We start from the raw sequence: 52,390 nt of genomic DNA on the forward strand, positions 1-52,390 counted from the left end.
ACGGTGATCTTCTTCGACAGGTCGCCGCCGGCGACCGCCGTCGTCACCTCCGCGATGTTGCGGACCTGCGCGGTCAGGTTCGAGGCCATCGAGTTGACGCTCTCGGTCAGGTCCTTCCAGGTGCCGGCAACGCCGAGCACGTTGGCCTGGCCGCCGAGCCGGCCCTCGGTACCGACCTCGCGGGCGACGCGCGTGACTTCGCCGGCGAAGGCGTTGAGCTGGTCGACCATGGTGTTGAGCGTCTCCTTCAGCTGAAGGATCTCGCCCGACACGTTCACCGTGATCTTCTTCGAGAGGTCGCCGCTTGCGATGGCGGTGGCGACGTCGGCGATGTTGCGGACCTGCGCGGTCAGGTTCGAGGCCATGAAATTGACGTTGTCGGTGAGGTCCTTCCAGGTGCCGGCGACGCCCGGCACCTGGGCCTGGCCGCCGAGCTTGCCTTCAGTGCCGACCTCGCGCGCCACGCGCGTCACTTCCGAGGCGAACGAGTTGAGCTGGTCCACCATCGTGTTGATGGTGTCCTTCAGCTCCAGGATCTCGCCGCGCACATCCACCGTGATCTTGCGTGACAGGTCGCCGCGCGCCACGGCGGTGGTGACGTTGGCGATGTTGCGCACCTGCGCGGTCAGATTGCCGCACATCGCGTTGACGGAGTCGGTGAGGTCCTTCCACGTGCCGGCGACGCCGGGCACGATCGCCTGGCCGCCGAGCTTGCCGTCGGTGCCGACCTCACGCGCCACGCGCGTCACTTCGGAGGCGAACGAGCGGAGCTGGTCCACCATCGTGTTGATGGCTTCCTTGAGCTGAAGGATCTCGCCGCGGACGTCGACCGTGATCTTCTTGGAAAGGTCGCCGTTCGCGACCGCAATCGTCACCTCGGCGATGTTGCGAACCTGGTTGGTCAGGTTGTTCGCCATCGAGTTGACGCTTTCGGTCAGGTCCTTCCAGACGCCGGTCACCTCGGGCACCTGGGCCTGACCGCCGAGCTTGCCCTCGGTGCCGACCTCGCGCGCGACGCGCGTCACCTCGGAGGTGAACACGCCGAGCTGCTTGATCATGGTGTTGACGATGGTCGCCGACTGCAAAAACTCGCCGCCGAGCGGACGGCCATCGACGTCGAGCTTGACGGTCTGGAGTAGGTCACCTTGTGCGACGGCGGCGACCGCGCGAGTCACCTCGCGCGTTGGCCACAAGAGGTCGTCGATCAGCGTGTTGACCGAACCTTCCATGTCGGCCCACGAGCCTGAGGCGAGGCCGAACTTCACGCGCTGGCGGGTCTTGCCTTCGCGCCCCACCACCTGGCCGACCAGCTCGAGCTGCTGCGCCATGCGCTGGTTGGCGGCGATGATTTCGTTGAGAGTGTCGGCAATCTTGCCGTCGATGCCGAGATAGTCGCCGCTCATCCGCACCGAAAAGTCACCGCTGCGCATCGCCTGCAAGGCGAGCAACAGCTCCGCCCGGGAATCCGGCTCCGACGTACCGTTGGTTCTTGGCTTTGGGACGCGACGACCGGAGCGTGATGCAGTTCCGGGATCGAGGTCGCTCATACTGATTCCCCCGCAGGCGTCGGCCGAATCCGCGGCAAGACGCGTTTGGTCGAAATGAAAATAGAGCGTCAGCCAAATTCGAAATCAAGCACCAAGGTGCGGCGCTAGGAAATGGAACCCGCTTTGCTCAGCCCGGCCGAGATAACGATGATCATCCGAATTGGTTCCACGCCACTTAGAAGGAAAATGCGTCGGGCGCCCGTCGCTCTGCTGGACCATTCGGCATTCCCTGTTCGGAACGGAGCGCCGCGCCCCACGGTTAGCTCACAACGACAGGGAGAACAGAAATGAAAGCAGGATTTGCCGCCATCGCTGTCATCGTGTTTGCCGCGGGATCGGCTTTGGCGCAGGGCGGTGCGCCCAGCGGGCGCGGCGCCGCGACCGGCGACCCCGCCGCAAGCTCCGCCAACCCGCGGGCGGAAACGCCAACCACCGGGACGGCCGGCCGGTCGAATCCGAGCGGCAGCGGCACGTCATCTTCGGGCGGCAAGGACGACAATGGCGATGCGGGTTTGGACAAGATGCCCGAGAGCGACCGCACCGTGCGACAGCAGAGCCAGCAACATCATCCGAACGACAAGTAGAGGCGGCTATTTGTCCGCCATGGTGCGCTCCGCGTCCCTGACCTGCGAACGCAGCATCGGGAGCTGTTCGCGCGCGAACGCTGCGAGCGCCGCATTGTCGGGCGCCTTCAGATAGCGTTCAAGCAGGCTGATGATCGATTCGTACTCGGGAATCTGCGCGGCATAGAAGCTTCTGACGTAGGTTGGACCATCCGACATTTCGGGCTCGACGAGGCTCGCGGTCGAGGATGTCGCCCTGCCGATGTGCAGCTCCGCGCCGATTGCCTCCTGGATCTCCTTCAGACTCTTGTCGCGCTTGGCCGCTTCCTCGGCGCGCAGGGCGGCGAGATTCTTGACCTCCGCATTGCCCTTGAGGTCGGTGTTCTCAAGCAGCCCCTGTTGAAATCGGCTGAAATTGTAGACGCCGCTGATAACCTCGACGGCGGTCGGCTGCCGTTCGCCAGGCTTTCGCTCGCCGGTACTGTCGCCAAGTGCCGCGGTGCTGATGAATGCAAGGATGATCGCGGTAACGACTCGCATCGATGTTAATGACGAGCGGCGCGCCGAGTTCCCTGAGTATTACGATCCGGTAACCGGGTTGCGATGCGAGAGTTCCGTCCCCACGTCGTTCACATGAAACAGTCTGACATCTTCAGGGATAACGCCGATAACTGTCTTCAGCTTGCCGAGCGAGCCGAGGGGAAGCCCGCCCATAAGCGCTATTCGCGCATGGCCGAGGCCTGGACGGCGCTCGCGAACGAGCAGGATTGGCTCGACGGCGAGATTCCGCCCCTTCCGCTCCACACTGCTGCTCCGAAGCAAGACGTGTGAAATCTGCATGTGAGATCGCTCACGGAAGGCAAGCAACTGATTTGGGATGATCCGGGAACTGTCGATCGCGTCGATTTCCAGTTTCAGAAGGAGGTTTTGACGATGGCTCCACGTCTGGCTCTTCTTTCCCTCATTCTCGCCTTTGGCGTCTCGGTCGCCTTCGCGACGGTGACGACGCTACGGCAGGTGCATCTCGAGAACGCATCCACTACCGTTCACGCGACGCGCAGCTAATTCTGTATCGGAACATTCGACGCCGCAGTGCGTAAGCGCTCTGAGACACCAGGAGAAGCGAGAGCCCATCATGGCCCATTCCGACCATGGCATCGTCAAGGACAAGCGTGCGGAGGAGCAGCCGCGTGACAAGCGGCGTGCACAGTCCGTGCACAAGACGGATCCGAAAGGTTCGCCCTCGCGTGAAGCGACGCGCGATCCCAAGCTGAGCGACGATAGCAAGACGCCAGGATCCGGCGTGATGCCGGACGGCTCCAGCGACGCGACAGGCTAGTTCCCACCGGAACGAATTCCCGCGGGAAGAGTCGACGGATTGCTTCCGGTTGTCATGCCCCCGGTGCGCCGGAAGCAATCTCCAAGGACGGTCCTGGCACTCCCGTGCCGGGGCCGTTTGCTTATGGACCGAATCAGCTGCCGCTCTCTGGATCCCCCTGAGTATGTCCGTCAGGCCCGCGGCCGAACACGCCGAAGCTGCTTGACTTCACACCGGCGGCGGCATCGACGCCCGCAGCGGCCAGTCCGAACTTGAGGAGTTCGCGGACCGCTGCCGCCCGCGTTGGCATGCGGTGTTTGAACCGGAAATCGTCGATGGCGGCCAACTCTTCCGGCGATAGCATGACCTGAAGGCGCTCGGCGCGAAGGTCGTTCATGGCGATCACGCAAATTGAGTAGGTTGAGTAGTTTACTCAACGAACCAACTTGGAGGGGGTTCCTCTAGAGCCAGAAATGTCTCCAACTGAGTATAAATGCGTTGCAAATCAATGAGTTGTGTTTGAAACCTATTTTGCCATACCGCATTCTTCCCAAAAGGGAGAGAGGCCATGACGGATGAAGTCAGGCTACCTCGCAAGCTTTCCGAAGAGCCCGAAGCATCCGAGCCGGTGCGGCCAAGCCATCAGAAGGTCATCGATCAGGTCGAGCGCTGGGCCAACAGCCCGGGGCTCCAGCCGCCGCAATCGCAGAGTTCGAAGGAGCCGAAAGCGAGCTAAGGCTTCACGAAGCGAGAGCGCTTTGCCGATGGTGAGCGGGCTGGTCGGTGCGACCTGCGCGTGACACGAAGCTTACGCCTGACCCACCAAGCCGACACGGAAACGCTTGCCCAAACCCCCAACGCCGCAATGAAAGCGAATGCGATGCTTGCGCCGACGGTGGCATGGAAGATGGCGGCGAACGCCGCGAGGCCGATGCTGCCGAGCGCCGCACCTGCGGCATCGAGCGCCGCGGCCTTCTGTCCGCGGCGCCGTCCGCTCAGGCCGGCCTTCTCCTTGGCGTGACGCTCGTGGCTTTCGATCAGCGTCGCGCTGGCACAGAAGATTGCCGGAAGTGCAAGAAAGAGCCCGCCGACAGAAACACCGAATTGCGAGCCGATGGCTCCGGCGAGCACCGTCGCGCAGCCGCCGAGCACGAAGCGAATGGCGTATTCGTACCATCGCGTCTCTTTCAGCGCCGATGACGACAGCTTAACCAGCATCAGGCGGCACCTCCCAAGCCGGCGAGCAGACCGAAGGCGACCACGAGCCATACGACGAAAGCGAGGATCGTGGCGGGGAGCGCGCCGAGACGGAACCTCATCAACAGGTGGCAGACCACGAGGCTGTAGCAGGCGAGCGCGATGGCGCCATAGATCATCGTCCAACTCTCGGCGGCGGCATATTGCTGGCCGTGCTGGACCACGGCGATGCCGAGGGTGGCCAGCGCGACCGAGGGCGCCGCGCCGAGCAGCCCGGCAAAGCTTTTTGGCCGCAGCATGTCACCGAAGATTGCGAAGACGGATACGATCAGACCGCCGGCAACGAAGCGCACGAGATATTCCGTCATGGCCGTCCCCGCGAGGCTTCGGACGGCTGCTGCCGTGACTTCGCCAGCGTGAACGGCCTGAACAGTCGCTCCACGACGATGCCGAGCGTGAATCCTGCCACCACGTCGCTGGTCCAGTGCGCGAGCAGCGCCACGCGTGTCAACGACAGCGCTACGGCCAGCGAACGTGCCAAGCGGCGGGAGGCCGGAGGCAACAGGCCGGCGGCTGAGGCAAGGGCACCCATATGCACAGCGTGACCTGAGGGAAATGCGTCGCGGGGACGCCCCGAATAAGGAACACCGCGCCAGTGGCCGCTCACCGTCAGCCGGTCCGGCCTCGTCTGGTCGAACAAGGTTTTCAAGACATGCGGTAATACGGCCGTCACCAGCGAAACCATCAGGACGTGATCGGCAATGGGACGCTGCTGCGGATGCCGGAGGCGGGTGTAGAGCCATCCCGCCGCAGCGAGCGCGACCAGCACGTGCTCGTCGGCGCCCCAGGTCATTGCTTGGGCGGCGTGCTCGAGGTCTGAATTGGTGTTCTGTGCGATCTCGTTCGCGACCGCCGTATCGATACGGGTGGGTTTGACTGTTACGAGCGCCATCGGTCCGCCGGCGAGATGTCCTCCATGACGATTTTGTAAAGCCCGTAGATAAAGAAGGTTCCTGAGTTCCGACCGCGGGCATCGGCACCACCGGTGCGTCCTGTCCTTCTGATCAACGCGATCACCTCCTGCGCATCCGGCCCTTCAGCCAGCAGATAGTTGATGCCGACATGGGCGCCTTCGCGCGCATAGGCGATCGCGGCGGCGCGGCCCATGCCCGAAATCCCCGCCGGTGATCAGCGCCTTGCGGCCGGCAGCTGGAGCCCTTGTAGCTGGTCTCGCACGACGCGAAGGACGCCGGCCAGGCCGGCGTCCTCGTTGGATAGCGACTGAGGACCCTATTTGGATTGACCGACGCTCGGCGCCTTGCCGAGCTCCTTGGCCATGTCGAGATGGTGCTTGAGTGCCGGCAGGGTCTTGCCGGCCCAATCCTTCAGCGCAGCATTGTCGCCGCCCTTGGCGTAGCGTTCGAACAGCGACACGGCGTCTTCATGGGCGCTGACCTGGTAGGAGTTGTAGTCCGAGCTGAAATCCTTGCCGGTCGCGCCTTTGAGCTTGTCGAGCTTGCTTTGGTGCGAGCTGTCGAGTGCCGTCGGCAGCGTCGCCTGGACCTTGCCGTTGCCGACCAGTCCCTTCAGCTCGCCGCTGGTCTTGGTGTGATCGGTCACCATCTGCTGCGCGAAGGATTTCTCCTGCGCATTACCCTTCTGCTCGGCGAGCTTGCTCGACTCGATCTCGAACATGTCGCTGATGGCGACCTCCTTGACGAAGTCGGTTGTGGTCGGCGCGACCCCGAGCGCCGAGTTGACGCCGGTCTTCTCGCCCAGCGATTGGGCCAATGCGGGGCCTGCCAGAAGCACGCAAGCAACGGCAACGGCGGTTCGTTTCATGATCCGATCCCTCCAATTGGTCGTGCGGCCACTTGCCGCGTCATGTTGCGCCGATCAACACGTCGCGAAGGCGGAGGTTCCTAACGGACTAGTCCGTGGGATTCCGGCCGGTCCGCGGATTGATGGGATCCGTCGGCTTGCGTCGAAGCCGCTCGGGCAGAAACGGCTCGGCCGGCGTGGCGGTTGCGTCGGCCCGTACGTCGGCATGACGCTGCGCCCGCTCATGCGGCGTCCGGTTGTCGTTGAAATGCCACTTCACGTCGACGCCGTCGACGGGGTCGTTGACGCCGTGCTGGATATCGCGGAAGTCACTCATGGTTCGCCTCATTGCTTTCCCGGCAGGATCGATTCGAGCACCTGCCGCGCTGCTCCCTTGATCATCCCGCTTTCGTTCGGATCGCCCTTCATCAGGGCGAGTGAAAAATTCCTTGCCTGCTGGAGCGTGATATGCGGCGGCAGCGGCGGCACCTCGGGATCGGTTTTCACTTCCAGCACGACGGGGATCTCGCTCGACAGCGCTTGCTCCCAGGCTGAGCCGAGCAGCTGTGGGCTATCGACGAAGATGCCGCGCAGGCCGATCAGATCGGCGAAGCGCGAATAGGAGACGTCAGGAATGCGCTGCGAAGCCTCGAACTTGGGATCACCGTTGATGATGCGCTGCTCCCAAGTGACCTGATTGAGATCCTCGTTGTTGAAGACGCAGACGATGAAGCGCGGGTCCTTCCAATCGCGCCAGTACTTCGCAGCGGTGATCAGCTCGGCCATGTTGTTCATCTGCATGGCGCCGTCGCCGACGAGTGCAATCACAGGACGATCCGGACGGGCGTATTTGGCCGCGAGCGCGTAAGGCACCGCAGCGCCCATCGAGGCGAGGCCGCCGGAGAGCGAGGCCGCCATGCCGCGCCGCATCTTGAGGTCCCGTGCGAACCAGTTGGCGCAGGAGCCGGAATCGCTGGTGATGATGGCGTGGTCGGGCAGGCGGGGCGACAATTCCCAGGCGACGAGCTGTGGATTGACCGGCGCCGCGTGCTGATGCGCGCGGTCACCCAAGGTCTTCCACCATCTCGCAACGTCCTCTTCGATAGCTCTGCGCCAGCCGTCGTCGGCTTTGGGCTGGAGTCGCGGCAACAATGCGCGCAGCGTCTCGGCGGCGTCTCCGACGAGGCCGACCTCCATGGGAAAGCGGATCGACATCATGCTGGCATCGATGTCGATCTGCACGCCGCGCGCCGCTCCTTCCTTGGGCAGGAATTCGGCGTAAGGAAAGGCCGAGCCCACCATCAGCAGCGTATCGCATTCCATCATCATGTTGTAGCTGGGCTCGGTGCCGAGCAGGCCGATCGAGCCGGTGACCCATGGCAGGTCGTCGGGCAGCGCGGCCTTGCCGAGCAGTGCCTTGGCGCAGCCGGCCGACAGCCGGTCGGCGACCGCGATGACTTCGTCGGTCGCGTGAAGCGCGCCCGCGCCGACGAGCATCGCGACCTTTTTGCCGGAGTTGAGCACCTGCGCGGCGCGGTCGAGATCCGCCTCATGCGGCGTGATGCTGGGTGCGCTATAGCCGATGCCGGAATGCAGCGTGCCGTGTGCGCGGGGTGGATTCTCGTAAGCCTCTTCCTGCAGGTCGTTGGGCAGGATGATCACGGTCGGGGTCCGCCGCGCCAGCGCAATGCGTACCGCACGATCGATCAGGTGTCGCACTTGCGCGGGCGAGGATACCTGCATGACGTACGCACCGGCGACGTCCTTGAACATCGAGAGAAGATCGAGTTCCTGCTGATAGTGCCCGCCGAGGGCGTTGCGCGACTGCTGGCCGACAATCGCCAGCACCGGCTGGTGATCGAGCAGCGCATCGTAGAGCCCGGTGACGAGATGGGAGGCGCCGGGGCCGGAGGTCGCAATGCAGACGCCGAGCTCGCCCGAGAACTTTGCGTAAGCGGTTGCCATGAATGCCGCCATCTCCTCATGCCGCGCCTGGACGAACCCGATCCTGCCTTCGGCCCGGTTCATTGCACCGAACACGCCGTTGATGCCGTCCCCGGGATAGCCAAAGATGTGGCGTACGCCCCATTGATGCAGACGCTGGACGATGAAGTCGGAGACGGTCTGGGACATTGCGTGTGGCCCTTGGTTCGCGGGTGCATGAAACTCAGAGAACCGCTCGTTTCGTGCGATGTTCCTGACCCGCTTAGGGAACATGCACCGGAACGATCGCGTGCCTCTCCGGTTGGTTTTGCACGTGGCTGAGTGGAGAATTTTCGATGCTGAACCAAAACGAACTGGAGCGCAGTGAGACGGGCCGTTTGATCGGCAGTGACAAGGTCGAGGGAACATCGGTCTATGGCGCCGATCGCAACCGCATCGGTTCAATCGAACGCGTGATGATCGACAAGATCAGTGGCCAGGTGTCATACGCCGTGCTCGGCTTTGGTGGATTCCTGGGACTCGGCAACGACCATTACCCATTGCCTTGGCAGTCGTTGAAGTACGACACCGAGCTTGGCGGTTATGTCACCGGCATCACCACCAAGGAGTTGGAGGGGGCGCCGAAATACGGCGCGCGAAGCGATTGGAACTGGAGTGACGACGCCGCGGTACGCGGCATCAACTCCTACTATGGCGTTCCCTTCGTTTGAGATTTGAGGAAAGGGAGATCGATGAGCAAGGAACGGCCCAATGACGATCCCCGGCAGCAGAACGACTGGGGCTCGCACCGGCAGACGGACAAGCCCTGGAAGGGCAATCCCGAGAAGGAGCAGGGCTCCGACGATGTGAAGCCCGATCTCGAGAAGTGGCACAAGACCAAGACGCACTGAGCCGAGTGCGCCACATTGACACTTCAGGCAAGCGCGGCGCGGAGAGTGCCGCGCTTGTGTTTTGAGCGGTGCAATCACGAATGGTGATGAGCTTCTTCAAAGCCGGAACCATGCCTCGGCGCTGCGGTTGAGCTCGCGGTGCGCGAGCTGCTCTTCTCTGCTCTCCCGCCGGTTTAGTCCGAAAGAAAGGTGTTCATCGTGGATGCTCAGACACGGCAGCGTGATCCGTTCGCGGAGCAGCCGCAGAGGGCGAACGAAGCGCCAAAAGCCTCCCCCGATCAGTCCCGCGACGCCGACGGCCAGAAGCCGGCGAAGACACCGTCGCTGCGCGAGCGGCTTCGTGAGCACTGGCTGCTGGCGACCGTCGGCACCGTCGTGCTGGTCGCGGCCCTGGTCGGCGGTCTGCTCTATTGGCTCGAGGTCCGCCACTACGAGTCCACCGACGACGCCTTCGTCGCGGCGCGCAGCTTTTCCGTGGCCTCGAAGGTCGGCGGCTACGTGATCGACGTGCCGGTCACCGACAACCAGCATGTCAATGGCGGCGATCTGCTGGCGAAGATCGACGATCGCGACTACCGGATCGCGGTCGATCAGGCCATTGCGCAGGTTGAAGTCTCCAAGGCAAACATCGCCAACGTCGAGGCGCAGATCGTCTCCCAGGAGGAGCAGATCAAGCAGGCCCAGGCGCAGCTCGAGCAGGCGCAGGCCCAGCTCCAGTTCGCGCAAGAGGAGTTCAACCGCGCAGAAGATCTCGTCGAGAAGGGGGCCGGCACCGTGCAGCGCCAGCAGCAGACCCGCTCAGACCTTCAGGCGCAGCAGGCCAACACCGAGCGCGCCAAGACCGCGGTAACGACTGCGCAGGTCGGAATCAAGACGCTGCAGGCCCAGCTCGAAGGCGCCAAGGCGCAGCTCGAACAGTCGCAGGCGCAGCTCGATCAGGCGAAGCTGAATCTGCAATACACCAGCGTCGTCGCGGCCCAGTCCGGCCGCGTGGTGAAGCTATCGGGCGCCAAGGGCACATTCGTCACGGCCGGCCAGAGCCTGATGATGTTCGTGCCCGACGAGGTCTGGGTCGTCGCCAACTACAAGGAGACGCAGCTCAACGACATGCGTCCGGGCCAGCCGGTCGAGATCCGCATCGACGCCTATCCCGGCCGCAAGCTGACCGGCCACGTCGATTCCGTGCAACCGGGCTCGGGCACCGCGTTCAGCCTGCTGCCGGCGGAGAACGCCACCGGCAATTACGTCAAGGTGGTGCAGCGCGTGCCTGTGAAGATCGTGGTCGACAACTGGCCGGCCGATCTGCCCGTTGGTCCCGGCATGTCGGTCGTGCCCTGGACCAGGGTGCGATGACGGATGTTACGCAAGTCGGGACCGCCGGCTGGTCGCCGGAGCGCTCGGCGGCCGGTGGGCACAATCCCTATCTGATCGCCTTCGTGGTCTCGATCGCGACCTTCATGGAGGTGCTTGACACCACCATCGCCAACGTCGCATTGCGCCACATCGCCGGCGGCCTCGCGGTCGGGATCGACGAGAGCACCTATGTCATCACCAGCTATCTCGTTGCCAATGCCGTCGTGCTCTCAATCTCGGGTTGGCTGTCGACCGTGATGGGGCGCAAGCGCTTCTACATGATCTGCGTCGCGACCTTCTCGGTGGCCTCGCTGTTGTGCGGACTTGCCTGGAGTTTGCAGTCGCTGGTGCTGTTTCGCATCCTTCAAGGCCTCGGCGGCGGCGGCATGGCCACCAGCGAGCAGGCGATCCTTGCCGACTCGTTTCCGCCGCAAAAACGCGGCCAGGCGTTTGCGATCTATGGCGTCGCCGTCGTGGTCGCCCCAGTGATCGGCCCGACGCTCGGCGGCTGGATCACCGACACCTATTCCTGGCATTGGGTGTTCCTGATCAACGTGCCGATGGGTCTGATCTCGCTGTTCCTCGTCGGCACGCTGGTCAAGGAGCCGTCGGGCGCGGAAGAGGAGAGGGCGGAGCTGCTGAGCAGAGGCCTGCGCGTCGACTACATCGGCTTCCTGCTGGTCGCGATCGGGCTCGGCGCGCTCGAATTCGTGCTTGACGAAGGTCAGCGCAATGATTGGTTTGGATCGAACATGATCCTGTTCTTTGCACTTCTTGCCGCCTTCTGCCTGGTCGCATTGATCCCATGGGAGTTGATGCGGGATGACCCGATCGTCGACATCCGCCTGATCGGCAGGCGCCAGTTCGGGTCCTGTTTCCTGGTCATGCTCGGCACATTTGCGGTGCTGATCTCAACGACGCAGCTATTGCCGCAGCTTTTGCAGACGGAGCTAGGCTATACCGCCATGCTTGCAGGATTGGTGCTGTCGCCGAGCGGCGTCGTGACGATGATGTTGATGCCGGTGGCGGGACGACTAGTCACGATAGTGCAGCCCAAATATCTGATCATGTTCGGCGCTGCGACTGCCGCACTTTCCATGTGGCATCTGACCGGGCTTACCGGGGAGATCACCTACGGCTATGCCGCGTTGGCGCGAATCTATCTCGCGGTCGCTCTTCCGTTCCTGTTCCTTCCGGTGACGACGGCATCCTATGACGGCTTGCCACCCGAGAAGACCAACCAGGCCTCCGCCCTAATCAATGTCGCGCGCAATATCGGCGGCTCGATGGGGGTTGCGCTGGCGCAGACGCTCCTGGCTCAGCGCCAGCAATTCCATCAGAGCCGCCTGATCGAGCACGCCGCGCCCTCGGATCTCGGCTATCAGCAGACCATCGACGCAATGACGCGCTACTTCCAGGCCCAGGGCTCCAATGCGAGCGATGCGGCGTCACAGGCGATCGCCTGGGTCGGGCGCACCTTGCAGCAGCAGGTCGATCTGCTCGCCTATATCGACGTGTTCTGGACGCTCGCGATCGTCGCTGTACTGATGATTCCCACGGCGGCGGTGTTGCGCCCGATCGATCTGAGGGCGCCAGTGCGAGGGCACTAGGTCGTTCCAAGACCTGCTTCCCTCCGCCCTGGCCCCGCATGCACGTGCACCTGCTTGGCATGCAGCACCTCGCGCATTCCGAGCACACCATCACGGGATCGAACAGCTTGCCGCAGCTCTTGTCCAGCGGTCGCCGACCACGGCGACGGTGCGGGAGAGCGAGCCGGGCTCTTCGTCCAGCGTGTCCCATTTCATGATGCGGTTCTCGCAAGTAGTCAGTCTGAAAAAAGGAACCAACTTGAGCCGTCAGGGATACTTTCACGTAAACTTGGCATTCGGTTGCCACTTCTATTTTAGAACTATAGCCTCCGGCACATTGCACACCGCACGCCCATAGTGCGGCTCACCGGAGGAGGCGATCTTGTCCAAGCGAAACGCCACTGCGGCCGTCATCGGGGCCGGCGATTTCATCGGCTCCGAGATCGCCAAGAAGTTTGCCGCCGAAGGGTTCTCGATCTTCGCCGGCCGCCGCAACGGCGACAAGCTCGCGCCGCTAGTGAAAGACATCGAGGCCGCAGGTGGCGAGATCCACGCGCGCTCGCTCGATGCACGGAAGGAGGACGAAGTCATCGCCTTCCTCAATGACGCCGACAAGCACGCGCCGCTGGAGGTCTGCATTTTCAATGTCGGTGCCAACGTCAATTTCCCGATCCTCGACACCACCGAGCGCGTGTTCCGGAAAGTGTGGGAGATGGCCTGCTATTCCGGTTTCCTTGCAGGACGAGAGGCGGCGCGGCTGATGCTGCCGCGCGGCGGCGGCAATATCTTCTTTACTGGTGCCACGGCCTCCTTACGCGGCGGCAGCGGCTTTGCCGCCTTTGCCAGCGCCAAGTTCGGCCTGCGCGCGGTGGCACAGGCGATGGCGCGCGAGCTCGGGCCGAAGAATATCCACGTCGCTCATCTCATCATCGATTCCGGGGTCGATACGGAATGGGTGCGTCAGCGCCGGCTCGAAGCGCTCGGGCCGAATGCGCTTGATAATCCCGATCTGCTGATGCCGCCGTCGTCGGTCGCCAATGCCTATTGGCAGCTTTATCAGCAGCCGAAGAGTGCCTGGACCTTCGAGATGGAGATCCGCCCGTTCGGAGAGAAATGGTGACCGCGGCGCAAAAGTCCGGCTAGACTGATCTCAACATCAAGCAAATTTCCGGGAGGTAGCTAAGTGAAGACCGCGATCACCGAACTATTCGGCATCGAGCACCCCATCATTCAGGGCGGCATGCATTTCGTCGGCTTTGCCGAGCTGGCTGCTGCCGTCTCCAATGCCGGCGGGCTCGGCATCATCACCGGTCTCACGCAGAAGACGCCGGAATTGCTCGCGAAGGAGATCGCGCGCTGCCGCGACATGACCGACAAGCCGTTTGGTGTGAACCTCACCTTCCTGCCGACCTTCTCGGCGCCGCCCTATCCCGAATACATTGCCGCCATCGTCGAAGGTGGCATCAAGGCGGTGGAGACAGCAGGCCGCAGCCCGGAAGCCTACATGCCGGCGCTGAAGGCCGCCGGCATCAAGGTCATTCACAAATGCACGTCGGTGCGCCACTCGTTGAAGGCGGAGCGCATCGGCTGCGACGCCGTCAGCGTCGACGGTTTTGAATGTGGCGGACATCCGGGCGAGGACGACATTCCCAACATGATCCTGCTGCCGCGCGCGGCCGAGGAGTTGAAGATCCCCTTCGTCGCCTCCGGCGGCATGGCCGATGGACGCAGCCTGGTCGCGGCGCTGTCGCTGGGTGCGGCGGGCATGAACATGGGCACGCGCTTCATCGCCACCAAGGAGGCGCCGGTGCATCAGAACGTCAAGAACGCGCTGGTCGCTGCCACCGAGCTCGACACCCGCCTGATCATGCGGGCGCTGCGCAATACCGAGCGCGTTCTCAAGAACGCCAATGTCGACCGCCTGCTCGAGATCGAGCGCGAGAAGGGCGACAAGCTCACGATCGGCGATATCCACGAGCAGGTCGCGGGCGTGTATCCCAGGATCATGCTGGACGGCCAGATGGATGCCGGTGCCTGGAGCTGCGGCATGGTCGCGGGCCTGATCCACGACATCCCATCCTGCAAGGAGCTCGTTGATCGCATCATGGGCGAGGCGGAAACCATCATCCGCAGCCGCCTGATGGGGTTCCTGGACGGAACGGAAGCGACGCGAAAGGTCGCCTGACATGTCAAACTTCTTAACCACGGCCGCATTTGGCCGCTGGAATTGCGCGCGACGCCTCCTAAATAAGGGGTAAATTACCCCTTTAATGAATCAATTTCAGGAGGCGTCCGTGGTCCTGAAAAGCGTTCCCTTCGCAATTGCCTTTGCCCTCGGGGTCGCAGGGAGCGGTATCGCGCGCGCTGACGACTACAAGCCCGACGAATATCTCGGCCTCGATCTCTCCAAGTCCGTGCTGTCGCCGAAGCGTCTTGGGCCGGAGACGCACTTCGCACCCGTCGCGCTCGAAGCGCGCGGCGGCAACGAGGCGCAGGCGCGCGCCGAGCCCATCGACGTGCCGAAGAAGGTCGCCGCTGAACGGGTCCGTGTGGCCGCGCCGGAGGTCGCGCACGCGAAGAGCAACCAGCCGCGTGGCGCAGCACGCACCAAGCTGTCGCATCGCCGTAGCAATCCGCTCGATGCACAGGCGATGGACACGCGCATTCAGACCTGGCCCTGTCGCTCCGGTGGCATCTGCAACTGGAAGCGCTAGCTCACAGGCGTCACGACAGTGTCGTAAAACCGTAGGCGCGGCGTCAAGAAACCGTAAGCTGGGAGTCAAGGAGCGCAGGCACCTTCCGTCGCGATTCGACGAAGGTCTCCTGAATGGCAACGCTCCGCGGCTCGCGCGCATGGACCCGGCGGCAGTTCCTGGTCCGCTCCGTCTCCAGCCTCACCATCGCCTCCCTTGCGAAGCCCCACCTGAGCCGCGCCGCTGATCGCCCGCAGATCGCAGGCGGCATCCAGTCCGGCGACATCTCCGACGTCTCCGCCGTGATTTGGGCGCGCGCCGACCGGCCTGCTCGGATGCAGGTGGAATGCTCGACCGTCGAAAGTTTCAAAACGATCATCGCGTCAGCGTCGGGCGATGCACTGCCCGACGCCGATCTCACCTCAAAACTACTGCTGAACGATCTGCCTCTCGGGCAGGACATCTTCTACCGTGTCCGCTTCGACGACATTGCCACCGGTCTTGCCGGCGAAAGCCGCGTCGGTCATTTCCGTACCGCGCCGGCAGCTGGCCAGTCGATCTCGTTCCTGTGGTCCGGCGACACGGCGGGGCAGGGCTGGGGCATCGACGTCTCCCGCGGGGGCTATCGCAGCTATCGGACCATGCTCGATAACCGTCCGGATTTCTTCATTCACTCCGGCGATCACATCTACGCAGATTGCGCGATTCCCGCCGAACAAAAGCTGCCGAACGGCGAGACATGGCGCAACATCGTCACCGAGGAGAAATCCGAGGTCGCGCACACGCTGGCGCAGTTCCGCGGCAACTACAGATACAACCATCTCGACGAGCACTTCCGCGCCTTTCACGCGGAGGTGCCGATGTTCGCGCAATGGGACGATCACGAGGTGACCAATGACTGGTCACCGATCGGCAGTTATGACGAGGCCGGCTATGAGAATGACGGCACGCCCCGCCTGGTCGCGCGTGCGCGCCGCGCCTTTTTCGAATTCATGCCGATCCGCGACATCGGCGCGCGAAAAGGACGCGTCTATCGCAAGATCGCCTACGGCCCGCTGCTGGATGTCTTCATGATCGACATGCGCAGCTACCGCGATGAGAGCTGGAACAAGAGCGATGATCACCGCGGCTGGATCCTCGGCGCCGAGCAGCTCGCCTGGCTGAAGCGCGAGCTCGCTGCCTCGCGCGCGACCTGGAAAGTGATCGCGGCCGATCTGCCGATCGGCCTGATCAGCCTGGATGCCATTGCGCTCGGCGATGGGCCGCCCGACCGGCGCGAGCACGAGATCGCCGATCTGCTCTCCTCCATCAAGCGCGCCGGCATCCGCAACATCGTCTGGCTCACTGCCGACATGCACTACACCGCCGCGCACTACTACGATCCGAACAAGGCCCAATTTCAGGATTTCGACCCATTTTGGGAGTTCGTCTCCGGCCCGCTGCATGCCGGCACCTGGGGGCCTGGCGAACTCGACGACACCTTTGGCCCAGTCGCGATGTACCAGCGTGGCTGTAGCCCCGCGCAGGGCGACAATCTGGCCCCGTGCTTCGGCCTGCAGTTCTTCGGCCGTATCGGCATCGATGGTGCGACCGGTGTGATGAGGGTGACCCTGAAGGACGTCGACAACCGCGACCTCTGGTCGGTCGACATCGTGCCGCAGCCGCAGGTGCCTCGGTCCGTAGTGGCGCAGCATTCGTAGACTGCTAACCCGATCTTGATTGGCCGCCGCGCTCCTCCCGCGCTAGAGTGAGGCTTCCCGCCACTTCTCTTCCATCACCGAAAAGTCTGCTCACGCGGCGTCGCCGCGCGCATCCGGTGGGCTGAAATATCAGGAGCCTGTTTCATGGATCATCTGAAAACACAGGGCATCAGCATGCCCAAGCTCGGCCTCGGCACCTTCCGCATGCAGGGCGATGCCTGCCGCGCCGCGGTCGAGAGCGCGCTTGCGCTCGGCTATCGCCACATCGATACGGCCGAGATGTATGCCAATGAGGAGCCGATCGGCTCTGCCATCGCATCGTCCCGCGTGCCGCGCGGCGAGCTGCACGTCACCACAAAAGTCTGGCATGAGAACCTCGCCCCGGACGCGATCCGCCGCGCTTTCGACGCCAGCCTGCAAAAGCTCCGGCTCGACCATGTCGATCTCTATCTCGTGCATTGGCCGTCGGGGGCTGCGAACTGGGGCGCGGTGTTCGAGACCCTGATGAAGCTGAAGGAGGAGGGACGCACGCGGGCCATCGGCGTTGCCAATTTCACCACTGCGCTGCTCAAGGTCGCGGTCGAGGAGATCAAGGCACCGATCGCCTGCAATCAGGTCGAATATCACGCCATGCTCGATCAATCGAAGCTGCTGGCCTATCTCCGGGCCAAGTCGATCCCGCTGGTTGCCTATTGTCCGCTGGCGCAAGGACGTTTCGCGACCGATCCGGTGCTGGCCGAAATCGGCGCCAGGCACGACGCGACCGCCGCGCAGGTCGCGTTGAAATGGCTGCTCGACCAGGACGGCGTTGCCGCGATCCCGAAGGCCTCGCGCCGCGAGAGCCAGCAGGCCAATCTCGATGCGTTGAATATCACGCTCGACGATGCCGATCGCAAGAAGATCGCTGGGCTGGCGAAGGACAAGCGCTGCGTCAATCCCGGCTTCGCGCCGGCATGGGATTAGGCCGGCGTTCTCCCTTTCCCCTTGTGGGAAAGGGAATGACAGCTAATCGCAGCGCTGCTGCGCCGGCGTTGGCGCGCCGGTGGTGACGTACTTGCCGTCCCTGATCGTATACTCGCCGCGCTCGCTGCGATTGTAGATCGCGCGCAGGCTGCCGTCCTTCTGCAACAGGAGTCCGAATTCACGCGTCTGGTGCAACGATGGGAAGTACACCATCACATTGAGCAGGCCCTCGGCGTTCACTGTGGCGGACACCACTTCGTTTTCGTCCCTGGCCTCGCCGAAATCGCGGCGGTACATCACCCGGCCGTCTTTTCGGATTTCGTAAGTCAGGAACGCGCCCCTGTCGCGGTCGGGCTGGGCCGCGCAGTCGACCGCCCACGAGCCGAACAGGCCCCATTGCTCCACGGTCGCAGCCAGCGTCTCGGCGCCGGCCATGGAGGTGAACGCGACCCACAGCACCGCAGCCGCGATCCAGCAGCCAAAACAACGCATCATGTCCTGAAAGACCCCGCCTCGAAGAATTCCAAAGTGTAGCATCACGCTCCCAGCCGTTCCAACGTCAGCCGCCGATCGCTCGCGAATTTGATCCGCATCAATGAAGCTGGGCGTTTCGAGGGTAAGATTGCATTTCCCGAAGGCGAACGTGGATAGACCAATGCTGAATCAAGTGATGGATTTTGCGGGCGAAGTGCTGCCGGGGAGCTGCGCCGTACCGCCTTATTCCGAGGCCGCGTTTCTGACCGAGCTGGGCGATCGTTTACGGTCCTCGCGCATGCGCTGCGACCTGTCGCGCCGGGAGCTTGCCCGCCGCTCCGGGATTTCCGAGCGCTACATCGCCCAGATCGAGGCCGGTAAGGGCAACGTCTCCATCGTCTTGTTGCTGCGGCTGGCCTCCGCGATCCACGGCAGCCAGCCCCAGGCGGCCTGATATCAGGCTCGCGTCTCCACATTGGCGCTCCGGGCGGGCACGCCGAATTCCTTGCGGCAGACTTCGGCCAGCACCGCGACGCCATCGCGGATCTGCTGATGCGTGGGGCTGGCAAAGCACAGCCGCAGCCGCGAGCTAGAATGTTCCTTGCTGGTCGACCATTCCGGCCCCGGATTGATCGAGACGCCGGCGGCGAGCGCGGCCTGATAGAGTCTCAGCGTATCGACCTGATCGGGTAGCTTCACCCAGAGGAAGATGCCGCCCTTCGGCTCATCGAATTCGGCAGCCGTCCCGAACTGTTCGTCGAGCGCTTCCATCAGCGTGTCGAGCTTGGTGCGCAGCGCCTTGGTCAGGGCCGGGACATGGCTTGCGAAATGCGGTTTGCAATAGGTCGCGAGCACCATCTGCTCCAGTGCACCGGAGCCCGCATCCGTCTTCAGCGCCAGCATCCGCGACATCACCTCCCAGGGCGCCACGACGAAGCCGACGCGCAGCGCCGGCGCGATCGACTTGGAGAACGAGCCGATATGGATCACGCCGCCGTTCGGGCTCATCGCGTAGATGGCGGGCGGCCGCTGCCCCGACCAGACGAGGTCGGCATAACAATCGTCCTCGAAGATGGGCACGCCGTATTCGGTCGCGAGCCGCACCAGTTCGGCACGCCGGCTCTCGGGCATGATGCTGCCGGTCGGGTTCTGCACCGTCGGAATGGTGTAGATGTATTTTGGGCGGATGCCGCGGCTCTTCAGGTCGGCCAGCGTCGTCGCCAGCACGTCCATGCGCATGCCGTCCTTGTCGAGGGGAATGCCGACCACTTTGACACCGAGCCGCGCCAGGCGGGTCAGTGAGCCCTGATAGCTCTGCTGCTCGAAAATCACGGTATCGCCGCGCGCCAGCAGCGTCGCGTTGACGAGATCGAGTGCCTGGAGCGAGCCGGATACGATCAGGAGATCGTCGACGGTACAGCTGATGCCGGCATCGCGCCCGAGCTTCGTCACCAGGAATTCGCGCAAGGGCAGGTAGCCCTGCGGGCCATGCGCCAACCCGTAAGTGGCGAGCGAGCGGCCCTCGCGTCGCAGCACCGTGTTGGTCGCCTCGATCAGTTCGTCGAGCGGCACCTGCTCGGAATCGTTGTTGCCGCCGACGAAGTTGTATTTGGCAAGGCCCGTCCAGCGCGCAGAAGGGGCCGGCAGCCCTGCGGGAAACAGGGGCGCGAAATCGAAGCTGGACGTCATGGGAGCATTCCTCATTTTGTTGTTGTTGAGCGTCGGGCTTTGCACCGGCCGCCTTACTTCTTGCCGGCCGTCCTGGTCGGACGGCCCTGGCTGATGAAAGCGTAATGCGCGTTGGCGATACCGCCAACCATCAGCGCTTCGACCACCGGCTCGGCGATCTCGCCCGTGGCGGCCCAGTCGACGAGAAAATTGGCTCCGGTCCCGCCGCGCACGTCGTCGGTCGGAATGAAGATCGAGACGGTGGCGAGCGGCCTCAACGCCACCGGCGTCTTCAGATAGCTCTCGACCTGCTTGCCTGCGGTGTCGAAATAGGCGATGCGTTTGATGACCAGCGGCTGGGTCTCGGAGGCGTTGTGCACGCTCAATGTCACCGAGAAGTCGACGCGCAGCTTGCCCTGGCTCATCGCGACGCTGGAATAGGCGGGCACGTAGAATCCGCCGGAGACGGCGAGGTCCTCCTTCGGCAGCGGGATGAGCGAATCGGCAAAGTTTTGTTCGATATTGACCTTGGATTGCGCGGCGGCGGGCACGGCAAAGGCGAGGGGAGCTAGCAGCATGGTTGCGACGATCCCATTCCGCATGTGACGAATTGCTCGCTTGTCGCGCCGCAACCCGTCTCTAGGGTGCGGCAAAACGGACCAATTTGGCATGCACGAGCTCATTCGCGACATCACTCTCTGTATCCTGTTTGCCTGGATGCTGGGTCTGCTCGCCCATTTCTCCCGACAACCCTTGATCCTGGCCTACCTTATCGCCGGCTTTTGCATAGGTCCATTCGGCGCCGGCTGGGTCAAGTCGCAGGAATCGATCAGCGTCATCTCCGAGCTTGGCCTGATCTTCATGCTGTTCATGATTGGGCTCGAGATCGACCTGAAGAAGATCGTGCGGGCGGGCAAGGTGATCCTGTTCGCGGCGGGCGGCCAGCTCCTCGGCGGCTGTTTGCTCGGGGTTCTGTTCTTCGTCGGCATCGGCCTGTCGCTCGGCGGCGGGCATTTCGATGCGGTCTATCTCTGCGTCGCCTGCGCGCTCTCGAGCACCGTCATCATCGTCAAGGTGCTCTACGAAAAGCGCGAGCTCGATACGCTGCCGGGTCGGATCACCCTCGGCATCCTGGTGCTCCAGGACATCTTCGCCATCCTGTTCCTGGCGGTGCAGCCGAGCCTGGCCAATCTGCAGGTCAGCGTCATCCTGCTCTCGATCGGCCGCGTCGCGGTGCTGGTCGCGGCCGCGCTGCTGGTCAGCCGCTATGTGCTGCCGCGCCTGTTCCATCAGATTGCCCGGCGGCCCGAGCTGATCCTGCTCGGTGCGCTCGCGTGGTGCTTCCTCGTCGCCGAGACCGCCGAGCGGCTCTCGCTGTCGCGCGAGATGGGCGCGCTGATCGCCGGCGTCTCGCTCTCGACCTTCCCTTACGCGCTCGACGTCACCGCCAAGGTCACCACACTGCGCGACTTCTTCATCACGCTGTTCTTCGTCGCGCTCGGCATGACCATTCCCGTGCCCGGCCTCTCGGTGATCGGCCTTGCCTTGATGATCGCGGCGTTCACGGTGGCGAGCCGCCTCGTCACGACGTTCACGCCGCTCTACCTGATGAAGCAGGGCCTGCGCGCCAGCCTGTTGCCCGCGCTCAACCTCGCGCAGATCTCGGAATTCTCGCTGGTGGTGATCCAGACCGGCGTCACCGACCATCACATCGCAGCCGAAACGGCGAATGCCGCCTCCTTCGCCTTCGTGGTGCTGGCGGTGCTCTCGACCTTCGTGATGACCCGCAGCGACGAGATCACCCGTTGGGCGATCGGGCCCTTGAAGCGGGTCGGCCTGCGCGATCTCGATCATGGCGACGGCCATGCCGAGGAGGGACACGGGGGCGGCCACGGCGAGGCTCGCCGCATCGTCATCCTCGGCTTTTTCCGTGCGGCGAGCGCGCTTCTAGCCGAGATAGAACGGCAGAGGCCGGTGCTGCTCGAGCAGATCACCGTCGTCGATTTCAACCCCAATGTGTACCAGACCCTGCTCTCGCGCGGTTTGCACGTAATCTATGGCGACATCAGCAATGTCGATACGCTGATTCACGCCGGCATTGGCAAGTCCGAGATGATCATCCTCAGCGTGCCGGATTCGCTGCTGAAGGGCGCTACCAACGAGAAGCTGGTCCGCCACGTCCGCGCGCTCAATCCGACCGCCCTGATCGTGGCTACGGCCGACCTGTTGGCCGACGTCGGTGCTCTCTACGAGGCCGGCGCCAGCTACGTCACGGTGACCCGGCTCAGCGATGCACATGAGCTGTTTACCGTGATCGAAGCCGCCCAGGCCGGTTTGCTCGAGGACAAGCGCGCCGAACTCGACCAGCGGCTCGGCGAGCGCCGCGAGGTGCTGCCCTGACGGCGTCCGGCCGGCTTCCTTGCGGGCAATCTGCGCCTATATCGCTGGTATGCCCGGTGCAAGCCTGAAACCCATCGGCAGGCCTGCCGTCTGGCATATGTGGTTGCGCTGGGGAGACTAGCGCCCCGACCCAAGTCCGGCTAAGCCTCCCGGCCATAACCGATAGAGATTGGGAAATGCCCGATAGCGTTCAGGAAGTCTTGCAGGCCTTTGCCCGGGGTGAGCTCGTGGTCGTCACCGACGACGAGGACCGTGAGGGCGAGGGCGATCTGATCGTTGCCGCCTCGCTCTGCACCGCCGAGAAGATGGCGTTCATCATCCGCCACACCTCCGGCATCGTCTGCGCGCCCGTGACCACCGAGGACGCGCGCCGCCTGCGGCTCGATCCGATGGTCGCCCACAACGATTCCGCGCACACCACCGCGTTCACGGTCTCGATCGACTACAAGCCCGATGGCGGCACCGGCATCTCCGCCGAGGAGCGAGCTTCGTGCTGCCGCGCGCTCGCCAATCCCAATGTCGGCGCCCACGATTTCGCCCGGCCGGGCCACATCTTCCCCCTGATTGCCAAGGACGGCGGCGTGCTCTTGCGCTCCGGTCACACCGAAGCGGCCGTCGATCTCTGCAAGCTCTCCGGCCTGCCGCCGGTCGGCGTCATCAGCGAGTTGATGAACGACGACGGAAGCGTGATGAAGGGTGAGCAGGTTGCCCGCTTCGCCGCCGAGCACAAGCTCAAGCACGTCACCATCGCGGACATGATCGCCTACCGCCAGGCGCGCGAGAAACTGATCGAGCGGGTTTCGACCTTCGTCACCGAGAGCCCGATCGGTCCCTTGCAGGGCTATGCCTACCGCTCGCCGTTCGATTCCATCGCCCACGTTGCCTTCGTCTATAACGGTGTCGGCGACGGCAAGAACGTGCTGACGCGCTTCCACAAGCCGAACATCGTCAAGGACACCTTCACCGGCCACAAGCGCATGGCGGTCGTGCTCGAGCATTTTAAGAAAGCAGGCCGTGGCGTGCTGGTTTACTTGCGCGACGGCGCGGCCGGCGTCCCCGTGGCCCCGCTGCCGGACGAGTCGTCGACCGAGGCCGACCGCAACCGGCAGTGGCGCGAGGTCGGCGTCGGCGCGCAGATCCTGCGCGATCTCGGCGTCACCTCGATCCGGCATCTCACCTCCTCGGTGCACGACTACAAGGGTCTGTCGGGCTTCGGCATCGAGATCGTTGCCAACGAGCAGCTCGAAAGCTGACCACCGCCACGAGGTGCGCGCCGCTGCGCCGCCCCGGAACGATCGAAACCAGGATGTAATTGAACTTGTTGCCGCGGCGCTTTAATTTGTCGGGCAATTATCGACGGAACCAGACGCGAAAGGACGTTTCATGAGCGTGCGCCCTCAGGCCAAGGACAAGCCGGCTGCGGCTTCTTTCCAATGGGACGATCCGTTCCTGCTCGACGAGCAGCTCACCGAAGACGAGCGCATGGTGCGCGACACTGCGCGCGCCTACGCCCAGGACAAGCTGCTGCCGCGCGTCTCCAAGGCCTATCTCGAAGAGAAGACGGACCGCGAGATCTTCAACGAGATGGGCGAGCTCGGCTTGATCGGCATCACGCTGCCGGAAGAGTATGGCTGTGCCAATGCGAGCTACGTCGCTTATGGCCTCGTCGCGCGCGAGATCGAGCGGGTCGATTCCGGCTATCGCTCGATGAATTCGGTGCAGTCCTCGCTGGTGATGTACCCGATTTACGCCTATGGCGACGAGAACCAGCGCAAGAAGTACCTGCCGAAGCTCGCCAGCGGCGAGTGGGTCGGCTGCTTCGGCCTGACGGAGCCCGACGCCGGCTCCGACCCGGCCGGCATGAAGACCCGTGCCGAGAAGGTCTCGGACGGCTATCGCCTCACCGGCAGCAAGATGTGGATCTCGAACGCGCCGATCGCCGACGTGTTCGTGGTCTGGGCCAAGTCGGCCGCGCACGACAACCAGATCCGCGGCTTCGTGCTGGAGAAGGGCATGAAGGGCCTCTCCGCGCCGAAGATCGGCGGCAAGCTCTCGCTTCGCGCCTCCATCACCGGTGAGGTCGTGATGGACGGCGTCGTGGTTCCGGAAGACGCCCTGCTGCCCAATGTCTCCGGCCTCAAGGGCCCGTTCGGCTGCCTCAACCGCGCCCGTTACGGCATCTCCTGGGGTGCGCTCGGGGCCGCCGAGGACTGCATGCATCGCGCCCGCCAGTACACGCTCGACCGCAAGCAGTTCGGCAAGCCTCTCGCCGCGACCCAGCTGGTGCAGAAGAAGCTCGCGGACATGGAAACCGAGATCGCGCTGGGCTTGCAAGCCTCGTTGCGCGTCGGCCGCCTGATGGACGAGGGCAAGTTCGCGCCCGAGATGATCTCGATCGTCAAGCGCAACAATTGCGGCAAGGCCCTCGATATCGCCCGCACCGCCCGCGACATGCACGGCGGCAACGGCATCTCGATCGAGTATCACGTAATGCGCCACGTCCATAATCTGGAGACGGTCAACACCTACGAGGGCACCCACGACGTCCACGCCCTGATCCTCGGCCGCGCGATCACGGGCATTCAGGCGTTTTTCTGAGCGTCTGCGGGGCGAGGCGAGGAAACTCTTCTCCGTCACGGCCGGGCAAAAGCGCAAAGCGCGTCTTCGCGCTAGTTGTCCCGGCCATCCACGTCTCAGGCCGCGAGACGAACGTGGATGCCGGCACGAGGCAGGGCATGACGAAGTCAGTAAGGTACGAGCAGCCATGTCCGACAATGACGACATCCCGTTCAACCGCAACTTTCCGCTGAAGCCGGGAATCGTCGAGGAGGTCCGACCCGGCGTGCGGCGCGTGCTCTGCAACAATCCGAGCCCGTTCACCTTCACCGGCACCGTCAGCTACATCGTGGGCCGCGGCAATGTCGCCATCATCGATCCCGGCCCGAATGACGAGGCGCATGCGGCAGCGCTGCTCGATGCCGTGCACGGCGAGACGGTGACGCACATCTTCGTCACCCACACCCATCGTGACCATTCGCCGAACACCGCGCGGATCAAGCAGGCGACGGGTGCGCCGGTTTACGCCGAAGGCCCGCATCGCGCCTCCCGCCCGCGTTTCGAGAGCGAGAAGCACAATCCGGAGTCCGGCGCCGACCGCGATTTTGCGCCGGATGTCAACCTCGCACACGGCGACGTCGTGGAAGGCGGCGGTTGGCGGCTCGAGGCCGTGGCGACGCCCGGCCACACGGCCAATCATCTGGCATTCGCCTGGCCCGAACGAAAGTTCAACTTCGTCGGCGATCACGTGATGGGCTGGTCGACCTCGATCGTGGCGCCGCCCGACGGCTCGATGACCGACTACATGGACTCGCTGGACCGGCTCGCGGCACGTGAGGAGGATCTCTATTTCTCAGGCCACGGCCCCGAGATCCCCGAGGGGCCGCGCTTTGCGCGGTTCCTGATCCGTCACCGCAAGGCGCGTGAGGCCTCGATCCTGCACCGCCTTGCCAAGGGCGAGACCGACATCCCGACGATGGTCCGCGCGATCTATATCGGTATCGATCCGAGGCTGACGACGGCCGCCGGCTATTCCGTGCTGGCGCATCTGGAAGACCTCGTCGCCCGCGGCGTCGTGGCAACCGATGGCGACCCCGTGATTGGCGGGACCTACAGGATGGCGAGCTAGTCCCTCGTCATCCCGCGGCGATGCGAGGCATCGAGCCCGGAATCCATTCATCCACCAAATCTGCAGCTCGATGGGTTCCGGGCTCGCGCTATCGCGCGCCCCGGAATGAGACTATTTCTTCACCGTCTTCGCCGGCGCCTTGGGCGGCGCGACCGGCGTCTTCTTCACCGGCTTGAGCGCGTCGGCATCGGCGGCGGTGTTGAGATCGTCGATGAATTTTTTGACGCGCGCGGCGTTGCTGCCGAGATCACTGTCGAAGTTGCGCGAAGCAGAACGGATATCGACGCGGGAATCATCGCCGTCCGGCACGACCCTTATCGAAACGTCCTCGCGAAAACCCATGATCGGCGTGCGCGCGACCGCTTCAATGCGGCCGATGCGGCGCGGTGGCTGCGGTGCGCGCTCATCGATCACGATCCATTTGCGCTTGTGCACGAGCTGGAGCGCGATTGCATAGGCACGGTCGGCCGAAATCTCCAGCTCGACGGGCTCGATGTCGGGATAGAAGTGGCGCTGCTGCTCCGCCGAATAGAGGCCGGCGTAAACCGCGGTGTTGGTGCCCTCGCCGGTGCGCAGGCGCGCCAGCGCGTCGAAGCGCGGCGGATCGATCGGGTCGGTGGTGATGTCGTAGATCGGCGGCAGCTTGCGATATTGAAAGGCCAGATAGGCGGGGTAGGCGAGGATCGCCCCGTCGATCAGGAAGGCGAGCAGGATGCGCGCCATGCCACGCGAGCCGTTCTGCCAGATCGCAGCAAAGCCGGCGAGCCCGAACAAGATCGAGAGGCCGGCGATCGCGAGCCCGCCGAAGAAAGTCACAAGCGCCGGCTTCGGCTCCAGGAAATCGAAGCGCACGATGATGATCGACACCACCACCGCCGCGACCGCGAACACGGCCAGATTGCGCGCCCAGCTCGCGAGGCTGGACACGGGCTCCGACTGGTAGGGAGCGGAAAACCTGCGGACCATCGGGTGAGCTCTGCCGGATGTTGAGGGCGGCGCCGGCGATCTGGCGCGACGATGCGCCGTTGAGACCACGGCCCGGAGGCAAATTCAAGGGAGGCCGGACTCTGGACCGTCATTCCGGGGCGATGCCAACGGTATCGAACCCCGGTGCGCCCTTGCGCACCTGGGAATCTCGAGTTCCGGGTCTGGTCCTTCGGACCATCCGGAATGACAGTGCGTGCCCTCGTGCGCTACGCCGCCGCGTTCGGGAAGCGATAATCCTTGAATTGGTCGCGCAGTGCCGTCTTCAGGATCTTGCCCGTCGCGGTATGCGGGATGCCGTCGACGAAGACGACATCGTCGGGCATCCACCATTTGGCGATCTTGCCATCCATGTATTTGAGGATGTCCTCGCGGCTGGCCTGCTGGCCCTGCTTGAGTTGTACGATCAGCAGCGGCCTCTCATCCCATTTGGGGTGGAACACGCCGATCACGGCGGCTTCCGCGACGGCCGGATGACCGACCGCGAGGTTTTCGAGGTCGATCGAGGATATCCACTCGCCGCCGGACTTGATCACGTCCTTGGAGCGGTCGGTGATCCGCATGTAGCCGTCCTCGTCGATGGTCGAGACATCGCCGGTGTCGAAGAAGCCTTCCTCGTCGAGGATGTTGGTGTCGACGTGGTAATAGGCCTTGGCGACGGCGGGCCCGGAGACCTTGAGGCGGCCGAAGGTCTTGCCGTCCCAGGGCAGTTCCTTGCCGGCGTCGTCGGTGATCTTCATCTGCACGCCGAAGGGCGCATAGCCCTGCATCTGGAGCACGTCGAGTTTGGCATCGCCCGTTGCATTCTGGAACGGCGGCTTCAGCGCCGCGACGCTGCCGATCGGGCTCATTTCGGTCATGCCCCAGGCGTGACGCACGTTCGAGCCCATGTCGAGGAAGGCCTTGATCATCGAGCGCGGCATCGCTGAGCCGCCGCAGATCACCATCTTCAGATCCGGCAGCTTGAGATTGTTGGCGGCCATGTGCTGCAGCAGCATCAGCCAAACCGTGGGCACGCCGGCGGTGTGCGTCACCTTCTCGGTCGAGAGCAGCTCATAGACCGAGGCGCCGTCGAGCTTGGCGCCGGGCATCACCAGCTTGGTGCCCTGCGAGGGCGCGGAGAAGGCAATGCCCCAGCTGTTGGCGTGGAACAGCGGAACCACCGGCAGCATCGTCTCGGCGGCGCTGGTGCCGAGCGCGTCGACATTGTTGGCCATCAGCGCGTGCAGCACGTTGGAGCGATGCGAGTACAGCACGCCCTTCGGGTCGCCCGTGGTGCCCGACGTGTAGCACATCGCGGCCGCCGTGTTCTCGTCAAAGTCCTTCCATTTGAATTTGCCGTCGGCCTGCGCAATCCAGTCCTCGTAGGCGACCGCATTCTTCAGCGTGGTCTCGGGCATATGCGCCTTATCGGTGAGCACGATGTAGCGCTCCACGCTTGCCAGCTTGTCGGCGATCTTCTCCAGGATCGGAACGAAAGTGATGTCGGTCATCACGATGCGGTCCTGTGCATGGTTGATGATCCAGGCGATCTGCTCGGGGAAAAGCCGGGGATTGACGGTATGGCAGATGGCGCCGATCCCCATGATGCCGTACCACGCCTCGAGATGGCGCCAGGTGTTCCAGGCGATCGTTGCGACGCGGTCGCCGAGCTTGATGCCGTCGCGCTCCAGCATCTGGGAAACCTTGAGCGCGCGCTTGTGGATCTCGGCGTAGTTGGTGCGATGGATCGGTCCCTCGACCGAGCGTGTGACCACCTCCTGCTTGCCATGAATCCTGGCGGCGTGTTCGATGATCCGGTGGCAGAGCAGGGGCCAATCTTGCATCAAACCAAGCATTCCGACGTTCCTCCGAGAAGTCGCTGGGCGCTTTGTCGCTCTCAGCGTTGGGCCAAAGAATTGTCATGACTTTTAGCCTGCCGGACTTTCGCCGCAAATGGTCTTGTCGCGGCTATATGTCCGCTGGCGCGGCAATGGTTACCGCTGCGCTCGGGCTGTTGCTCGTGCCTGCCGAGAGGGCAGAAGCGCGGAAATATCCTGTGCCACTCGATGTCTTCGGCCTTGGCACACCACGGCCGCGCGCGGCCGTTCATGCCGCCAGGATTCCGCTGCCAAAACCGCGCCCCGCGGAGGCTCCCAAGGCGCTGGAAGGGGCACTGGAAGGGGCACCGGACGAGGCCCCACCGGAAGCGGAGGGAAAGCCGTCCGACCAGCCGAGCGCCGATAAGCCTGCCGAGGCAGCCTCGCCACCCAAGAAACAAGCCTCAGCCTGCCGCCTCGCGCTGACCGAGGAGATTGCGATCGCGCCCTCAATTCCGGATATCCGCGGCCCCGGCGGCTGCGGCGGCGAGGATCTGGTGCGGCTGGAAGCCATCGTGCTGCCGGACAAGCGCAAGGTGATGGTCAAGCCGGCGGCGATCCTGCGCTGCACCATGGCATCCGCAATCGCCGACTGGGTGCGCAAGGACATGGTGCCGCTGGCCGCGAGCCTCGGCTCGCCCATCAGCGACCTCGACAATTTCGATTCCTTCGAATGCCGCGGCCGCAACCGCGTCGCTGGCGCGATGCTGTCCGAGCACGGCAAGGCCAATGCCATCGACATCCGCGCCATCAAGCTCGCCAATGGGCAGTCGATCGGCCTCACCGACCGCGCCATATCGCGCGAGGTGCGTGAGCGCGTGCTGCACTCGGTGTGCGCGCGCTTCTCCACCGTACTCGGCCCGGGCTCGGACTGGTACCACGAGGACCACATCCATCTCGACCTGGCGCAGCGCCGCAACGACTACCGGATCTGTCAGTGGAACGTGTGGGCCCCGCTGCCGCAGGTTGCTCCGCTCTTGCCGGCGGAGCGCCCTGAGGAGGCGCCGCCTCGCGAGGTGGCGGCGAAGCCCGAGGCAAATGAAGGTGCTGATGATGAGGCGGCGGAGAGATCCTCTCCGCCTGAGGACAAGCCGGCGCCCAAGCAGAAGGCTCAATCGTCCAAATCGGCAACAAACAAGCCGGCAGCAAACAAGCCGGCAACAAAAAAGCGCCGGTGAAACTGGCGCTTCTGGATGTCTAAAGCGCGATGAGATTTGGATGAATCGTCATCGCGCTTTAGCTTGTTGTTTACGCATGATCTTTCCGGAAAACCGCTTCGCACTTTTCCGGATCATGCTTTAGGGCTCGGAGGCGATCAGTAGCTGCCCGCTTGGCCGGTTTGGCTGGTGCCGAGCGCCAGCCGCGAGTTGTACGGCGAGTCGCCATGCTTGGGCTCGAGCACCACGACGATGGTGCCGACCTTGACCCGGTTATAGAGGTCGATTGCGTCCTCATTGGTCAGGCGGATGCAGCCTGACGAGATCGAGGCGCCGATGTATTCCGGCTGGTTGGTGCCGTGGATGCGGAACAGCGTGTCCTTGCCGCCCGAATAGAGATACATCGCGCGGGACCCCATCGGATTGTCCGGACCCGGGGCGACATAGGTCGGCACGCCCAAGCGTGCAATCTCACCGGGCGTCGGATGCCAGGCCGGCCATTCGGTCATGCTGCCAACCTTGGCGATGCCTGACCAAGCCATGGCCTCTTCGCCGACCGTGATGCCGTAACGGATCGCTTTGCCGCCCTCCAGCACGTAATAGAGGTAGTGATTGTCGGAATCGACCACGATCGAGCCCGGGGCTTCCTTGCGGTGGTATTCGACGATGGCGCGGCGGAACGGCTCTGCGACGGGGGTGTTTTCGTACCGGACCTTGGCCAGGAGTTCCTTGTCCTTTGGCTTGAAGGCCTTGGTGTCGGTCGCTTCATAGTGCGTGGCCTGCATGCAGCCCGACAGCATCAGGCCAGCGGCCAAAATCCCCAACTTAACTTTCAGCGACGACATGGTTTGGTTCCAATCAAAACAATACCGTGCAGAAGGCCTGAGCTTAGCGCCCAAGTTCCTCGACTCCGTTAATCTCATTATCGTCGAAATCTGCCACAATTCCAGCGCTGAAGCCTTTTTCCCGCGCTGCAAGACCCCAGCTGTGGCTTTTCTGCCGCAAATTTGGGGGTGTTGTGAAGGTTTTTTGGCCAGACGCGCCAGGCTGTCGATTCCGTGCCACAGTTGAGCCCCGGGGTCGCCACAAATGCAAACGCTCCGTTAATGTTGTTGTCATCGTGAACCTGTCAGAATCGCGCTAAGGGCTGTCATTCTGTCGCAGGTTCTCTGGAGCTTTTGATGTTTGCGGTGTTTGTTCCCTCCGAGTCCGCCCTCAAGAAGGCTGTCATCGAGGATCTTGCGGCGGTGCCGGAGAACGCCGTCTGGATCGACCTCGTCAATCCGAGCGCGGCCGAGGACAAGGCGGTGGAGCGGCTCGCGGGCATCGCCATCCCGACCCGGGAAGACATGCAGGAGATCGAGATCTCCAGCCGCCTCTATATGGAGAACGGCGCGCGCTACATGACAGCGACCCTGATGTGCCACTCCGATACCGACATGCCCCGGACCACGGCGGTGACCTTCATCCTCGGCGACCACCGCCTGGTGACGGTGCGCTACGACCTGCCGAAGCCGTTCGCCCTGGTCGAGGCCAAGCTGGCTCGCTCCTGCACGCCTTCCATCACCGGCGAGATGGTACTGATGGAACTGCTGGACGCCGTGATCGACCGCTGCGCCGACATTCTGGAGCGTTGCGGCACCGAGATCGATCAGGTCTCGCACGACATCTTCGAGCCCGAGAGCGAGCGCCATGGGCAGGCAAAGCGATATTCCCAGATCTTGATCTCGATCGGCCGCAAGGGCGACTTGACCTCGAAGGTTCGCGAGAGTCTGGTGTCGATCGGCCGCGTCGTGACGTTCCTGTCCGCGGTCGTCGAGGGCGTGAAATGGTCGAAGGACATGCGCGAGCAGCTCAAGACCATGCAGCGCGACGTCGCCTCGCTGACCGACCACGCCTCCTATCTGTCCAACAAGATCACCTTCGTGCTCGATGCCATGCTCGGCGTCGTCAATCTCGAGCAGAACAACATCATCAAGCTGTTTTCGGTCATGGCAGTTGTCCTGATGCCGCCGACGCTGATCGCCTCGATCTACGGCATGAATTTCAAGGTGATGCCGGAACTCGAATGGGTGCACGGCTATCCGATGGCGCTGGTGATGATGCTGCTCGCCGCCATCGTTCCGTACTGGATCTTCAAGTGGAAGAAGTGGCTGTAGGTTGCCGGGCTCGAGCAAAGATACCTACCGAGACCTTACGCCGCTCGCTGAGACACGGTGAATCGTGTCGCAGAATAGATCGGGATTGCGGCGACGCGGTGATGTGTGCGTCGTGCCGCAATTCCTCCGGTAAAATTTGAGCGGTGGGCTGAACGTTTGCGCGAAACTTGTCTGCGATAAGCAGTGCGTAGCCGCGAGGAACAGCCATGGTTGAAAAACACATAACGTCGCCCCGCAACGTCATCGATCTGGCGAACTATCGTCAGGTCCTGGCGAGCGGCAAGGCGCCGTCGATGTCGGCACGCATGTGCCGGCACTGTGGTGCTCCGCTGCTCGATGGTGAGAACGACGACGACTGCTCGACTGCATTCAATGCCGCAGCCCCCAGGCTGCGCGATCGGTCACGTCGGATTCGAATCGATTGAGGAACGGAAGATAAGGGCAGGCGATCCAGATCTTGCGGCGGCGTTGTCTGGATCGCCTTGCTTCCCAATTCAAGCTACGGCGAAATCAGTTGATCAATTCATCCGTCATTCCGGGTTCGATGCTTCGCACTGCCCCGGAACGACGCTCACCGTCACACGTGCTGGCCGCCGTTGATGTGGATCTCGGCGCCGTTGACGTAGGACGAAGTATCCGTGCACAGCACGTAGATGATTTTTGCGACCTCGTCGGGCGTGCCGAGGCGGTGCATCGGGATCTGCTGCTCGACGATCTTCTCGGTGCCCGGCGACAGGATCGAGGTGTCGATCTCGCCCGGCGCGATCGCGTTGACACGCACGCCGACGCGGCCGAAGTCGGAGGCCATCTCGCGCGTCAGCGCGGCGAGTGCCGCCTTCGAGGTGGCATAGGCGGCGCCGGCGAAGGGGTGCACGCGCGAGCCCGCGATCGAGGTGACGTTCACCACCGAGCCCTTTGCCGCCTTCAATTCCTCGATCAGCCCGCGCGCCATCATGATCGGCGCGAAGAAGTTGACGTGGAAGACATGCGTCCAGGTGTCGAGATCGGTGTCGACCGAGCCGAGTCGGGAGCCACCGGGGCCCTTGGGCGAGATCGCGGCGTTATTTACCAGCGCATGCAGCGTGCCACCTTCGAGCCGGCGGCGGATTTCGCTGATTGCGCGCAAGGTGTCCCCGGGGTCGCCGAGGTCGACCTGGATGTGGTCCTCAGGGCCGGCGTCCCACGGACAGTCCTCCGGGAAAGGATGCCGCGAGCAGGTGATGACGCGCCAGCCCGCCGAGGAAAAGCGGATCACCGTGGCGTGGCCGATGCCGCGGCTGGCTCCGGTCAGAAGCAGCGTACGACGCGGTGCATTGGACGAATGCGGCATGGACATCTTTCAGGTTGGCCCAAAGCTCGAGACAAGATTCAAGATGAGGCTCAAGGATACATCCGCGTCTTGGACCATTTCTGACCGGCGGCGTCACGGCGAAATTCGATGCGGTCGTGGAGCCGAAACGGGCGGTCGTGCCAGAACTCGATACGCAAGGGCGTGATGCGCCAGCCGCTCCAGCCCGGCGGCCGCGGCACTTCGCCGATGACGTATTTGGCCGCAACCTTGGCGATGGCTTGTTCGAAGGCGAAGCGGCTCTCCAGCTCTTGCGACTGCTTGCTCGCCCAGGCGCCGATCTGCGCCTGCTTGGGGCGCGTCGCGAAATAGGCGTCGGCCTCCGCGTCGGTCACCGGCGTCACGTTGCCGCGGATGCGGACCTGACGGCGCAGCGACTTCCAGTGAAAAAGTAATGCTGCCTTAGGATTTGCGGCGAGCTCGCGGCCCTTCTGGCTGGCGATGTGGCTGTAGAAGACGAAACCATCGGCATCGAAGCCCTTCATCAGCACCATGCGCACATCAGGCAGTCCGTCAGGGTCGACGGTTGCGAGCGCCATGGCGTTCGGATCATTCGGCTCGCTCTTGATCGCCTCGTTCAGCCAAGCCTCGAACAGCGCAAATGGCTCATCGGCAGCGGTGAAATCACCGGATGTTAAGGGTGTCTGGTGTTTCATCGAGGTCGTGTCGGTCATGTCTGGAGTCCGAGTTGCGTCCCGCGGCCCAAAACGCGTTGTTGTCCGCTACCGCCCTATATAGGGCATGGGGACGCGTTGGCCTATCGGCGATCCGGCCGTCCGGCTTCGTCATGACGATGATTCTGATCGGGGTTGGCACCGGCGGCTGCAGCTTTTCCCGCAACGACAGCAGCGCCTATGCCAAAGCCGATGACGGCGATCTCACCGGCTCGATCGCACGGCCGGCGAAGGATGCCCCGCCGACCGAGACCGATCTCGCCTTCACCCGCAACGCAGCCTCCGACGTCCTGAGCAAGGGCGACAAGGATTCCAGCCAGCACTGGGAGAATCCGGAGACCGGGGCCCGCGGCTCGGTGACACCGATCGCGCAGTCCTATGCCGCCGAGGACGGCCGCAAATGCCGCGATTTCCTGGCAAGCTACGTCAATGGCCGCACTGAAAGCTGGCTCCAGGGCGCCGGTTGCCAAAGCAGCCGTGGCCGTTGGGAGATTCGTACGCTAAAGCCGTGGCGGAACTAGGTTCAGCGCAAGCTCCTAGTTGCAAAAATGCCACTCTCTTCCCACATGAACGGCAGGTGGGGTGGGGAGCCCTTAACAATTCGATTTCTTGAAGGAGACGTGACGAATGCGCGACCCCTACGAGGTCTTGGGGGTGCCGCGGAGCGCCAACGCTGCCGCCATCAAGAGCGCCTATCGCAAGCTGGCCAAGAAGCACCATCCCGACAGCAACAAGGGTGACCCGAAGGCCGCCGAGCGCTTTGCCGAGATCAACTCGGCCAACGAGATCCTCGGCGACGAGGACAAGCGCAAGCAGTTCGATCGCGGTGAGATCGACGCCGAGGGCAAGCCGCGCTTCCAGGGCTTTCCGGGTGGCGGCGGCCCACGCGGCCGCGCGGGCCCCGGCGGGTTCGAGAGCTATACGTTCCGGAGCGGCGGTGCGGGCGGCCCGGGCGGCGGCGCGTTCGAGGATATTCTCAACAGCATGTTCGGCGGCGGGATGCGGGGCGCGCGGCCGGGGGCCGGCGGCGGCGCACAGTTCGAGTTCGACACCGGCGGCATCGGGCTCGATCTCGATGTCAACGTGGCCATGTCCGTCTCGCTGGAGGAGTCGGCCAAGGGTGGCGAGAAGCGCATCCGGTTGCCGACGGGCAAGGAGCTCAACGTCAAGATTCCCGCTGGCGTCGCCGAAGGCCAGCAGATTCGGCTCCGGGGGCAGGGCGAGAGCGCGCCAGGCCATCCGCCCGGCGATCTCCTGATCACGATCAACATCGCGCCGCACCCGTTCTTCAAGGTCGAGGGTGCCGACCTCAAGATCGACCTGCCGGTCACGCTTTACGAGGCGGTGCTCGGCGGCAAGGTCCGCGTGCCCACCCTTGGCAATGCCGTCGAGCTCTCGGTCCCCAAGAACACCTCCAGCGGCCGGACCTTTCGCCTCAAGGGCAAGGGCCTGCCGAAAGCCGGTGGAACCGGGGATCTCTTGGTGACCGTCAGGATTATGCTACCAGACGGGAACGACGCCGAGCTCGAGGCATTGATGGAGAGGTGGCGGGACCAACATCCCTACAATCCGCGGAGTGGGCTCGCCTAAGCATGATCCGGACCTGGAGGGCCGCGCTAGCGCGAAAGTGCGCAGCGGTCTTCCGAAGAGGTCATGCGCAAACAACAAGAAGCGCCATTCCGAGGCCACATCGACGATCGGAGCATTCTCTTAAAGGATGATGCTCAACATACGGCTGAAGCGCGCATTGCGCTTCGACGCTGACATTTGAGACGTGTCGGCTGTCCGGCGGGGCAGCCGACAAAGGTGCGGCCTCGAGAGGGGGACCAGCGCGGTACCAAAAACCCCAATCGAGGCCGCCTGCGTCGATCGGCGGATCGAACGCCACTCATAATCGCGTGAACACCCGGTGCGATAATGAGACGCGTCGATGTCCTGATTCCAAATTTTCGATGACGGAATCTGGGCACCATGCTCATGCGGTTGCTCAGGTGCCGTTTTTCTCCGCCTGGTCGTAGACGGCCTGTGCCACCCTGGTCAGCCGGTCGCGGTCACTGCTGCCGCTGACGACGTAGCCGACGCCGCGGTCGGCCCAGAACAGCGCGCCGTCCTTGTCCGTTTTGGCGTAGCGCATTTGCGTTGCACCATTCTCGGTCTTGGCGGAGTAGATCGTGTACCGCTCGCCCGAGGCACCCTCATACATCAGGAACGACGCTGGGCCGTTCGGTCCCGGCAAGAGCCGGCCGCCAACCAGCTTCAGCCCGCTCGCCTCCAAATTCGGAGCGAACACGGTCCAGCCGCAACGCCGGGTCAGCCAGGCCTGCAAGTGGTCGCGCTCGTTGCCGCCGACCTCGACGGGGTGGCGGACCTCGACGACATAGAGCCGATGGGCGTCGAGCGCGTCCGCCGTAAAGCTCTGGAAGGTTGAGGGCGCATTGGCAGCACCATGCGCGACCCAACCGGCCGTGCCGCCGGCGACGAAAGCAACCAGCACGGCCGCGGCGGCGCCATAGAGCCATTGCCACGGGCGGCGCTCCAGCCGCTCCAATTCCAGGCGCGCCGGCACCGGTTCCTGGGCGACGGAATCGTAGCGGGCGTGCAGCATCTCAGCCATGGCACGCCAGGACTGCACGCGCTCGGCCTCGTCGGGATGGGCGGCAAGAAAGGCCTCGACGTCGGCGCGGCGCTCGGCCGGCAGCTCGCCATCGACATAGGCGTGCAGTTCGTCCTCGGTCACTGGGATCTTGCGGTCGTTCATATCGGTCGTCTCTGGCTCTGCGGCCCAAAAAATCGTTCGTGGCTCAACTTCGCTCGCGTCCTCTGCAGTCTGCGGGCGCGCGAAACGCGATGCATCACCCTGTCCTCATTTCACCCGCCTGAGCGCCGGGCGCTCGCCCTCCAGCGAGGCTTTGACGTGGGCCCTGGCGCGCGCCAGGCGCGACATCACGGTGCCGATCGGCACGCCCTGGATGTCGGCGACCTCGCGATAGCTCATGCCTTCCAGCATCACCAGCAGCAGCACCGAACGCTGTTCCTCGACGAGCGTCGCCAGCGCCTTCTCGATGTCGCGTCCTTCGGCCTCGGTCCCGCTGGCATCCGGATTGTTCTCCGTCAGCGGCATGAATTGCGGGCGCCTTGCCAGCGAGCGCCGCCGGTTCTTGTTGAGGTTGGTCAGGATCGTATAGAGCCAGCTCCTGACGTCGCCCCCGAGAAACAGCCGCTCGGAACGCAGCGCCCGTACCAACGTGTCCTGCACCAGATCGTCGGCCGCATCCGCATCGCGCGTCAGCGCACGGGCATAGCGGCGCAACGCCGGGATCATGGCTTCCACACTCTGGCGAAACGCATTCATTGAGGTCTTGACGTTCCTGGCGTTCGGCGCGAGCGCCTCAACCATCATAACACCCGAGCGGAACGGCTATTCCGGCACTCGAAACAGCGTTAACGCCGCGGATTAGGGCTGTACCGCAGGGGAGGGCTGGTGTACCTCCAGACCTCAACGAGAGCTCGACGGGACGTTCAAAAATGGCGCAGAATTCAGGTCTGATGCAAGGCAAGCGCGGGGTGATCCTCGGCGTTGCCAACAACCGCTCGATCGCCTGGGGCATCGCCAAGGCATGCCACGCCGCCGGTGCCGAACTCGCCTTCACCTATCAGGGCGATGCGCTGAAGAAGCGCGTCGAGCCGCTTGCCGCCGAGATCGGTGGTCTCGTGCTCGGCCATTGCGACGTCACGGATGCCGCGACCATCGATGCCGCCTTCGCGGTGCTGAAGGAGAAGTGGGGCAAGATCGATTTCCTGGTGCATGCGATCGCCTATGGCGAGCAGCTCGACGGCCGCTACGTCGACACCACTCAGGAGAACTTTTCGAAGTCGATGCTGATCTCCTGCTATTCGTTCACCGCCGTGGCGCAGCGCGCCGAGAAGCTGATGACGGATGGCGGCTCGCTGATCACGCTCTCCTATTACGGCGCCGAGAAATGGATGCCGCATTACAACGTGATGGGCGTGGCCAAGGCGGCGCTGGAAGCCAGCGTGCGTTATCTCGCCGCCGATCTCGGCGAGAAGAACATCCGCGTCAACGCGATCTCGGCAGGCCCCATCAAGACGCTCGCCGCCTCCGGCATCGGCGATTTCCGCTACATCCTGAAGTGGAACGAATATAACGCGCCGATGCGGCGCAACGTCTCGACCGAGGACGTCGGCGGCAGCGCGCTGTATTTCCTCTCCGACCTCTCGCGCGGCGTCACCGGCGAGGTGCATCATGTCGATTCCGGCTATCATGTGCTGGGCATGAAGCGCCCGGACGCACCCGATATCGCGCTGGGTGGCAAGGATTAACGTTCAGCCGACATGCCGGTGCCCACGATCTACTTCCTTCGCCACGGCGAGACCGAATGGAACGCGCTCGGCCGGCTCCAGGGCACCAGGGACGTCCCGCTGAACGCACGCGGCCGCAGTCAGGCGGTGCATGCTGCCGGCGTTCTGGCCGATCTGTTCAAGCGCGAGGGCAAGGACAGAGCGGCCCTGCCCTATGTGTCGAGCCCGCTCGGACGTGCGCGTCAGACCATGGAGCTTTTGCGCGGAAAGCTCGCGCTACCGGCCGCCGATTATTCCCTCGACGACCGCCTGCGCGAGATCGGTTATGGTGTCTGGGAGGGGCTGACGCTGGCGGAAAGCGAGGCCTCAGATCCCGATGTCTATGCAAGGCGCCTTGCTGACAAGTGGACGGTGGCGCCAAGCGGCGGCGAGACCTATGCGGCCGTGCAGCTCCGCATGCTCGACTGGTACGACTCGCTTCTGGTCGATACCGTCGCGGTCGCCCATGGCGGTACCTGCCGCGCCCTGATGGTGGCCTTGGGCATCGAGACCCCCGCCAGCGCCGCCGAGCTCTATATCGAGCAGGGCGCCGTCTACGTGTTCCGCGACCGGAGGCTGGAGAAGTTTAGTTAAGCCTGAGTTTTCGTCATTCCGGGTTCGCCCTTCGGGCGCCCCGGAATGACGGGAACGGGGTTGAACGCCATGCCCCTCAGGGCTACGAACGTTGACAAGCAACGTTTATGTAAAACGTCAACGCGAGGCGGCAGTTCGAATGTCCTTCAACACCTTCGGCCATATGTTCCGCGTCACCACCTTCGGCGAGAGCCACGGGATGGCGATCGGCTGCGTGGTCGACGGCTGCCCGCCCATGATTCCGCTCACCGAGGCCGACATCCAGAAGGACCTCGACCGCCGCCGGCCCGGACAGTCGCGCTTCACCACCCAGCGCCAGGAGCCGGACCAGGTGAAAATCCTGTCCGGCGTCATGGCGCATCCGGAGACCGGCGTGCAGGTGACGACGGGGACCCCGATCGGGCTCCTGATCGAGAACACCGACCAGCGCTCGAAGGACTATTCCGAGATCAAGGACAAGTTTCGTCCCGGTCATGCCGACTTCACCTATGAGGCCAAATACGGCCTGCGCGACTATCGCGGCGGCGGGCGCTCCTCCGCGCGCGAGACCGCGATGCGCGTTGCCGCCGGCGCGATCGCGCGAAAAGTGCTGCCCGCCGTGAAGGTGCGGGGCGCGCTGGTGCAGATCGGCCCGCACAAGATCGACCGCGACAAGTGGGACTGGGACGAGATCGCCAAGAATCCGTTCTTCTGTCCCGACAAGGACAAGGCCGCGTTCTTCGAGACGTATCTCGACGGCATCCGCAAGAGCGGCTCCTCGATCGGTGCCGTGATCGAGGTCGTCGCCGAAGGCGTGCCGGCAGGTCTTGGCGCGCCGATCTACGCCAAGCTCGATTCCGATCTCGCGGCTGCGATGATGACCATCAACGCCGTCAAGGGCGTCGAGATCGGCGCCGGCTTCGGCGCCGCCGAGCTCACCGGCGAGGAGAACGCCGACGAGATGCGCACCGGCAATGACGGCACGCGCTTTCTGTCCAACCATGCCGGCGGAGTCCTTGGCGGTATCTCCACCGGACAGCCGGTGGTGGTGCGTTTCGCGGTGAAGCCGACCTCGTCGATCCTGCAGCCGCGTCTCACCGTCGATCGGCAGGGCACCGATACCGAAATCTTCACCAAGGGCCGCCATGACCCCTGCGTCGGCATCCGTGCCGTCCCCGTCGGTGAAGCCATGATGGCCTGCGTGCTGGCGGATCATTTCCTGCGCGACCGCGGGCAGGTCGGGCGCTGATTTAGAGCGCTCCTTGGAAATACGCGCTCCTATTTGCGCCGCGCTTCCGCAGCATCGATCCGGGCCTGATTGACAAGCGCCTGTGCCGCCCAGGCGGCGGCAGCGAGTGCCTCTTCGACGCTGGCGCCGCCGATATCGCGTATCGCCAGCGCGGCCTCGCTGCCCATCACCATCGATAGCGCGTGGGCGAGGCGTCGGCGTGCGGCGGATGACAGTTCCCCCTTCAGCGACTCGACGATTGGCAGGATGAATTTCATCCGCCGGCCGGGCCGTGGCGGCCGTGCGCCCGGATCGTTGTCGAGCCACACGGCCATGAACGAGCGCTCCATCACATGCAGACCGACTTCGTCGCTCAACATCAGCTTCATCATTTCGCGTGATGCACGCGAGATGCCGTCAATCGGATCATCGCCGGGCCGCCAGATGCGCTCCAGGGCCACAAGCCCGCGTTCTGTTGCCGTCTCGCTGATCAGGGCTTCGAGCGAAGAGAAATAACGATAGGCGGTGGCGCGCGAGACCAGCGCGCGCTCTGCCACTTCGGCAAATGTCGGGTTGCGTCCTTCGTCGCGAAACGCCATCGCGGCGTCGATCAGGGCCTGGCGTGTGCGGCGCTTCTGGTTTGCGCGGCTATCGGTCTCGATCTGAGTCCGATGCGCGCTCCGGCTTGACTTCCTGTCGGGCATATGTGAGACACGTGTCTTATTAAGGGACTTTGTCTCACTATAGCGAATTGTCCCAGCAAAGGGAAACCGATGAACGACGAATTGAAGAAAACCTTTGATCGCATGATCGACCGCCACTTTCATTTTGAGGCCGAAGACGACGTTGATGGCGTGTTGAGCACGATGGTCGATGACGTCGAGCATGACGTCGTCGGATATCCCACCGGCCCGGTCCACGGAAAGACCGCGGCGCGCGGCTTCTACGACGCTTTGTTCGCCGACCTTTCCGGCGAAAAGGTCACCACGCTGCGACGTTACTACGGGCCGGATTTCGTGGTCGACGAGAGCCTGTGGGAAGGAACGGCGCCCGGCGCGCCGTTCGGGATTCCTGGCCACGGACGCAAGCTGAGCTTTCGCCTGCTGCACGTGTTCGACATGGCGCCCGACGGGCAGATCAAGCGCGAAAACGTCTGGCTAGATTTCGCGGCGATCCTCAACCAGCTCAACGCACCGCAGGCCGCATGAGCAGGAGATCGATCATCGAGGAGGACATCATGACCGACAATCCGTGTGCCCGCGCCTGGCTCCGGCTGGCGGCCATCTATTTCGCCGCCGGGGTCATCCTCGGCGTCGTGATGGGCGCGTCCGGCGACCATTCGCTGTTCCCGCTCCACGCCCATATCAACCTGCTCGGGTGGGTCTCGATGGCGTTATTCGGGCTGACAGCCAAGGCCTATCCCTCGGTCGCGACGGGACGCGCCGCCGGCGCGCAATTCTGGATGCACAATGTCGGTGTTCCCGTGATGCTCGGCGCGCTGCTGCTCAAACTCTGGGGCATCAAGGCCGCCGAGCCCGTACTCGGCGCCGCATCCATTGTCGTTGGATTGAGCGTGCTGCTGTTCGCATGGCTTGTCATCACTCGCATCGGCACGGACAGCCGCGCGGCGAGATCGGCTTGACGCGGCCCGTCGTCCGTCGGCAAATGGGCTCATGGAAAGTTCCGAGCTCCAGCGCATCTCCAAGTGGCTGATCGACGGCGCCCGGTCGTCGGTGGAGCCGGCCGCGATGATCGCAGATTTCTGCGAACGTATGGTCGCCGCCGGCCTGCCGCTGTGGCGGTTCGGCATCTTCATCCGCACGCTGCATCCGGAGATCTTCGGCCGCAACTTCATCTGGCGGCAGGGTGAGGAGGTCGAAATCGGCAGTGTCGATTTCGACATTCTGGATGCCCCCGAATTCGCCCGCAGTCCGCTCCGCATCGTGTTTCAGCAGGGGCTGGAGGTCAGGGGACGGGTGAACGATCCCGACAGCAAGCGATTCCCGTTCATCGAGGACATGCGCGCCGAAGGCGCGACTGACTATGTTGCCGTGCCGGTGCCTTTTCTCGATGGCTCCATCCACGCGACGAGCTGGGTCACGCAGGATCCCGGCGGATTCAGCGACGATGACATCGCGGCGATCCGAAGCATCATAGCGCCGCTCGCGCGCGTCAGCGAGATCATCAGCCTGCGCCGAACCGCCGAGATGCTGCTCGACACCTATGTCGGCAACCGCGCCGGCGCGCGCATTCTCGGCGGCCAGATCCGCCGCGGTCACACTGACACCATGCAGGCGGTGATCTGGCTTTCGGATCTGCGCGGCTTCACCGCACTGTCGGACCGGCTGCCGGCCGAGACCGTGGTCGAGATCCTCAACCAATATTTCGATTGCCAGGTCACCGCGATCCGCGGCCATGGCGGTGAGGTGCTGAAATTCATGGGCGACGGCCTGCTCGCGGTGTTTCCGATCGACGAATATGTCGGCGATGCCGCGCATGTCTGCGCGCGGGTGCTGGAGGCAGCGCGCGAGTCCCGCGCCAGCGTCGAGGCGCTCGCCTTTCCTGTCGGCGAGGTCGTCGAGCGCTTCCGCTTCGGCGTCGCACTGCATGTCGGCAACATTCTCTATGGCAATATCGGCGGCGGCAATCGCCTCGATTTCACCTGCATCGGCCCCGCCGTCAATCTCGCGGCACGGCTGGAGAAGATCACGGGTCGCCTGGGGCGGACTGTCGTCGCCTCGGAAGGTTTTGCCAATGTCTGCCGCCACGACTGGCGCGAGCTCGGCGAATTTCCGATCGCGGGATTTTCCAAGGCGCAGCGCGTTTATGGGCTCGCCGAGGAAACGCCGGTGGTGATGGCTTGACGTGCAATGAGCTGAATGTCGTTCATTGTCGCAAGACGAAGCGCTACTCTTCCGGCTCCGTCGTGAACAGCAGCGGATAGCCCTTGGCGCGGCCGGCGTCGGTGGCGCGCGTGGCCTTGGTCTCGGCGACGTCCTTGGTGAACACGGCGACGACGCAGGCGCCAAGCTTGTGGGCGGTAATCATCACCTTGTAGGCCTGATCCTCGGTCATGCGGAATTCGGCCTTCAACACCATGGTGACGAATTCGCGCGGGGTGTAGTCGTCGTTGATCAGGATGACCTTGTGCAGCCGCGGCCGCTCGACCTTGGTCTTCGTCCTGGTTTTCGGCTTGGTGACGGCGTCGTTCATTCCGCCTCCTGGACACGGCGGCTTGGGTTCCCTGCCGGGCGATCAGCCTGCGGCTTTCGCACCATATTGCAGGACCTGCACCTTCTCCAAGGTGATCAGCCCGCTCGACATCATGCCGTCCAGGATGGGCAGGAATGCGTTGATGTTATCCTCGCTGTCGACGATCTCGATCAACAGCGGCAGGTCTTCCGACAGCCGCAGGATCTTCGAGGTGTGCAGCCGGCTGGACTTGCCGAAGCCCATGGGACCACGCAGCACGGTGGCGCCGGCGAGGTGCCGTTCGCGCGCGGTCATCACGATCGCTTCATGCAGCGGCTTGCCGTCGAAATGATCGCTCTCGCCGATGAAGATGCGCAATAAAACAGCCTGATCGGGGATTTGCATGGTCAGCTCCTTGCCAAGCGGCTATAGCGTCTTGCCATCATATGGCCTGCCCAGACCGATACCAGCCAGCAGATGACGGACGCCGTGATGTAAGAGAGCGCTGTCCATTTCATGCCGGCGTGAAACAGGCGGAAAGTTTCCAGGCTGAAGGTCGAAAACGTGGTGTAGCCGCCGCAAAAGCCGGTCATGACGAACTGCCGGTGCTCAGGCCGCGCCAGCACGCGTCCGTCGGGGCCGGTCAGCGTGGCGTAGAAGCCGATGATCAGTGATCCCGTCGCGTTGATGAAGAGCGTCGCGAAGGGAAAGCCGGGGCCGGTATCGAGCGCGAGCCCCACAAGATAGCGCGTCACCCCGCCGACGATGCTGCCGGCAGCAACCCAGGCATAGAGCACGAAGCTGCGCCAGCGTTCGGCAAAAGGGGAAGGGGGGCTCATCAGCCTCTAGCCTCCCAGACGATCCGCAAGGAGGAAGCCGCAGCTGACGGCGGCGAGGCACAGCCCGACCGAGGCGGCGACATTGCCGAGCGCCGAGAGCGGCTCGCCGCCACGCGCGAGCGTCAGCGTTTGCAAGCTGAACGAGGACACCGTGGTGTAGCAGCCGAGAAACCCTGTTACCGCGAACAGCCATGGTGTGGGTGATGCGAAGACCGAGCCCGGATGCGCCGCCAGTGCGCCAAAAACACCGATCAGGAAGGCGCCCGTGACGTTGATGGTCATGGTGCCCCACGGAAACGTTTCGCCCAGCCGCCGCGCGATCGCACCGGAGACGAAATAGCGCGCGCAGCCGCCCAGCGCGCTGCCGATCACGATCGCAATTGCTCCGCTCAGCAAGATGAACAGCCCCCCGTCATCACTTCTCCCCCACCGCCAGATTCTTGCCGACGGCGAGCAGCCCCACCAGCGAGACCAGCGCGAAGCCGAGCCCCGCAAGGAACGTTCCTACCGGACCATAGGCGTCCCACAAGGCGCCTGCGATCACGCTCGCGGCCAGCAAGGCAAGCCCGGTGAACAGGTTGAAATAGCCGAACGCGGTGCCGCGCAGATCCGGCGGCGCCGCATCCGCGACGAGCGCGGAGAGCAGCCCTTGCGTCAATCCCATATGCAGGCCCCACAGCACGATGCCGAGCGCAAGGCCGGCCAAATTCGGCAGCAGCGCCAGCGCAAGGTCGGCGCCGGCGAGGAAAACGAGGCCGAACGCGAGCAGGCCGGTCCGGTTGATCCGGTCCGACAGCACGCCGGCCGGATAGGCCGACAGGGCATAGACGATGTTCATCAGCACCAGGACCGCCGGGACCCACATCGCATTGAGCCCGATGTTCTGTGCGCGCAGGATCAAGAAGGCCTCGCTGAAGCGTGCGAGCGTGAAGACGATTCCGACCGCCACGACACGCCAATAGACCCTTCCGAGCTGCTGCATCGCGGCGAGATTGAGCGGGTTTTCTGCAGGTTTCCGGCTCGGATCCGGCTCCGGCTCGTCCACCGCGAACGCGATCAAGCCAAAGGACAGGAATGCCGGCAGCACCGCCACCCAGAACACGAGGGCAAAATTATCAGCCGTCCTCCACATCAGGCCGATCGCCACGAGCGGTCCGACGAACGCGCCGACGGTGTCGAGCGATTGCCGCAGGCCAAAGCTCGCGCCGCGCAGGCCGACGGGGGCGATATCGGCGATCAGCGCATCGCGCGGCGCGCCGCGAATGCCCTTGCCGACACGATCGATGAAGCGCGCAGCGACCAGCCATCCGACGCTGGGCGCGAGTGGGAACAGCGGCTTGGTGAAGGCGGCAAGCCCATAGCCGAGCGCGGCGAGCAGCTTGCGGCGTCCGAGCCAGTCCGACAATGCACCGGAGAAGATTTTCGTGATCGAGGCGGTCGCCTCCGCGATGCCCTCGATGAAGCCGACGGTGAGCGTGGAAGCACCAAGCACGGTGACGAGATAGACCGGCAGCAGCGCGTGGATCATCTCGGAGGAGATGTCCATCAGCATCGAGACGAAGCCGAGCACCCAAATCCCCCTGGGCAGCGTGGCGCGTGCAGCCTTCGATGTCGTCATCGTCACGTCTTTGCCTTCTCCCTCTCCTGGCCCTCGCCACCAGGCAACAAAAAACCCGCCATCGGCGGGTATGTCCATGCTCCCGCCAAAGGCAGAGGCCCAAAGATTGCCTCTCCTCAAGCAGGAGTCATCAGCCCACGAGGTCATCGACCGCCGGGCGGTTGTCGGGGGACTCCATCCCCATCTGTGCAGCCAACCCTAGCATGGAAATCGTGCCGGACAAGTGGGCGGGGTGCGTGTCTCCACTGGCACCGTCATTGCGGGTTCTCGCTTTGCGAGTCCAGGAATGACAGCCCGCGAGATCGCGCGTGTTCCGGTGACGCAAGCGCGGCAACATGGCGGCAGCTTTGCGTGACGCGCGCCAATTCCTTAACTCGAATGTGAAGCGGAAGCGATCTTCGGCCTTTGCGGCAAGCCGATTGCATGTCACCATCGCGTCATACGACGGGAGACTGCGATGCGTTTGCTGTTCTCGATCGGGGCTGTGCTGGTGGCCGGCATCATAGCCGGGGGGGAAGTCGCGGGCATCGCGGCACCAGGACCCAAATTCGAATCGTCCAAGAATCAACCGCAGCGGCTTGCGGCCGACAAGGACGCGCAGACGGTCGATATCGAGCTGATCCTCGCGGTCGATGTGTCCTACTCCATGGACATGGACGAGCTCGCGATCCAGCGCGAGGGCTATGCGCAGGCAATCCAGTCGAAGGAGTTCCTGCAGGCGCTGAAGCTCGGCCCGAACGGCCGCATCGCGGTGACCTATTTCGAGTGGGCCGCCTCCAGCGACCAGAAAGTCATCATTCCCTGGCGGCTGATCGACGGACCTGAGACGGCGGACGCGGTCGCCGCCGAGATCATGAAGACGCCGATCCGGCGCGCGTCGCGCACCTCGATCTCCGGCGCAATCGCCTTCGCGATGCCGCTGTTCGACGAAGATCCCTATCGGGGCTTGCGCCGTGTCATCGACATTTCCGGCGACGGTCCCAACAACAATGGCGGTCCGGTCACCGTGGCGCGCGATGCCGCGCTCGAGAAGGGCATTATCATCAACGGCCTGCCGATCATGGTCAAGGAACCGTCCTATTCGACGATGGATATCGACAATCTCGATTTCTATTACGAAGACTGCGTCATCGGAGGTCCCGGCTCCTTTGTCATCCCGATCAAGGACCGCGACAAGTTCAAGGAAGCGATCCGCACCAAGCTGCTGATGGAAGTCGCCGGCCGCACGCCGGAGCGTCCCGTGATGCGCGTTGCCGACAAGGAGCCGCGCGTCAACTGCCTGATTGGCGAGAAGATCTGGTCGGATCGCTGGGGACGTTAGCGCAACCCGTTGGGACGTTTCGCCTCATCTCGCCCGGCGGTTGAATTTAACCGCTCGTTAACCGGTACATGGCCCTAATCCGGTCGATTCAGTTCGTTTCCGATCGCTGTTTTGACTTTGCTGTCGGACGCGCGAATGAGAGCGGGGTCATCGCACCCGTCCACCGAGCAATCCAATGGCCATCGTCACCTCGAGCACCAGCCAGATTTCTCCCGCCAACGAGCGGCTGTATCACCAGAGCGCGCTGATCGGTGACTGGAAGGGCAATTGGGTGGGCAACAACCAGCCCGTCGGCTTCAAGGTCGTGAACATCCGCGGGTCCCGGGCGCAGGTCGAGTACACCCATAACGGCCACACCGAACGCGGCTTTGGCGAGGTCAAGGGGACGCTCATCACCTTTGGCGGGGTCACGGTCGGCACCAAGGACGGCAAGAACATGGTGCTGCTGTTCTCGTTCGGGGGCGCTGGCAAGCAGGCCGCCAATCTCGAGAAGCAGGACCCGCCGGCTTCTGACAGCCGCCTCATGGGAAGCTGGGGCGGCTATTCCCCCGACAACGGCAAGAGCGCCAGCTTCAAGGTGCTCTCGGTCAACGGCAAGGAAGCGCAGGTCAGCGTCACCACCGACGGTGTCACCCGCCAGGGCACCGGCATCGTCTACAAGAACGTCATCATGTTCGGGCAGACGCAGATCGCGACCGACGACGGACAGAACGGCAAGGTCATCTATCAGGTCGGCTCGAAATCATTCATGGTCCCGGTGACGAAATATCCGCCGGCGGATTCGTCGTCCTCCGTCGACAAGACCGCCTGAGGCTGCCGTCCTCACCATTTCGGCGGCCGCTTCTCCACGAACGCCTTCAGGCCCTCCTGCGCCTCGTCCGACGTCGCGACATTGCAGAAATCATCCACCGCGCTTGCAATGCTGCGCCGGTAATCGAGATCGATCTGGCGCATGAAGGCGGCCCGGCCCATCCGCAGCACGGCGGCCGATTTTTTCTGCGAACTGTGCGGCGAGCTTCACCACCTCGGGCTCGAGCTCCGCATCGCCGACGACGCGGTTCACCACGCCGAGCTCGCGCGCTTCCATGGCGCTGAAGACGCGGCCGGTGAACAGCAGCTCGAAGGCGCGGTGACGTCCGACGATGCGCGGCAGATGCGCATAGTGGATCGCCGGGATGATGCGGGCGATGTTGCCTGCGCGCTCGTAAGTGACGGGACTATCGGATGTCACCGGGTTCTCCATGCTTTCAAGATGTCAGCAGCTTCAACTGCCGGTCGATCCTGCGCAAGATCTCGCAGGCCGGCGCCAAGGCGCCGGTGCCGATCAGCCGCCAGACCTCGTTGGTCTGCTGTGCCAGATGCGGGATCGTCAACGGCAGGCGGGCGGCCTCCTGAAGCGCGCCCTTTTCGTTGATGAGATAGCGTTCGTTTAGTGCGAACAGGATCTGTGCGATGCAGGCGAGCGACCTGTAGAGGCATCCCACGACATGAGTCTGCTCGCCGCGCGCTGCCGCAGGCTCCGCATTCTCGACACCGAACGAGATTTCCCACTGGAAGCGCCGGATCAACGCCGCACGCAGCGCCGGCGGATAGGGCAGCGCGATTGATTTGAGCCGGGCGATCACGCCGTTAGGATCGTGCAGAGGCTGACAATACGCGATCTCGCCCATCCAGATCGCCGAGCAGAAGCCGTGCGGATGGCCGGGCTGGTAGTCCATGGTGACCACCCCGGCGCAGCAGGATTCCATGACGGCCTCGACCGCGTCGGCGTCACGGTAGAGCAGGTCGACCTTGCGGCCCTCCACCGAAAGCCAGGCGCCGCCGACGATCCACTGACCCCATTCTCCGACCGGCGTCACGGTCGTAGTGGCGGGATCGTCAGCAATGTCCTTCGCGGCGGCCAGCACCCGTTCGGTGTCCAGCGGAATCGCCGTCTTGAAATAGAGGCCGATATCGTAGTCCGACGCCGCGTGTGCACTGCCCCGCGCGCGCGAGCCGCCGAGCACGACAGCCTGAACGCCCGGTACGTCGGCAAGAGCGAATGTCAGGCGGGTGAGCAAGGGATCAGGCGGCATCAGATGCGGTTCCCCGGAATACCTGCGGCCGCGACGCCGGCACGGTCACTCTGCTGGCTTTGACGATGGTCGAGGAGTATAATTTGCGAAATTCTCGACGGTTATCTGAATGTTCAACCTTGCACGTTCATCTCTCCTTGCAGCTCTCGCGGTGCTCTGTCTCGGCGGAGAGCTGGTTCATGCGCAAGTCGCGCCGCTGAGATATTGGATACCCGGCGGGCCCTTCGGCCTCGGTGGAGGCGCCGGCCAGAGCTCCGATTTCCACTATGGCAATTTTCCGAGCTTCAACGCCGGCGATGCGGCTTGGCGTACCAGCTATGCGAACGGTTTCTTCGTCGGCAGCGAGCGCGGCAATTTTGGCTCGAGCGGCTTCAATCAGGCCGGTTCGGCCGGCAATTTCAGCGCGCTGTCCTATGACAGCACGCAGTTCGGCTACAACATCAAGACGGCCGGCGGCATGCCCGTCACGTTCTTCGCCGGTTTCGAGACACTGAAGTTCGGCAACGGCATCGGCAGCTCACTGGCGCCGCTCACCTCCAGCGCTTCGCCCGGCTATGGCGGGTTTGCGGGTGTCGAATTCAAGCCGACCTCCAACCTCAGCCTGTCGTTCGGGGTCGGCTATACCCAGCAGCAATCGGGCCGCATGGACAGCGACATCAACTCCTCGATACTGCCCGGCGAGTCTCCGGCGCTGGGCGGCTTGCGGCGCTAGAGCATGATCCGGAAAAGTGTGAAGCAGTTTTCCAAAAAGATCGTGCTCCGAAATAGACCCAAAGCGCGCGCGAGCGCCTCCGCCTCGTTGAAGCGGATCCAGCTGACGAGCTCGCGCATGAATGCTTTGTCGCGCATTTGCGCCGAGTTGCCCTCGAGCGCATAGTTGGCGACCCCAGCGATCGCGGCGCGTTCGATTGTCAGGATCGCCGCGACCTTCGGCTCATGACAGCGTGCCAGGTAATTTCGGTTTGAGCATCACGACACGCCCGCCACCAGCGGGCGTTGCAAGTGCCTGGCCATCAGGTCCGCCGCCTTGGCGTAGCGTCGGGTTTCCAGAACGTCGAGCAGGCGCAGATGCTCGCGCACATGGCGCCGCATGCCATCGCGATCGGTGAAGCTGCGATAGGCGAACAGGCGCCTGATCGAGTTCACGCGCTTGAGCGCTTCGAGGAAGAATGGATTGCCGGCGCCACGGACGATCTCTTCATGGAATTCGCAGCCGGAGTGAAAGATCTCGCCGATCGTCATCTTCTCGAGTTCGCCGTCGAAGACGCGCTGTTGGCGTTCGCGCAAGCGAATGATCACCTCCTGCGGCAGCGCAAAGCCGGGCAGCAAGATCGCCGCCGGCTCGATCACCGCGCGAAAGGCCTTGGCCTGCGCTTGAGCTTCGGGACTCGAGACCGTCTCCGCGAAGCGCCAGCCATAGCCGGGCAGGCGTGCGATCCAGCCCTCGGCGGCGATGCGGTCGAACAGCCGCTGCAGCTCGGCCCGGCTCAGACCGTAGCGGCGCATCAGCTCAGCCTCCGTGACGTTGGCCGGGAGTCGGCTCGCGAGCACATCGCCTGCAATGGTCGCATATACCTGCTCGTTGCGCCTGACGGCCGCGAGCGCCGGCTGGGCGGCGCCGCTGGTGGGATTCTTGGCCAGCACGAAGCCGCGATGCGGTTCGCCGCGCGCTAGCCCCGCCGCTTCCAGGGCCTTCAGGCCGAGCCGGATCGGCGCGCGTGAAAGGTCCAGCGCGTCCGCAAGCCGTTGTTCGATCAGGCGGTCGCCGGCTTTCATGCCCTCGCGGCGGGCGAGCGCCATGATCAGGCCGGCGAGATGTTCGGCGCGCTCGGAACCGTTCTTCTCGTTGCGCTGTCGGGAACTATCGGATGCGATCATTGCAGTGCACGCAAGCTTTAGGGCTTGACAGACTGTCCCACGGATTGTTCTTTTATGCAATAATATACAATCTATCAGGGGAGAGCCCAGATGGCGAGCACGCCCGATGTCCACATTTGCGAGGTCGCTCCCCGCGATGGTCTCCAGAACCTGGACACCTTCGTTCCGACCGAAGCCAAATGCGCGTTGATCGACACGATCGCCGCTGCGGGCGTACGCGAGATCGATGCCGGCTCCTTTGTCCCGGCGAAGGTCGTGCCGCAATTCGCCGACGTCGACGTGGTGATGGCGCATGCGCTCACGCACAAATCGGCGACCATCGGCGCGCTGGTGCCGAACCAGAAGGGCGCCGAGCGCGCCATCGCGGCCGGCGTCAACGCCGTCTATTTCGTCATCTCGGCGAGCGAAACGCACAATCGCGCCAACGTGCGCCGCACGATAGAAGAGCAGATCGAGGGATTTCGCGCGGTCCGCGCCGCGATCGACGCCCGGCCAGCGGATCAGCGGCCGTTCTTGATGGGCGCGATCTCCACCTCCTTCGGTTGCTCGCTGGAAGGTGAGGTGAGCGAATCGGCCGTATGCCGTGTGGCACGCGGTTTTGCTGAAGCCCAAGCCGATGAGATCGGGCTTGCCGACACCGTCGGCTATGCGACGCCGAAATCGATCCGGCAGATCGTTGCTGGCGTACAGCGCGAGGTCGGGTCACAAATGACGCTGCGGCTGCATCTGCACGATACGCTCGGGGCCGGCCTTGCCAATGCCGTCGCCGGCCTCGAAGCGGGCATTCGCCGCTTCGATGCCGCAGTGTCCGGCCTCGGTGGCTGTCCCTTTGCTCCCGGCGCGCGCGGCAACATCGTCACCGAGGATCTGGTGTTCATGCTGGAGCGCATGGGACTTTCGACCGGCATCGACCTCGATCGCCTGATGCAGACGCGCGAGATTCTCGCCCGCCATATCCCGGCAAAACATTTGACCGGGCATCTGCACGAGGCCGGTGTTCCCAAGGTCCTGCGGAGCGCGGCATGACCATGGCTGCGCGTGAGACCGCATCGGAGCTTCGTCCGCTGGCGGGCATTCGGGTGATCGAGTTCAGCCAGATGGTGATGGGGCCGAGCTGCGGCCTGATCCTCGCCGATCTCGGCGCCGACGTGATCAAGGTCGAGCCGCCCAAGGGGGACCGCACCCGCACCTTCAAAGGGCCCGCCGCCGGCTTCTTTGCGACCTACAGCCGCAACAAGCGCAGCATCGCGCTGGATACGTCGACTGCGGAAGGTCAGGACGTGGCGCGCAGGCTGATCGAGAACAGCGACGTCCTGATCGA

Annotated in this window: 64 protein-coding genes, 2 pseudogenes and 1 riboswitch (2 of these 67 cut by a window edge); of the genes and pseudogenes, 35 read left to right on the forward strand and 31 right to left on the reverse strand. The window is 63.8% G+C overall.

The annotated features are described in order from the left end of the window. A protein-coding gene (locus P6U28_RS04225) for a HAMP domain-containing protein (RefSeq protein ID WP_407121822.1) crosses the window boundary here: on the reverse strand, positions 1–1,547 show its start. The gene continues 4,750 nt to the left of window position 1, outside the view; only the first 1,547 of its 6,297 coding nucleotides appear in the window; it begins with the start codon at positions 1,545–1,547; the stop codon falls past the left edge of the window. Positions 1,548–1,834: 287 nt separating this feature from the next. Between P6U28_RS04225 and P6U28_RS04230 the strand changes: the two genes are divergently transcribed. Next, positions 1,835–2,131: a hypothetical protein gene (locus tag P6U28_RS04230; protein ID WP_122404725.1), complete on the forward strand. Its 297-nt coding sequence runs from the start codon at positions 1,835–1,837 to the stop codon at positions 2,129–2,131. Positions 2,132–2,137: 6 nt separating this feature from the next. Here the strand turns inward: P6U28_RS04230 and P6U28_RS04235 are convergent, their stop codons facing one another. Further along, positions 2,138–2,650 carry a DUF4142 domain-containing protein gene (locus P6U28_RS04235; protein ID WP_122404724.1) on the reverse strand — a complete coding sequence of 171 codons (513 nt, stop codon included), beginning with the start codon at positions 2,648–2,650 and terminating at the stop codon, positions 2,138–2,140. Positions 2,651–2,743: 93 nt separating this feature from the next. On the opposite strand from P6U28_RS04235, the gene P6U28_RS04240 reads away from it, so the two are divergent. The 3 genes from P6U28_RS04240 to P6U28_RS04250 all read left to right on the forward strand — a co-directional run bounded on the left by P6U28_RS04240 (position 2,744) and on the right by P6U28_RS04250 (position 3,449). Next, complete coding sequence (locus tag P6U28_RS04240) at positions 2,744–2,941, forward strand: hypothetical protein (protein ID WP_122406813.1); 198 nt, start codon at positions 2,744–2,746, stop codon at positions 2,939–2,941. 102 nt (positions 2,942–3,043) lie between these two features. Then, on the forward strand, positions 3,044–3,175 hold the full coding sequence (locus P6U28_RS04245) for a hypothetical protein (protein WP_283811006.1): 132 nt from the start codon (positions 3,044–3,046) through the stop codon (positions 3,173–3,175). Between the two features lie 70 nt (positions 3,176–3,245). Next, positions 3,246–3,449, forward strand: coding sequence for a hypothetical protein (locus P6U28_RS04250; protein ID WP_122404722.1), 204 nt, complete (start codon positions 3,246–3,248; stop codon positions 3,447–3,449). 133 nt (positions 3,450–3,582) lie between these two features. Here the strand turns inward: P6U28_RS04250 and P6U28_RS04255 are convergent, their stop codons facing one another. Beyond that, on the reverse strand, positions 3,583–3,825 hold the full coding sequence (locus P6U28_RS04255; RefSeq protein WP_160118869.1) for a hypothetical protein: 243 nt from the start codon (positions 3,823–3,825) through the stop codon (positions 3,583–3,585). A gap of 171 nt (positions 3,826–3,996) precedes the next feature. Between P6U28_RS04255 and P6U28_RS04260 the strand changes: the two genes are divergently transcribed. After that, the gene (locus P6U28_RS04260; protein ID WP_164936955.1) at positions 3,997–4,164 is read left to right on the forward strand and encodes a hypothetical protein; all 168 of its coding nucleotides are present in this window, start codon (positions 3,997–3,999) and stop codon (positions 4,162–4,164) included. On the opposite strand, the gene P6U28_RS04265 is transcribed toward P6U28_RS04260, so the two are convergent. The 7 genes and pseudogenes from P6U28_RS04265 to P6U28_RS04295 all read right to left on the reverse strand — a co-directional run bounded on the left by P6U28_RS04265 (position 4,161) and on the right by P6U28_RS04295 (position 8,579). Beyond that, positions 4,161–4,646: a hypothetical protein gene (locus P6U28_RS04265; RefSeq protein ID WP_122404721.1), complete on the reverse strand. Its 486-nt coding sequence runs from the start codon at positions 4,644–4,646 to the stop codon at positions 4,161–4,163. The two genes, P6U28_RS04260 and P6U28_RS04265, sit on opposite strands and share 4 nt — an antisense overlap. Then, positions 4,646–4,993: a DUF3147 family protein gene (locus P6U28_RS04270; RefSeq protein ID WP_122404720.1), complete on the reverse strand. Its 348-nt coding sequence runs from the start codon at positions 4,991–4,993 to the stop codon at positions 4,646–4,648. Before P6U28_RS04270 ends, P6U28_RS04265 begins: the two co-directional genes overlap by 1 nt. After that, positions 4,990–5,577 (reverse strand): phosphatase PAP2 family protein, encoded by a 588-nt coding sequence (locus P6U28_RS04275; RefSeq protein ID WP_122404719.1) that lies wholly within the window; start codon positions 5,575–5,577, stop codon positions 4,990–4,992. The genes P6U28_RS04270 and P6U28_RS04275 overlap by 4 nt, the downstream gene beginning before the upstream one ends. A gap of 89 nt (positions 5,578–5,666) precedes the next feature. Further along, positions 5,667–6,007, reverse strand: a pseudogene (locus tag P6U28_RS04280) (hypothetical protein); the annotation flags it as partial. Then, the gene (locus P6U28_RS04285; protein WP_122404718.1) at positions 5,916–6,467 is read right to left on the reverse strand and encodes a DUF4142 domain-containing protein; all 552 of its coding nucleotides are present in this window, start codon (positions 6,465–6,467) and stop codon (positions 5,916–5,918) included. The pseudogene P6U28_RS04280 and the gene P6U28_RS04285, both read right to left, overlap by 92 nt. 88 nt (positions 6,468–6,555) lie before the next feature. Next, the gene (locus P6U28_RS04290) at positions 6,556–6,783 is read right to left on the reverse strand and encodes a hypothetical protein (RefSeq protein ID WP_027570944.1); all 228 of its coding nucleotides are present in this window, start codon (positions 6,781–6,783) and stop codon (positions 6,556–6,558) included. 8 nt (positions 6,784–6,791) lie between these two features. Next, a complete protein-coding gene (locus P6U28_RS04295; RefSeq protein WP_407121823.1) occupies positions 6,792–8,579 on the reverse strand; it encodes a thiamine pyrophosphate-requiring protein in 1,788 nt (595 codons plus the stop codon). A 146-nt stretch (positions 8,580–8,725) separates the two neighbouring features. On the opposite strand from P6U28_RS04295, the gene P6U28_RS04300 reads away from it, so the two are divergent. The 4 genes from P6U28_RS04300 to P6U28_RS04315 all read left to right on the forward strand — a co-directional run bounded on the left by P6U28_RS04300 (position 8,726) and on the right by P6U28_RS04315 (position 12,243). After that, positions 8,726–9,100: a PRC-barrel domain-containing protein gene (locus P6U28_RS04300; protein ID WP_122404716.1), complete on the forward strand. Its 375-nt coding sequence runs from the start codon at positions 8,726–8,728 to the stop codon at positions 9,098–9,100. A 21-nt stretch (positions 9,101–9,121) separates the two neighbouring features. After that, entirely contained in the window at positions 9,122–9,280 is a 159-nt protein-coding gene (locus P6U28_RS04305) for a hypothetical protein (RefSeq protein ID WP_164936954.1), read from the forward strand. Between the two features lie 198 nt (positions 9,281–9,478). Continuing rightward, positions 9,479–10,633 (forward strand): HlyD family secretion protein, encoded by a 1,155-nt coding sequence (locus tag P6U28_RS04310; protein WP_122406811.1) that lies wholly within the window; start codon positions 9,479–9,481, stop codon positions 10,631–10,633. Further along, positions 10,630–12,243, forward strand: coding sequence for a DHA2 family efflux MFS transporter permease subunit (locus P6U28_RS04315; protein WP_407121824.1), 1,614 nt, complete (start codon positions 10,630–10,632; stop codon positions 12,241–12,243). The genes P6U28_RS04310 and P6U28_RS04315 overlap by 4 nt, the downstream gene beginning before the upstream one ends. Here P6U28_RS04315 and P6U28_RS04320 read toward each other — a convergent pair. Continuing rightward, positions 12,240–12,367, reverse strand: a pseudogene (locus P6U28_RS04320) (transcriptional regulator); the annotation flags it as partial. The gene P6U28_RS04315 and the pseudogene P6U28_RS04320 sit on opposite strands and share 4 nt — an antisense overlap. 237 nt (positions 12,368–12,604) lie before the next feature. On the opposite strand from P6U28_RS04320, the gene P6U28_RS04325 reads away from it, so the two are divergent. From P6U28_RS04325 to P6U28_RS04345, 5 genes are all read left to right on the forward strand, one after another. Further along, positions 12,605–13,342, forward strand: a complete 738-nt coding sequence (locus P6U28_RS04325) for an SDR family oxidoreductase (protein WP_122404714.1) — start codon at positions 12,605–12,607, stop codon at positions 13,340–13,342. A 63-nt stretch (positions 13,343–13,405) separates the two neighbouring features. After that, positions 13,406–14,407, forward strand: coding sequence for a nitronate monooxygenase family protein (locus P6U28_RS04330; RefSeq protein ID WP_122404713.1), 1,002 nt, complete (start codon positions 13,406–13,408; stop codon positions 14,405–14,407). A gap of 109 nt (positions 14,408–14,516) precedes the next feature. Next, positions 14,517–14,936, forward strand: coding sequence for a hypothetical protein (locus P6U28_RS04335; RefSeq protein ID WP_122406810.1), 420 nt, complete (start codon positions 14,517–14,519; stop codon positions 14,934–14,936). A gap of 113 nt (positions 14,937–15,049) precedes the next feature. Beyond that, on the forward strand, positions 15,050–16,615 hold the full coding sequence (locus P6U28_RS04340; protein WP_122404712.1) for an alkaline phosphatase: 1,566 nt from the start codon (positions 15,050–15,052) through the stop codon (positions 16,613–16,615). A 144-nt stretch (positions 16,616–16,759) separates the two neighbouring features. Beyond that, the gene (locus tag P6U28_RS04345) at positions 16,760–17,578 is read left to right on the forward strand and encodes an aldo/keto reductase (protein WP_407121825.1); all 819 of its coding nucleotides are present in this window, start codon (positions 16,760–16,762) and stop codon (positions 17,576–17,578) included. A 42-nt stretch (positions 17,579–17,620) separates the two neighbouring features. Here the strand turns inward: P6U28_RS04345 and P6U28_RS04350 are convergent, their stop codons facing one another. Further along, the gene (locus P6U28_RS04350; RefSeq protein WP_162500395.1) at positions 17,621–18,073 is read right to left on the reverse strand and encodes a hypothetical protein; all 453 of its coding nucleotides are present in this window, start codon (positions 18,071–18,073) and stop codon (positions 17,621–17,623) included. 160 nt (positions 18,074–18,233) lie between these two features. On the opposite strand from P6U28_RS04350, the gene P6U28_RS04355 reads away from it, so the two are divergent. Continuing rightward, entirely contained in the window at positions 18,234–18,506 is a 273-nt protein-coding gene (locus P6U28_RS04355) for a helix-turn-helix domain-containing protein (RefSeq protein WP_164936952.1), read from the forward strand. Between the two features lie 2 nt (positions 18,507–18,508). On the opposite strand, the gene P6U28_RS04360 is transcribed toward P6U28_RS04355, so the two are convergent. Together P6U28_RS04360 and P6U28_RS04365 are read right to left on the reverse strand one after the other, a co-directional pair. Next, positions 18,509–19,741, reverse strand: coding sequence for a PLP-dependent aminotransferase family protein (locus P6U28_RS04360; protein WP_407121826.1), 1,233 nt, complete (start codon positions 19,739–19,741; stop codon positions 18,509–18,511). Positions 19,742–19,794: 53 nt separating this feature from the next. After that, positions 19,795–20,298: a DUF3124 domain-containing protein gene (locus P6U28_RS04365; protein WP_407121827.1), complete on the reverse strand. Its 504-nt coding sequence runs from the start codon at positions 20,296–20,298 to the stop codon at positions 19,795–19,797. 91 nt (positions 20,299–20,389) lie between these two features. Here P6U28_RS04365 and P6U28_RS04370 point away from each other — a divergent pair, with 91 nt between their 5' ends. The 4 genes from P6U28_RS04370 (at position 20,390) to P6U28_RS04385 (ending at position 25,805) form a co-directional block, all read left to right on the forward strand. Further along, complete coding sequence (locus P6U28_RS04370; protein ID WP_407121828.1) at positions 20,390–22,120, forward strand: cation:proton antiporter; 1,731 nt, start codon at positions 20,390–20,392, stop codon at positions 22,118–22,120. A 176-nt stretch (positions 22,121–22,296) separates the two neighbouring features. Then, the gene (ribB, locus tag P6U28_RS04375) at positions 22,297–23,373 is read left to right on the forward strand and encodes a 3,4-dihydroxy-2-butanone-4-phosphate synthase (protein WP_122404705.1); all 1,077 of its coding nucleotides are present in this window, start codon (positions 22,297–22,299) and stop codon (positions 23,371–23,373) included. A 130-nt stretch (positions 23,374–23,503) separates the two neighbouring features. After that, positions 23,504–24,718: an acyl-CoA dehydrogenase gene (locus P6U28_RS04380; RefSeq protein WP_024340297.1), complete on the forward strand. Its 1,215-nt coding sequence runs from the start codon at positions 23,504–23,506 to the stop codon at positions 24,716–24,718. 166 nt (positions 24,719–24,884) lie between these two features. After that, positions 24,885–25,805 (forward strand): MBL fold metallo-hydrolase, encoded by a 921-nt coding sequence (locus P6U28_RS04385; protein WP_407121829.1) that lies wholly within the window; start codon positions 24,885–24,887, stop codon positions 25,803–25,805. Between the two features lie 111 nt (positions 25,806–25,916). On the opposite strand, the gene P6U28_RS04390 is transcribed toward P6U28_RS04385, so the two are convergent. Both P6U28_RS04390 and P6U28_RS04395 read right to left on the reverse strand, forming a co-directional pair. Beyond that, positions 25,917–26,771, reverse strand: a complete 855-nt coding sequence (locus P6U28_RS04390) for a DUF1499 domain-containing protein (RefSeq protein ID WP_122404703.1) — start codon at positions 26,769–26,771, stop codon at positions 25,917–25,919. 227 nt (positions 26,772–26,998) lie between these two features. Further along, the gene (locus tag P6U28_RS04395; protein WP_122404702.1) at positions 26,999–28,627 is read right to left on the reverse strand and encodes a fatty-acid--CoA ligase; all 1,629 of its coding nucleotides are present in this window, start codon (positions 28,625–28,627) and stop codon (positions 26,999–27,001) included. A 65-nt stretch (positions 28,628–28,692) separates the two neighbouring features. On the opposite strand from P6U28_RS04395, the gene P6U28_RS04400 reads away from it, so the two are divergent. Beyond that, complete coding sequence (locus P6U28_RS04400; RefSeq protein ID WP_407121830.1) at positions 28,693–29,826, forward strand: extensin family protein; 1,134 nt, start codon at positions 28,693–28,695, stop codon at positions 29,824–29,826. 137 nt (positions 29,827–29,963) lie between these two features. Here P6U28_RS04400 and P6U28_RS04405 read toward each other — a convergent pair whose 3' ends face one another. Beyond that, positions 29,964–30,650 (reverse strand): L,D-transpeptidase, encoded by a 687-nt coding sequence (locus tag P6U28_RS04405; RefSeq protein ID WP_122404700.1) that lies wholly within the window; start codon positions 30,648–30,650, stop codon positions 29,964–29,966. 336 nt (positions 30,651–30,986) lie between these two features. Here P6U28_RS04405 and P6U28_RS04410 point away from each other — a divergent pair, with 336 nt between their 5' ends. Together P6U28_RS04410 and P6U28_RS04415 are read left to right on the forward strand one after the other, a co-directional pair. Further along, complete coding sequence (locus tag P6U28_RS04410; protein WP_122404699.1) at positions 30,987–31,964, forward strand: magnesium transporter CorA family protein; 978 nt, start codon at positions 30,987–30,989, stop codon at positions 31,962–31,964. Positions 31,965–32,170: 206 nt separating this feature from the next. Further along, the gene (locus P6U28_RS04415) at positions 32,171–32,389 is read left to right on the forward strand and encodes a hypothetical protein (RefSeq protein ID WP_122404698.1); all 219 of its coding nucleotides are present in this window, start codon (positions 32,171–32,173) and stop codon (positions 32,387–32,389) included. A gap of 152 nt (positions 32,390–32,541) precedes the next feature. On the opposite strand, the gene P6U28_RS04420 is transcribed toward P6U28_RS04415, so the two are convergent. Continuing rightward, positions 32,542–33,294 (reverse strand): SDR family NAD(P)-dependent oxidoreductase, encoded by a 753-nt coding sequence (locus P6U28_RS04420; protein WP_122404697.1) that lies wholly within the window; start codon positions 33,292–33,294, stop codon positions 32,542–32,544. Positions 33,295–33,344: 50 nt separating this feature from the next. Then, on the reverse strand, positions 33,345–33,986 hold the full coding sequence (pdxH, locus tag P6U28_RS04425) for a pyridoxamine 5'-phosphate oxidase (protein WP_122404696.1): 642 nt from the start codon (positions 33,984–33,986) through the stop codon (positions 33,345–33,347). Positions 33,987–34,099: 113 nt separating this feature from the next. Between pdxH and P6U28_RS04430 the strand changes: the two genes are divergently transcribed. Together P6U28_RS04430 and P6U28_RS04435 are read left to right on the forward strand one after the other, a co-directional pair. Continuing rightward, entirely contained in the window at positions 34,100–34,507 is a 408-nt protein-coding gene (locus P6U28_RS04430; RefSeq protein ID WP_162500392.1) for an RT0821/Lpp0805 family surface protein, read from the forward strand. A 106-nt stretch (positions 34,508–34,613) separates the two neighbouring features. Further along, a complete protein-coding gene (locus P6U28_RS04435; protein ID WP_407121831.1) occupies positions 34,614–35,576 on the forward strand; it encodes a DnaJ C-terminal domain-containing protein in 963 nt (320 codons plus the stop codon). Positions 35,577–35,973: 397 nt separating this feature from the next. Here P6U28_RS04435 and P6U28_RS04440 read toward each other — a convergent pair whose 3' ends face one another. Next, a complete protein-coding gene (locus P6U28_RS04440; protein ID WP_129143887.1) occupies positions 35,974–36,744 on the reverse strand; it encodes an anti-sigma factor in 771 nt (256 codons plus the stop codon). A gap of 105 nt (positions 36,745–36,849) precedes the next feature. Then, positions 36,850–37,338: a sigma-70 family RNA polymerase sigma factor gene (locus P6U28_RS04445; protein WP_027570971.1), complete on the reverse strand. Its 489-nt coding sequence runs from the start codon at positions 37,336–37,338 to the stop codon at positions 36,850–36,852. Positions 37,339–37,511: 173 nt separating this feature from the next. Here P6U28_RS04445 and fabI point away from each other — a divergent pair, with 173 nt between their 5' ends. The 3 genes from fabI to aroC all read left to right on the forward strand — a co-directional run bounded on the left by fabI (position 37,512) and on the right by aroC (position 40,167). Beyond that, the gene (gene fabI, locus P6U28_RS04450; protein WP_027554293.1) at positions 37,512–38,327 is read left to right on the forward strand and encodes an enoyl-ACP reductase FabI; all 816 of its coding nucleotides are present in this window, start codon (positions 37,512–37,514) and stop codon (positions 38,325–38,327) included. A 12-nt stretch (positions 38,328–38,339) separates the two neighbouring features. Next, positions 38,340–38,939 (forward strand): histidine phosphatase family protein, encoded by a 600-nt coding sequence (locus P6U28_RS04455; protein ID WP_129143886.1) that lies wholly within the window; start codon positions 38,340–38,342, stop codon positions 38,937–38,939. A 139-nt stretch (positions 38,940–39,078) separates the two neighbouring features. Next, a complete protein-coding gene (gene aroC, locus P6U28_RS04460; protein ID WP_129143885.1) occupies positions 39,079–40,167 on the forward strand; it encodes a chorismate synthase in 1,089 nt (362 codons plus the stop codon). 29 nt (positions 40,168–40,196) lie between these two features. Here aroC and P6U28_RS04465 read toward each other — a convergent pair whose 3' ends face one another. Beyond that, a complete protein-coding gene (locus tag P6U28_RS04465) occupies positions 40,197–41,033 on the reverse strand; it encodes a TetR/AcrR family transcriptional regulator (protein WP_244607732.1) in 837 nt (278 codons plus the stop codon). Here P6U28_RS04465 and P6U28_RS04470 point away from each other — a divergent pair. Genes P6U28_RS04470 through P6U28_RS04480 form a run of 3 tightly spaced genes read left to right on the forward strand, consistent with a single transcriptional unit; the run spans position 41,013 to position 43,010 of the window. Continuing rightward, positions 41,013–41,354, forward strand: a complete 342-nt coding sequence (locus P6U28_RS04470) for an ester cyclase (RefSeq protein ID WP_244608033.1) — start codon at positions 41,013–41,015, stop codon at positions 41,352–41,354. The two genes, P6U28_RS04465 and P6U28_RS04470, sit on opposite strands and share 21 nt — an antisense overlap. A gap of 29 nt (positions 41,355–41,383) precedes the next feature. Beyond that, positions 41,384–41,788 (forward strand): hypothetical protein, encoded by a 405-nt coding sequence (locus tag P6U28_RS04475; RefSeq protein WP_122406807.1) that lies wholly within the window; start codon positions 41,384–41,386, stop codon positions 41,786–41,788. A gap of 31 nt (positions 41,789–41,819) precedes the next feature. Continuing rightward, a complete protein-coding gene (locus P6U28_RS04480) occupies positions 41,820–43,010 on the forward strand; it encodes an adenylate/guanylate cyclase domain-containing protein (RefSeq protein ID WP_129143884.1) in 1,191 nt (396 codons plus the stop codon). A 43-nt stretch (positions 43,011–43,053) separates the two neighbouring features. On the opposite strand, the gene clpS is transcribed toward P6U28_RS04480, so the two are convergent. The 5 genes from clpS to P6U28_RS04505 are packed head-to-tail and all read right to left on the reverse strand — an operon-like array spanning position 43,054 to position 45,795. Beyond that, positions 43,054–43,359, reverse strand: coding sequence for an ATP-dependent Clp protease adapter ClpS (gene clpS / locus P6U28_RS04485; protein ID WP_122404688.1), 306 nt, complete (start codon positions 43,357–43,359; stop codon positions 43,054–43,056). Positions 43,360–43,401: 42 nt separating this feature from the next. Further along, positions 43,402–43,743 carry a DUF190 domain-containing protein gene (locus P6U28_RS04490; protein WP_129143883.1) on the reverse strand — a complete coding sequence of 114 codons (342 nt, stop codon included), beginning with the start codon at positions 43,741–43,743 and terminating at the stop codon, positions 43,402–43,404. 2 nt (positions 43,744–43,745) lie between these two features. Then, positions 43,746–44,177 (reverse strand): fluoride efflux transporter CrcB, encoded by a 432-nt coding sequence (gene crcB / locus P6U28_RS04495; RefSeq protein ID WP_129143882.1) that lies wholly within the window; start codon positions 44,175–44,177, stop codon positions 43,746–43,748. A gap of 6 nt (positions 44,178–44,183) precedes the next feature. After that, entirely contained in the window at positions 44,184–44,582 is a 399-nt protein-coding gene (crcB, locus tag P6U28_RS04500; protein ID WP_122404685.1) for a fluoride efflux transporter CrcB, read from the reverse strand. 10 nt (positions 44,583–44,592) lie between these two features. Further along, on the reverse strand, positions 44,593–45,795 hold the full coding sequence (locus tag P6U28_RS04505) for an MFS transporter (RefSeq protein ID WP_164936950.1): 1,203 nt from the start codon (positions 45,793–45,795) through the stop codon (positions 44,593–44,595). A 114-nt stretch (positions 45,796–45,909) separates the two neighbouring features. After that, positions 45,910–45,986: riboswitch (Fluoride riboswitch) on the reverse strand. A gap of 266 nt (positions 45,987–46,252) precedes the next feature. On the opposite strand from P6U28_RS04505, the gene P6U28_RS04510 reads away from it, so the two are divergent. Continuing rightward, positions 46,253–47,116: a DUF1194 domain-containing protein gene (locus tag P6U28_RS04510; RefSeq protein WP_122404682.1), complete on the forward strand. Its 864-nt coding sequence runs from the start codon at positions 46,253–46,255 to the stop codon at positions 47,114–47,116. 175 nt (positions 47,117–47,291) lie between these two features. Next, positions 47,292–47,927, forward strand: coding sequence for a hypothetical protein (locus tag P6U28_RS04515; RefSeq protein ID WP_129143880.1), 636 nt, complete (start codon positions 47,292–47,294; stop codon positions 47,925–47,927). A 90-nt stretch (positions 47,928–48,017) separates the two neighbouring features. Here the strand turns inward: P6U28_RS04515 and P6U28_RS04520 are convergent, their stop codons facing one another. Both P6U28_RS04520 and P6U28_RS04525 read right to left on the reverse strand, forming a co-directional pair. Then, entirely contained in the window at positions 48,018–48,347 is a 330-nt protein-coding gene (locus tag P6U28_RS04520; protein ID WP_245509531.1) for an enoyl-CoA hydratase/isomerase family protein, read from the reverse strand. Between the two features lie 16 nt (positions 48,348–48,363). Further along, the gene (locus P6U28_RS04525) at positions 48,364–49,191 is read right to left on the reverse strand and encodes a nucleotidyltransferase domain-containing protein (RefSeq protein ID WP_129143879.1); all 828 of its coding nucleotides are present in this window, start codon (positions 49,189–49,191) and stop codon (positions 48,364–48,366) included. Between the two features lie 109 nt (positions 49,192–49,300). Here P6U28_RS04525 and P6U28_RS04530 point away from each other — a divergent pair, with 109 nt between their 5' ends. Beyond that, positions 49,301–49,903, forward strand: coding sequence for a hypothetical protein (locus P6U28_RS04530; RefSeq protein WP_407121832.1), 603 nt, complete (start codon positions 49,301–49,303; stop codon positions 49,901–49,903). On the opposite strand, the gene P6U28_RS04535 is transcribed toward P6U28_RS04530, so the two are convergent. Then, positions 49,900–50,022, reverse strand: coding sequence for a hypothetical protein (locus P6U28_RS04535; protein WP_283810472.1), 123 nt, complete (start codon positions 50,020–50,022; stop codon positions 49,900–49,902). The two genes, P6U28_RS04530 and P6U28_RS04535, sit on opposite strands and share 4 nt — an antisense overlap. 138 nt (positions 50,023–50,160) lie before the next feature. Further along, on the reverse strand, positions 50,161–51,183 hold the full coding sequence (locus P6U28_RS04540; RefSeq protein WP_407121833.1) for an FCD domain-containing protein: 1,023 nt from the start codon (positions 51,181–51,183) through the stop codon (positions 50,161–50,163). Between P6U28_RS04540 and P6U28_RS04545 the strand changes: the two genes are divergently transcribed. After that, positions 51,160–52,095 (forward strand): hydroxymethylglutaryl-CoA lyase, encoded by a 936-nt coding sequence (locus P6U28_RS04545; RefSeq protein ID WP_129143878.1) that lies wholly within the window; start codon positions 51,160–51,162, stop codon positions 52,093–52,095. The genes P6U28_RS04540 and P6U28_RS04545 overlap by 24 nt on opposite strands. Beyond that, on the forward strand, positions 52,092–52,390 hold the start of the coding sequence (locus P6U28_RS04550; RefSeq protein ID WP_129143877.1) for a CaiB/BaiF CoA-transferase family protein. The gene runs 916 nt beyond the window's last position; the window shows 299 of its 1,215 coding nt (coding positions 1–299); its start codon is at positions 52,092–52,094; its stop codon lies off the right edge, out of view. The genes P6U28_RS04545 and P6U28_RS04550 overlap by 4 nt, the downstream gene beginning before the upstream one ends.

The sequence above is a fragment of the Bradyrhizobium sp. STM 3561 genome (genome assembly GCF_045571455.1).
Lineage (GTDB): Bacteria > Pseudomonadota > Alphaproteobacteria > Rhizobiales > Xanthobacteraceae > Bradyrhizobium > Bradyrhizobium vignae.

What these genes read in the sequence shown, in the direction of transcription:
- P6U28_RS04435 (WP_407121831.1), top strand. Translation starts at nt 34,614, where the DNA reads ATGCGCGACCCCTACGAGGTCTTGGGGGTGCCGCGGAGCGCCAACGCT.
- P6U28_RS04525 (WP_129143879.1), bottom strand. Translation starts at nt 49,191, where the DNA reads ATGCCGCCTGATCCCTTGCTCACCCGCCTGACATTCGCTCTTGCCGAC.
- P6U28_RS04405 (WP_122404700.1), bottom strand. Translation starts at nt 30,650, where the DNA reads ATGTCGTCGCTGAAAGTTAAGTTGGGGATTTTGGCCGCTGGCCTGATG.
- P6U28_RS04395 (WP_122404702.1), bottom strand. Translation starts at nt 28,627, where the DNA reads ATGCTTGGTTTGATGCAAGATTGGCCCCTGCTCTGCCACCGGATCATC.
- P6U28_RS04270 (WP_122404720.1), bottom strand. Translation starts at nt 4,993, where the DNA reads ATGACGGAATATCTCGTGCGCTTCGTTGCCGGCGGTCTGATCGTATCC.
- fabI (WP_027554293.1), top strand. Translation starts at nt 37,512, where the DNA reads ATGGCGCAGAATTCAGGTCTGATGCAAGGCAAGCGCGGGGTGATCCTC.
- P6U28_RS04305 (WP_164936954.1), top strand. Translation starts at nt 9,122, where the DNA reads ATGAGCAAGGAACGGCCCAATGACGATCCCCGGCAGCAGAACGACTGG.
- P6U28_RS04250 (WP_122404722.1), top strand. Translation starts at nt 3,246, where the DNA reads ATGGCCCATTCCGACCATGGCATCGTCAAGGACAAGCGTGCGGAGGAG.
- P6U28_RS04470 (WP_244608033.1), top strand. Translation starts at nt 41,013, where the DNA reads ATGGTCGATGACGTCGAGCATGACGTCGTCGGATATCCCACCGGCCCG.
- P6U28_RS04355 (WP_164936952.1), top strand. Translation starts at nt 18,234, where the DNA reads ATGCTGAATCAAGTGATGGATTTTGCGGGCGAAGTGCTGCCGGGGAGC.
- P6U28_RS04260 (WP_164936955.1), top strand. Translation starts at nt 3,997, where the DNA reads ATGACGGATGAAGTCAGGCTACCTCGCAAGCTTTCCGAAGAGCCCGAA.
- P6U28_RS04385 (WP_407121829.1), top strand. Translation starts at nt 24,885, where the DNA reads ATGTCCGACAATGACGACATCCCGTTCAACCGCAACTTTCCGCTGAAG.
- P6U28_RS04290 (WP_027570944.1), bottom strand. Translation starts at nt 6,783, where the DNA reads ATGAGTGACTTCCGCGATATCCAGCACGGCGTCAACGACCCCGTCGAC.
- aroC (WP_129143885.1), top strand. Translation starts at nt 39,079, where the DNA reads ATGTCCTTCAACACCTTCGGCCATATGTTCCGCGTCACCACCTTCGGC.
- P6U28_RS04490 (WP_129143883.1), bottom strand. Translation starts at nt 43,743, where the DNA reads ATGCAAATCCCCGATCAGGCTGTTTTATTGCGCATCTTCATCGGCGAG.
- P6U28_RS04265 (WP_122404721.1), bottom strand. Translation starts at nt 4,646, where the DNA reads ATGCTGGTTAAGCTGTCGTCATCGGCGCTGAAAGAGACGCGATGGTAC.
- P6U28_RS04370 (WP_407121828.1), top strand. Translation starts at nt 20,390, where the DNA reads ATGCACGAGCTCATTCGCGACATCACTCTCTGTATCCTGTTTGCCTGG.
- ribB (WP_122404705.1), top strand. Translation starts at nt 22,297, where the DNA reads ATGCCCGATAGCGTTCAGGAAGTCTTGCAGGCCTTTGCCCGGGGTGAG.
- P6U28_RS04415 (WP_122404698.1), top strand. Translation starts at nt 32,171, where the DNA reads ATGGTTGAAAAACACATAACGTCGCCCCGCAACGTCATCGATCTGGCG.
- P6U28_RS04340 (WP_122404712.1), top strand. Translation starts at nt 15,050, where the DNA reads ATGGCAACGCTCCGCGGCTCGCGCGCATGGACCCGGCGGCAGTTCCTG.
- P6U28_RS04420 (WP_122404697.1), bottom strand. Translation starts at nt 33,294, where the DNA reads ATGCCGCATTCGTCCAATGCACCGCGTCGTACGCTGCTTCTGACCGGA.
- P6U28_RS04510 (WP_122404682.1), top strand. Translation starts at nt 46,253, where the DNA reads ATGCGTTTGCTGTTCTCGATCGGGGCTGTGCTGGTGGCCGGCATCATA.
- crcB (WP_129143882.1), bottom strand. Translation starts at nt 44,177, where the DNA reads ATGAGCCCCCCTTCCCCTTTTGCCGAACGCTGGCGCAGCTTCGTGCTC.
- P6U28_RS04300 (WP_122404716.1), top strand. Translation starts at nt 8,726, where the DNA reads ATGCTGAACCAAAACGAACTGGAGCGCAGTGAGACGGGCCGTTTGATC.
- P6U28_RS04360 (WP_407121826.1), bottom strand. Translation starts at nt 19,741, where the DNA reads ATGACGTCCAGCTTCGATTTCGCGCCCCTGTTTCCCGCAGGGCTGCCG.
- P6U28_RS04480 (WP_129143884.1), top strand. Translation starts at nt 41,820, where the DNA reads ATGGAAAGTTCCGAGCTCCAGCGCATCTCCAAGTGGCTGATCGACGGC.
- P6U28_RS04515 (WP_129143880.1), top strand. Translation starts at nt 47,292, where the DNA reads ATGGCCATCGTCACCTCGAGCACCAGCCAGATTTCTCCCGCCAACGAG.
- P6U28_RS04315 (WP_407121824.1), top strand. Translation starts at nt 10,630, where the DNA reads ATGACGGATGTTACGCAAGTCGGGACCGCCGGCTGGTCGCCGGAGCGC.
- pdxH (WP_122404696.1), bottom strand. Translation starts at nt 33,986, where the DNA reads ATGACCGACACGACCTCGATGAAACACCAGACACCCTTAACATCCGGT.
- P6U28_RS04390 (WP_122404703.1), bottom strand. Translation starts at nt 26,771, where the DNA reads ATGGTCCGCAGGTTTTCCGCTCCCTACCAGTCGGAGCCCGTGTCCAGC.
- P6U28_RS04365 (WP_407121827.1), bottom strand. Translation starts at nt 20,298, where the DNA reads ATGCTGCTAGCTCCCCTCGCCTTTGCCGTGCCCGCCGCCGCGCAATCC.
- P6U28_RS04240 (WP_122406813.1), top strand. Translation starts at nt 2,744, where the DNA reads ATGAAACAGTCTGACATCTTCAGGGATAACGCCGATAACTGTCTTCAG.
- P6U28_RS04530 (WP_407121832.1), top strand. Translation starts at nt 49,301, where the DNA reads ATGTTCAACCTTGCACGTTCATCTCTCCTTGCAGCTCTCGCGGTGCTC.
- P6U28_RS04235 (WP_122404724.1), bottom strand. Translation starts at nt 2,650, where the DNA reads ATGCGAGTCGTTACCGCGATCATCCTTGCATTCATCAGCACCGCGGCA.
- P6U28_RS04230 (WP_122404725.1), top strand. Translation starts at nt 1,835, where the DNA reads ATGAAAGCAGGATTTGCCGCCATCGCTGTCATCGTGTTTGCCGCGGGA.
- P6U28_RS04400 (WP_407121830.1), top strand. Translation starts at nt 28,693, where the DNA reads ATGACTTTTAGCCTGCCGGACTTTCGCCGCAAATGGTCTTGTCGCGGC.
- P6U28_RS04380 (WP_024340297.1), top strand. Translation starts at nt 23,504, where the DNA reads ATGAGCGTGCGCCCTCAGGCCAAGGACAAGCCGGCTGCGGCTTCTTTC.
- P6U28_RS04475 (WP_122406807.1), top strand. Translation starts at nt 41,384, where the DNA reads ATGACCGACAATCCGTGTGCCCGCGCCTGGCTCCGGCTGGCGGCCATC.
- P6U28_RS04245 (WP_283811006.1), top strand. Translation starts at nt 3,044, where the DNA reads ATGGCTCCACGTCTGGCTCTTCTTTCCCTCATTCTCGCCTTTGGCGTC.
- P6U28_RS04430 (WP_162500392.1), top strand. Translation starts at nt 34,100, where the DNA reads ATGACGATGATTCTGATCGGGGTTGGCACCGGCGGCTGCAGCTTTTCC.
- P6U28_RS04545 (WP_129143878.1), top strand. Translation starts at nt 51,160, where the DNA reads ATGGCGAGCACGCCCGATGTCCACATTTGCGAGGTCGCTCCCCGCGAT.
- P6U28_RS04345 (WP_407121825.1), top strand. Translation starts at nt 16,760, where the DNA reads ATGGATCATCTGAAAACACAGGGCATCAGCATGCCCAAGCTCGGCCTC.
- P6U28_RS04410 (WP_122404699.1), top strand. Translation starts at nt 30,987, where the DNA reads ATGTTTGCGGTGTTTGTTCCCTCCGAGTCCGCCCTCAAGAAGGCTGTC.
- P6U28_RS04440 (WP_129143887.1), bottom strand. Translation starts at nt 36,744, where the DNA reads ATGAACGACCGCAAGATCCCAGTGACCGAGGACGAACTGCACGCCTAT.
- P6U28_RS04255 (WP_160118869.1), bottom strand. Translation starts at nt 3,825, where the DNA reads ATGAACGACCTTCGCGCCGAGCGCCTTCAGGTCATGCTATCGCCGGAA.
- P6U28_RS04455 (WP_129143886.1), top strand. Translation starts at nt 38,340, where the DNA reads ATGCCGGTGCCCACGATCTACTTCCTTCGCCACGGCGAGACCGAATGG.
- clpS (WP_122404688.1), bottom strand. Translation starts at nt 43,359, where the DNA reads ATGAACGACGCCGTCACCAAGCCGAAAACCAGGACGAAGACCAAGGTC.
- P6U28_RS04295 (WP_407121823.1), bottom strand. Translation starts at nt 8,579, where the DNA reads ATGTCCCAGACCGTCTCCGACTTCATCGTCCAGCGTCTGCATCAATGG.
- P6U28_RS04445 (WP_027570971.1), bottom strand. Translation starts at nt 37,338, where the DNA reads ATGAATGCGTTTCGCCAGAGTGTGGAAGCCATGATCCCGGCGTTGCGC.
- P6U28_RS04465 (WP_244607732.1), bottom strand. Translation starts at nt 41,033, where the DNA reads ATGCTCGACGTCATCGACCATCGTGCTCAACACGCCATCAACGTCGTC.
- P6U28_RS04535 (WP_283810472.1), bottom strand. Translation starts at nt 50,022, where the DNA reads ATGCGCGAGCTCGTCAGCTGGATCCGCTTCAACGAGGCGGAGGCGCTC.
- P6U28_RS04350 (WP_162500395.1), bottom strand. Translation starts at nt 18,073, where the DNA reads ATGATGCGTTGTTTTGGCTGCTGGATCGCGGCTGCGGTGCTGTGGGTC.
- P6U28_RS04285 (WP_122404718.1), bottom strand. Translation starts at nt 6,467, where the DNA reads ATGAAACGAACCGCCGTTGCCGTTGCTTGCGTGCTTCTGGCAGGCCCC.
- P6U28_RS04275 (WP_122404719.1), bottom strand. Translation starts at nt 5,577, where the DNA reads ATGGCGCTCGTAACAGTCAAACCCACCCGTATCGATACGGCGGTCGCG.
- P6U28_RS04505 (WP_164936950.1), bottom strand. Translation starts at nt 45,795, where the DNA reads ATGACGACATCGAAGGCTGCACGCGCCACGCTGCCCAGGGGGATTTGG.